The organism is Sphingomonas sp. KR3-1 (assembly GCF_040049295.1).
In the GTDB taxonomy this organism is placed as follows: Bacteria; Pseudomonadota; Alphaproteobacteria; order Sphingomonadales; family Sphingomonadaceae; genus Sphingomonas.
Map to the genome: position 1 here is coordinate 1,002,383 of NZ_JBDZDQ010000001.1, position 56,883 is coordinate 1,059,265.

At 67.5% G+C, this 56,883-nt stretch carries 53 protein-coding genes and 1 tRNA gene (2 of these 54 only partly in view); 31 read left to right on the plus strand and 23 right to left on the minus strand.

Annotation, left to right across the window (positions count from 1 at the left end):
- From ABLE38_RS04980 to cobS, 6 genes are all read right to left on the minus strand, one after another.
- A protein-coding gene (locus ABLE38_RS04980; RefSeq protein WP_348973050.1) for a TonB-dependent receptor crosses the window boundary here: on the minus strand, positions 1-2,187 show its 5' portion. 345 nt of this gene lie to the left of the window's left edge; only the first 2,187 of its 2,532 coding nucleotides appear in the window; it begins with the start codon at positions 2,185-2,187; its stop codon lies beyond the left edge, outside the window.
- 85 nt (positions 2,188-2,272) lie between these two features.
- Complete coding sequence (locus ABLE38_RS04985; protein WP_348973051.1) at positions 2,273-2,551, minus strand: ribbon-helix-helix domain-containing protein; 279 nt, start codon at positions 2,549-2,551, stop codon at positions 2,273-2,275.
- On the minus strand, positions 2,548-4,374 hold the full coding sequence (gene cobT, locus ABLE38_RS04990; protein ID WP_348973052.1) for a cobaltochelatase subunit CobT: 1,827 nt from the start codon (positions 4,372-4,374) through the stop codon (positions 2,548-2,550). Before cobT ends, ABLE38_RS04985 begins: the two co-directional genes overlap by 4 nt.
- Before the next feature lie 69 nt (positions 4,375-4,443).
- Positions 4,444-5,343 (minus strand): SPFH domain-containing protein, encoded by a 900-nt coding sequence (locus tag ABLE38_RS04995; protein WP_348973053.1) that lies wholly within the window; start codon positions 5,341-5,343, stop codon positions 4,444-4,446.
- A 372-nt stretch (positions 5,344-5,715) separates the two neighbouring features.
- Positions 5,716-5,916: a hypothetical protein gene (locus ABLE38_RS05000; RefSeq protein ID WP_348973054.1), complete on the minus strand. Its 201-nt coding sequence runs from the start codon at positions 5,914-5,916 to the stop codon at positions 5,716-5,718.
- Entirely contained in the window at positions 5,913-6,917 is a 1,005-nt protein-coding gene (cobS, locus tag ABLE38_RS05005; RefSeq protein WP_348973055.1) for a cobaltochelatase subunit CobS, read from the minus strand. The genes ABLE38_RS05000 and cobS overlap by 4 nt, the downstream gene beginning before the upstream one ends.
- 182 nt (positions 6,918-7,099) lie before the next feature.
- Between cobS and ABLE38_RS05010 the strand changes: the two genes are divergently transcribed.
- Positions 7,100-7,756, plus strand: coding sequence for a hypothetical protein (locus ABLE38_RS05010; RefSeq protein ID WP_348973056.1), 657 nt, complete (start codon positions 7,100-7,102; stop codon positions 7,754-7,756).
- 273 nt (positions 7,757-8,029) lie between these two features.
- Here the strand turns inward: ABLE38_RS05010 and ABLE38_RS05015 are convergent, their stop codons facing one another.
- Positions 8,030-8,644 (minus strand): helix-turn-helix domain-containing protein, encoded by a 615-nt coding sequence (locus tag ABLE38_RS05015; RefSeq protein ID WP_348973057.1) that lies wholly within the window; start codon positions 8,642-8,644, stop codon positions 8,030-8,032.
- 158 nt (positions 8,645-8,802) lie between these two features.
- Here ABLE38_RS05015 and ABLE38_RS05020 point away from each other — a divergent pair, with 158 nt between their 5' ends.
- The 8 genes from ABLE38_RS05020 to ABLE38_RS05055 are packed head-to-tail and all read left to right on the plus strand — an operon-like array spanning position 8,803 to position 13,361.
- Positions 8,803-9,495, plus strand: coding sequence for a DUF899 family protein (locus ABLE38_RS05020; protein ID WP_348973058.1), 693 nt, complete (start codon positions 8,803-8,805; stop codon positions 9,493-9,495).
- 17 nt (positions 9,496-9,512) lie between these two features.
- Positions 9,513-9,953, plus strand: a complete 441-nt coding sequence (locus ABLE38_RS05025; RefSeq protein WP_348973059.1) for a VOC family protein — start codon at positions 9,513-9,515, stop codon at positions 9,951-9,953.
- Positions 9,940-10,341 (plus strand): DoxX family protein, encoded by a 402-nt coding sequence (locus tag ABLE38_RS05030; protein WP_348973060.1) that lies wholly within the window; start codon positions 9,940-9,942, stop codon positions 10,339-10,341. Before ABLE38_RS05025 ends, ABLE38_RS05030 begins: the two co-directional genes overlap by 14 nt.
- Before the next feature lie 46 nt (positions 10,342-10,387).
- The gene (locus ABLE38_RS05035) at positions 10,388-10,867 is read left to right on the plus strand and encodes a VOC family protein (protein WP_348973061.1); all 480 of its coding nucleotides are present in this window, start codon (positions 10,388-10,390) and stop codon (positions 10,865-10,867) included.
- A gap of 11 nt (positions 10,868-10,878) precedes the next feature.
- Positions 10,879-11,532 (plus strand): glutathione S-transferase family protein, encoded by a 654-nt coding sequence (locus ABLE38_RS05040; RefSeq protein ID WP_348973062.1) that lies wholly within the window; start codon positions 10,879-10,881, stop codon positions 11,530-11,532.
- Between the two features lie 16 nt (positions 11,533-11,548).
- Positions 11,549-11,905, plus strand: coding sequence for a DUF1428 domain-containing protein (locus ABLE38_RS05045; RefSeq protein WP_348973063.1), 357 nt, complete (start codon positions 11,549-11,551; stop codon positions 11,903-11,905).
- Positions 11,902-12,690, plus strand: a complete 789-nt coding sequence (locus ABLE38_RS05050) for a VOC family protein (protein ID WP_348973064.1) — start codon at positions 11,902-11,904, stop codon at positions 12,688-12,690. Before ABLE38_RS05045 ends, ABLE38_RS05050 begins: the two co-directional genes overlap by 4 nt.
- Positions 12,691-12,701: 11 nt before the next feature.
- The gene (locus ABLE38_RS05055) at positions 12,702-13,361 is read left to right on the plus strand and encodes a dihydrofolate reductase family protein (protein WP_348973065.1); all 660 of its coding nucleotides are present in this window, start codon (positions 12,702-12,704) and stop codon (positions 13,359-13,361) included.
- A 7-nt stretch (positions 13,362-13,368) separates the two neighbouring features.
- On the opposite strand, the gene ABLE38_RS05060 is transcribed toward ABLE38_RS05055, so the two are convergent.
- Positions 13,369-13,983: a J domain-containing protein gene (locus ABLE38_RS05060; protein WP_348973066.1), complete on the minus strand. Its 615-nt coding sequence runs from the start codon at positions 13,981-13,983 to the stop codon at positions 13,369-13,371.
- A gap of 36 nt (positions 13,984-14,019) precedes the next feature.
- Here ABLE38_RS05060 and ABLE38_RS05065 point away from each other — a divergent pair, with 36 nt between their 5' ends.
- The 5 genes from ABLE38_RS05065 to ABLE38_RS05085 all read left to right on the plus strand — a co-directional run bounded on the left by ABLE38_RS05065 (position 14,020) and on the right by ABLE38_RS05085 (position 17,124).
- On the plus strand, positions 14,020-14,304 hold the full coding sequence (locus ABLE38_RS05065; protein WP_348973067.1) for a BolA family protein: 285 nt from the start codon (positions 14,020-14,022) through the stop codon (positions 14,302-14,304).
- A 1-nt stretch (position 14,305) separates the two neighbouring features.
- Positions 14,306-15,004 (plus strand): glutathione S-transferase, encoded by a 699-nt coding sequence (locus tag ABLE38_RS05070; protein WP_348973068.1) that lies wholly within the window; start codon positions 14,306-14,308, stop codon positions 15,002-15,004.
- Between the two features lie 93 nt (positions 15,005-15,097).
- Positions 15,098-15,997 carry a pirin family protein gene (locus ABLE38_RS05075; protein ID WP_348973069.1) on the plus strand — a complete coding sequence of 300 codons (900 nt, stop codon included), beginning with the start codon at positions 15,098-15,100 and terminating at the stop codon, positions 15,995-15,997.
- Positions 15,998-16,040: 43 nt separating this feature from the next.
- The gene (locus ABLE38_RS05080; protein ID WP_348973070.1) at positions 16,041-16,163 is read left to right on the plus strand and encodes a hypothetical protein; all 123 of its coding nucleotides are present in this window, start codon (positions 16,041-16,043) and stop codon (positions 16,161-16,163) included.
- Between the two features lie 73 nt (positions 16,164-16,236).
- Positions 16,237-17,124 (plus strand): alpha/beta hydrolase, encoded by an 888-nt coding sequence (locus tag ABLE38_RS05085; protein ID WP_348973071.1) that lies wholly within the window; start codon positions 16,237-16,239, stop codon positions 17,122-17,124.
- 220 nt (positions 17,125-17,344) lie between these two features.
- Here the strand turns inward: ABLE38_RS05085 and ABLE38_RS05090 are convergent, their stop codons facing one another.
- Together ABLE38_RS05090 and ABLE38_RS05095 are read right to left on the minus strand one after the other, a co-directional pair.
- Complete coding sequence (locus ABLE38_RS05090) at positions 17,345-17,722, minus strand: DUF6157 family protein (protein WP_348973072.1); 378 nt, start codon at positions 17,720-17,722, stop codon at positions 17,345-17,347.
- The gene (locus tag ABLE38_RS05095; RefSeq protein WP_348973073.1) at positions 17,719-18,804 is read right to left on the minus strand and encodes a DUF2332 domain-containing protein; all 1,086 of its coding nucleotides are present in this window, start codon (positions 18,802-18,804) and stop codon (positions 17,719-17,721) included. The genes ABLE38_RS05090 and ABLE38_RS05095 overlap by 4 nt, the downstream gene beginning before the upstream one ends.
- A gap of 63 nt (positions 18,805-18,867) precedes the next feature.
- Between ABLE38_RS05095 and hisG the strand changes: the two genes are divergently transcribed.
- From hisG to ABLE38_RS05160, 13 genes are all read left to right on the plus strand, one after another.
- Positions 18,868-19,521 carry an ATP phosphoribosyltransferase gene (gene hisG, locus ABLE38_RS05100; protein WP_348973074.1) on the plus strand — a complete coding sequence of 218 codons (654 nt, stop codon included), beginning with the start codon at positions 18,868-18,870 and terminating at the stop codon, positions 19,519-19,521.
- A 16-nt stretch (positions 19,522-19,537) separates the two neighbouring features.
- Positions 19,538-20,830 carry a histidinol dehydrogenase gene (gene hisD / locus ABLE38_RS05105; protein ID WP_348973075.1) on the plus strand — a complete coding sequence of 431 codons (1,293 nt, stop codon included), beginning with the start codon at positions 19,538-19,540 and terminating at the stop codon, positions 20,828-20,830.
- A complete protein-coding gene (locus ABLE38_RS05110; protein WP_348973076.1) occupies positions 20,830-21,219 on the plus strand; it encodes a hypothetical protein in 390 nt (129 codons plus the stop codon). Before hisD ends, ABLE38_RS05110 begins: the two co-directional genes overlap by 1 nt.
- Positions 21,220-21,378: 159 nt before the next feature.
- The gene (gene nusB, locus ABLE38_RS05115) at positions 21,379-21,840 is read left to right on the plus strand and encodes a transcription antitermination factor NusB (RefSeq protein ID WP_348973077.1); all 462 of its coding nucleotides are present in this window, start codon (positions 21,379-21,381) and stop codon (positions 21,838-21,840) included.
- 181 nt (positions 21,841-22,021) lie between these two features.
- The gene (gene thiL, locus ABLE38_RS05120; protein WP_348973078.1) at positions 22,022-22,861 is read left to right on the plus strand and encodes a thiamine-phosphate kinase; all 840 of its coding nucleotides are present in this window, start codon (positions 22,022-22,024) and stop codon (positions 22,859-22,861) included.
- A gap of 110 nt (positions 22,862-22,971) precedes the next feature.
- Positions 22,972-25,149, plus strand: coding sequence for a sodium-translocating pyrophosphatase (locus tag ABLE38_RS05125; protein ID WP_348973079.1), 2,178 nt, complete (start codon positions 22,972-22,974; stop codon positions 25,147-25,149).
- A gap of 418 nt (positions 25,150-25,567) precedes the next feature.
- Complete coding sequence (locus tag ABLE38_RS05130) at positions 25,568-26,974, plus strand: hypothetical protein (protein WP_348973080.1); 1,407 nt, start codon at positions 25,568-25,570, stop codon at positions 26,972-26,974.
- 165 nt (positions 26,975-27,139) lie between these two features.
- Positions 27,140-27,358 (plus strand): translation initiation factor IF-1, encoded by a 219-nt coding sequence (gene infA, locus ABLE38_RS05135; protein WP_003049127.1) that lies wholly within the window; start codon positions 27,140-27,142, stop codon positions 27,356-27,358.
- A gap of 64 nt (positions 27,359-27,422) precedes the next feature.
- Positions 27,423-27,992 (plus strand): nucleoside triphosphate pyrophosphatase, encoded by a 570-nt coding sequence (locus ABLE38_RS05140; RefSeq protein ID WP_348973081.1) that lies wholly within the window; start codon positions 27,423-27,425, stop codon positions 27,990-27,992.
- Positions 27,985-28,950 carry a ribonuclease gene (locus ABLE38_RS05145; protein WP_348973082.1) on the plus strand — a complete coding sequence of 322 codons (966 nt, stop codon included), beginning with the start codon at positions 27,985-27,987 and terminating at the stop codon, positions 28,948-28,950. The genes ABLE38_RS05140 and ABLE38_RS05145 overlap by 8 nt, the downstream gene beginning before the upstream one ends.
- On the plus strand, positions 28,947-29,132 hold the full coding sequence (gene yacG, locus ABLE38_RS05150; protein WP_348973083.1) for a DNA gyrase inhibitor YacG: 186 nt from the start codon (positions 28,947-28,949) through the stop codon (positions 29,130-29,132). Before ABLE38_RS05145 ends, yacG begins: the two co-directional genes overlap by 4 nt.
- 30 nt (positions 29,133-29,162) lie before the next feature.
- A tRNA-Phe gene (locus ABLE38_RS05155) sits at positions 29,163-29,238 on the plus strand.
- A 97-nt stretch (positions 29,239-29,335) separates the two neighbouring features.
- Entirely contained in the window at positions 29,336-30,406 is a 1,071-nt protein-coding gene (locus ABLE38_RS05160; protein WP_348973084.1) for a PIN domain-containing protein, read from the plus strand.
- A 100-nt stretch (positions 30,407-30,506) separates the two neighbouring features.
- On the opposite strand, the gene ABLE38_RS05165 is transcribed toward ABLE38_RS05160, so the two are convergent.
- Entirely contained in the window at positions 30,507-32,627 is a 2,121-nt protein-coding gene (locus ABLE38_RS05165; protein WP_348973085.1) for a prolyl oligopeptidase family serine peptidase, read from the minus strand.
- A gap of 100 nt (positions 32,628-32,727) precedes the next feature.
- Positions 32,728-33,531, minus strand: coding sequence for a hypothetical protein (locus tag ABLE38_RS05170; RefSeq protein ID WP_348973086.1), 804 nt, complete (start codon positions 33,529-33,531; stop codon positions 32,728-32,730).
- Positions 33,532-33,703: 172 nt separating this feature from the next.
- Between ABLE38_RS05170 and ABLE38_RS05175 the strand changes: the two genes are divergently transcribed.
- Both ABLE38_RS05175 and ABLE38_RS05180 read left to right on the plus strand, forming a co-directional pair.
- The gene (locus ABLE38_RS05175; protein WP_348973087.1) at positions 33,704-34,006 is read left to right on the plus strand and encodes a UBP-type zinc finger domain-containing protein; all 303 of its coding nucleotides are present in this window, start codon (positions 33,704-33,706) and stop codon (positions 34,004-34,006) included.
- Positions 34,007-34,150: 144 nt separating this feature from the next.
- Positions 34,151-36,241, plus strand: a complete 2,091-nt coding sequence (locus tag ABLE38_RS05180) for a hypothetical protein (RefSeq protein ID WP_348973088.1) — start codon at positions 34,151-34,153, stop codon at positions 36,239-36,241.
- A 69-nt stretch (positions 36,242-36,310) separates the two neighbouring features.
- Here the strand turns inward: ABLE38_RS05180 and ABLE38_RS05185 are convergent, their stop codons facing one another.
- The 3 genes from ABLE38_RS05185 to ABLE38_RS05195 form a co-directional block, all read right to left on the minus strand.
- Positions 36,311-37,627 (minus strand): family 1 glycosylhydrolase, encoded by a 1,317-nt coding sequence (locus ABLE38_RS05185; protein ID WP_348973089.1) that lies wholly within the window; start codon positions 37,625-37,627, stop codon positions 36,311-36,313.
- Positions 37,624-38,517 (minus strand): SDR family NAD(P)-dependent oxidoreductase, encoded by an 894-nt coding sequence (locus tag ABLE38_RS05190; RefSeq protein ID WP_348973090.1) that lies wholly within the window; start codon positions 38,515-38,517, stop codon positions 37,624-37,626. The genes ABLE38_RS05185 and ABLE38_RS05190 overlap by 4 nt, the downstream gene beginning before the upstream one ends.
- A 72-nt stretch (positions 38,518-38,589) precedes the next feature.
- A complete protein-coding gene (locus ABLE38_RS05195) occupies positions 38,590-39,264 on the minus strand; it encodes a TetR/AcrR family transcriptional regulator (protein WP_348973091.1) in 675 nt (224 codons plus the stop codon).
- 143 nt (positions 39,265-39,407) lie between these two features.
- Between ABLE38_RS05195 and ABLE38_RS05200 the strand changes: the two genes are divergently transcribed.
- The gene (locus tag ABLE38_RS05200; RefSeq protein ID WP_348973092.1) at positions 39,408-40,685 is read left to right on the plus strand and encodes an MFS transporter; all 1,278 of its coding nucleotides are present in this window, start codon (positions 39,408-39,410) and stop codon (positions 40,683-40,685) included.
- Positions 40,682-42,310: a carboxylesterase family protein gene (locus ABLE38_RS05205; RefSeq protein WP_348973093.1), complete on the plus strand. Its 1,629-nt coding sequence runs from the start codon at positions 40,682-40,684 to the stop codon at positions 42,308-42,310. The genes ABLE38_RS05200 and ABLE38_RS05205 overlap by 4 nt, the downstream gene beginning before the upstream one ends.
- Before the next feature lie 44 nt (positions 42,311-42,354).
- On the opposite strand, the gene ABLE38_RS05210 is transcribed toward ABLE38_RS05205, so the two are convergent.
- The 8 genes from ABLE38_RS05210 to ABLE38_RS05245 all read right to left on the minus strand — a co-directional run.
- Positions 42,355-43,959, minus strand: a complete 1,605-nt coding sequence (locus ABLE38_RS05210; protein WP_348973094.1) for an AMP-binding protein — start codon at positions 43,957-43,959, stop codon at positions 42,355-42,357.
- Between the two features lie 70 nt (positions 43,960-44,029).
- Positions 44,030-46,225: a TonB-dependent receptor gene (locus ABLE38_RS05215; protein ID WP_348973095.1), complete on the minus strand. Its 2,196-nt coding sequence runs from the start codon at positions 46,223-46,225 to the stop codon at positions 44,030-44,032.
- Between the two features lie 181 nt (positions 46,226-46,406).
- Positions 46,407-46,598 carry a hypothetical protein gene (locus ABLE38_RS05220; RefSeq protein ID WP_348973096.1) on the minus strand — a complete coding sequence of 64 codons (192 nt, stop codon included), beginning with the start codon at positions 46,596-46,598 and terminating at the stop codon, positions 46,407-46,409.
- 37 nt (positions 46,599-46,635) lie between these two features.
- A complete protein-coding gene (locus ABLE38_RS05225) occupies positions 46,636-47,685 on the minus strand; it encodes an alginate lyase family protein (RefSeq protein ID WP_348973097.1) in 1,050 nt (349 codons plus the stop codon).
- A gap of 64 nt (positions 47,686-47,749) precedes the next feature.
- A complete protein-coding gene (locus tag ABLE38_RS05230) occupies positions 47,750-50,824 on the minus strand; it encodes a TonB-dependent receptor (RefSeq protein WP_348973098.1) in 3,075 nt (1,024 codons plus the stop codon).
- A 324-nt stretch (positions 50,825-51,148) separates the two neighbouring features.
- Entirely contained in the window at positions 51,149-52,564 is a 1,416-nt protein-coding gene (locus tag ABLE38_RS05235; protein ID WP_348973099.1) for an efflux transporter outer membrane subunit, read from the minus strand.
- Positions 52,561-55,803 (minus strand): multidrug efflux RND transporter permease subunit, encoded by a 3,243-nt coding sequence (locus tag ABLE38_RS05240; protein ID WP_348973100.1) that lies wholly within the window; start codon positions 55,801-55,803, stop codon positions 52,561-52,563. The genes ABLE38_RS05235 and ABLE38_RS05240 overlap by 4 nt, the downstream gene beginning before the upstream one ends.
- A gap of 11 nt (positions 55,804-55,814) precedes the next feature.
- On the minus strand, positions 55,815-56,883 hold the 3' portion of the coding sequence (locus ABLE38_RS05245) for an efflux RND transporter periplasmic adaptor subunit (protein WP_348973101.1). Its footprint extends 119 nt past the window's final position; the window shows 1,069 of its 1,188 coding nt (coding positions 120-1,188); its start codon lies beyond the right edge, outside the window; the stop codon is at positions 55,815-55,817.

Genomic DNA, 56,883 nt, shown 5'->3' on the forward strand with positions numbered 1-56,883 from the left:
GCTGTCCGCCGCGGTCTGCGTCGCCTGGCGGCCGGTGTTGACCGAGGGAACGAGCACCGACTTGGCCGGCTGCACCGTCACGTTGCCGACCACGACAGCCGCCGCGGTGAGCGCGGTATAGCCGCCGTCGACGATCTTCGGGTCCATATGGGTGTAGCCGCCGAACACGTTCAGCCACTTGGTGACGTTGCCGTTGAAGCTGAACTCGATGCCGCGGATGCGGCGCTTGCCGACGAACTGCACGGTGCCATCCTCGCCGGTGGCGCGGGCATTGTCGGTATCGGTCTGGAAGGCGGCAAGCGTCAGCGAGAGCTGCTCGTTGAACAGCCCGGCCTTGGCGCCGACTTCATAGCTCTTGGTCTTCTCGACCTTGAGGCTGTCGAGCAGCGTCAGGTTCGCAGCGGTATTGGTGGTCGGCAGCGCGTTCGGCTCCGAGCCTTCGCCGAGCAGGCTGTTCGGCGGCGTCGCCGCGGTGGCATAGCTCGCATAGAGGCTGGTGTTCTTGGTCGGCTTGAACACCAGGCCGGCCTGCCAGTTGAACAGGTCGTCGGTGCGCTCGAGCGTCACGGTCTGCGTCGTGCCGGCGGCGAGCGCCGGGGTCAGCTTCGACGTGAAGTGGTCGTAGCGCACGCCCAGGTTGAGCAGCAGCGACGGCACCAGCGTGATCGAATCGAAGGCATAGGCCGAGACGCTGTTCGCCTCGTTCTGCGTCTCCGCGCTGTGCGCGCCCTCGACGATCGGCGTCTGCACGGTGGTGGTGTCGCCGGTATAGTTGACCCAGGCGTCGTTCGGGTTCGCGTTGAACAGGCTGGTGCAATAGAAGCGCGCCAACGTGTCGTTGTTGCAGCGCGGGCTCACGGTCGAGCCGGTCGCCAGCACATAGGCGCCGCGGCGGGCCTTCTCCCAGCTGACTTCGGTGCCGAGCGCGATGCTGTGCTTCACCGAGCCGGTGTCGAAGGTGCCGAACAGGTCGGTCTGGTTGCCCAGCGTCTCGGTATAGCCGTAGCGGGTGTTGGCGCGCCGCCACAGATAGCCGCCATTGACCCGGTCGCCGCGCGTCGCCGCCGCGCCGGTCGGCACCACCGCGGTCGTGCCGAAGACGTTGCCCTGCTGGTCGTCGGGCTGGGTGTAGATATAGTTCTGCTCGTTATAGCCGTAGTGCGACGAGTTGCGCAGCGTCAGCGTGCCGAAGTCGTGCTCGAAGCGCAGCGCCGCCTGGTGGGTATAGGCGTCGCGGAAGTCGCGGTCCTTGAGGCCGTAGAAGGTGTCGCGGCTGACATTGCCGGTCACCCCGCCGATCGTCGTCACCTTGCCGATCGCCGGCTCCGAATAGATCTCGCCCGCGCCCGGCGCGTTGCCGATCGTGTAGAGATAGGGGATGCCGCTGTCCGGCAGCTCATGGCTCTCGAGATAATAGTAGCTGGCGGTCAGCCGCGTATCGGTGCCGAGACCGATCGTGACCGACGGCGCGACGCCCCAGCGGCGCTGCCAGATCGCGTCGCGGCCGGCGACGCCCTGGTCGTGCCACATCGCCGCGATGCGCACGCCGACATTGCCGCCCAGATACTGGTTCACGTCGAGCGACGCATGCTTGTAGTCGTCGGTGCCGTAGCTGGCGGTCGCGCGGACGAAGTCGGTCGCCTGCGGCGTCTTGGTGATGATGTTGATCGAGCCGCCGGCGCTGCCGCGGCCGCCCAGCGTCGAATCCGAGCCGCGGACGACCTGGACCTGCTCGATCGCGAACGTGTCGCGGGTCTGCGCCGCCGTGTCGCGCACGCCGTCGACGAAGGTCGAGCCCTGGCTGTCGAAGCCGCGGATGAAGGGGCGGTCGCCGATCGGGTTGCCGCCTTCCGCGGCGCCGAAGGTGATGCCCGGAACCGTGCGCAGCGCGTCGGCCAGCGTGGTCGATCCGGTCTGCTCGATCACGTCCTTGGGCAGCACGATCACCGAGCGCGGGGTGTTCTCCACCGTGGCGACCGCCTTGGGGCCCTGCAGCTCGCCCGAGCGCGCGCCGTTGACGACGATCTGGTCGCGATCCTGCGCGCTGCGGTCCTGGGCTTCCTTGTCCGCATCGGCAGGCGTCGGATTGTTGTTGTCGGCAGCGTGGGCGGGCGCGGTGGCGATGAAGCCGACGCAGGCGAGCGCGAGATAGGAAGCGCCCGAACGCGCGGTGGAAGAACGACTCACGGATGAACCCCCTGATTTGATTATTTCGGGCTCAGCTATTGCGAGGCGTTCTCAGAGTCAATGCTAATGCGAGCGGTTCGCATCTTTATGTCTGGATCATGTTCTCCGGAGACCGCGGCGGCGCGCGCTCGGCGAGCAGCCAGCTGCGGATCGCACTGGCGAGATTGGGCGGGTCCTCGTCCGAGATCCGGGCATGATCGATCGCCGCGACCAGCGCGTTGAGCGGCAGCGCGCGTTCTGCCGCGGCCGCTTCCAGCGCCTCCCAGAACAGGGGCTCGAGACTAATCGAGGTCTGGTGCCCGGCGATCGTCACCGAGCGCTTGATCGGCCCCTGAAAGCCACCGGGCGGCGGCTCGACCTTCACTCGCTGTCGAACAAGGCCGCCAGCTGCTCGACCATCGTGCCGGCGAGCTGCTCGGCATCCATGATCGTCACTGCGCGGCTGTAATAGCGCGTCACGTCATGCCCGATGCCGATCGCGACCAGCTCGACCGGCGAGCGCGCCTCGATCCAGCCGATCACCTGGCGCAGGTGCCGCTCCAGGTACGAGCCCGAATTCACCGACAGGGTGGAATCATCGACCGGCGCGCCGTCCGAGATCACCATCAGGATCTTGCGGTCCTCGCTGCGCCCGATCAGCCGCTGGTGCGCCCAGAGCAGCGCCTCGCCGTCGATATTCTCCTTGAGCAGCCCCTCGCGCATCATCAGTCCGAGCGACTTCTTGGCGCGGCGCCACGGCTCGTCGGCCTGCTTGTAGATGATGTGGCGCACGTCGTTGAGGCGACCCGGCTGGGCGGGGCGGCCATCGGCCAGCCACTTCTCTCTGGACTGCCCGCCCTTCCAGGCGCGCGTGGTGAAGCCGAGGATCTCGGTCTTAACCCCTACCCGCTCCAGCGTGCGCGCCATGATGTCGGCGCTGATCGCCGCGATCGAGATCGGCCGCCCGCGCATCGAGCCCGAATTGTCGATCAGCAGCGTCACCACCGTGTCCTTGAACTCGGTGTCCTTCTCCGCCTTGTAGGAGAGCGACAGCATCGGGTTGACGACGATGCGGGCCAGCCGCGCCGCATCGAGGATGCCTTCCTCCTGGTCGAAGTCCCAGCTGCGGTTCTGCTGCGCCATCAGCCGGCGCTGGAGCCGGTTGGCGAGCTTGGTCACCGCACCCTGCAGATGGAGCAGCTGCTGGTCGAGATAGGCGCGCAGCCGATCGAGCTCCTCGGTGTCGCACAGCTCGGTGGCGGCGATCACTTCGTCGAACTGGGTGGTGTAGGGGCGATACTCGAACTGCGGCGGCAGGTCGCTCCACGGGCGATTGGGGCGAACGGGCATCATGCCCTCCTCGCCGTCGTCGCCCGGCTCTCCGTCGCCGTCCTCCATCGCGTCGGACTGCTGCTGCTCGCCCTCCTCGCCCTGGTCCGAGTCGCGCTGCTCGCCGCGCGCCTCGGCCTGGCCTTCGCTCTGGCTCGATTCGTTCTCGCCTTCCTGGTCGCCGTCCTGATCCTGCTCGTCGGTGCCCTCGTCCTCGCCGCCGCCTTCATCGGCTTCGTCGGGTATCAGCTCGCCTTCGGTGAGCTCGAGGTCCTGGAGCAGCTTGGCGGTGAGCGAGGCGAAGGCGCGCTGATCGTCGATCGCCAGCGCCAGTGCATCGAGATCGGAAGCGGCGCGTTCCTCGATCCAGTCGCGGATCAACGCCATGCCCAGCGCCGCGGGGGCAGGCGATTCGCGCCCGGTCAGCCGCTCGCGGACCATCAGCCCCAGCGCTGTGGAGAGCGGCACTTCCTCGCGGTTGCGCGCCCGCGTGATCGGATCGGCGCGCAGCTTCACTTCGAGCGCATGATCGAGGTTCGCCGCGATGCCGGCATAGCCGCGCGAGCCCAGCGCCTCGACCCGGGCGGTCTCCACGGCGTCGAACACCGCGCGGGCGACCGGCTCCTTGGGGGCGTTCCGCAGGTGGAAGCCATTGTCGTGGTGGCGCATGCGCAGCGCGAAGCTGTCGGCAAAGCCGCGCGCCTCGGCGACTTCCTCGGCAGGCAGCGTGCGCGACGGCGTCGGCACCTTGATCGCGCGGCCGTCCTGGCGCGGCACCTCGCCGGTAAAGCTCAGCTCGGCCTCGCGCTCGCCCGATAGCGCGCGCGCGGCGCCGCCAAGGACGTTGCGAAACCTGTCGAGCGGAGAGTCGGCGGCCATGCGGGCTCGATAGAACGCTCGCCCGCACAAGGAAAGCCGCCCCGAACCACCGTCCGGGGCGGATTTGCCTCACTTCACGTCGAGGAACGGCATCGGTGCGGCGCCGCCGGTATAGGTCGGCAGCACCCCGTTCCACTTCTCCACCGCGCGCAGCTTGACGATCTCCGGGTTGGTGCGGATCGCTTCCGCCTCGACCTGGATCGCCTTGGCGTCGCCCTGCGCCTTGGCGACGCGTGCCTCGGCATCGGCCGTGGCGGTGGCGACATTCGCCTGGGCCGCCAGCGCCGCCTGCTCGTTGGCGATCTTGGCGTTGATCTGCGACAGCACCGCCGGCGGCACGACGATGTTGCCCGCCCAGTAGATCTGCTCGACCTGCAGCCCCACCGGCTCGAAGAACTTCTCCACCCGCGCCTGCGCCGTCGCGATCAGTTCGGCCTTGTGGCTGCCATAGATCTCCTCGACGCCCAGCTGCGCCGCCCGCTCGACGATCGCGTTGCGGATCGCATTGCGCAGCGGCCCGGCGATGATCGCGTCCATGTCGGTGCGGTAGCGCTGGAACAGGATCGAGGCGCGCGCCGGATCGACATGGTAGGAGACCGCGACGTCTGCCTTGAGGGAAAGGCCGTTCTTGTCCTGGAAGTTGAAGCTCTCGTCGGTCGTGTTCTGCTCGGTGGTCGAGCCCGTCCAGGTATAGGTGCGGGTGAACACCGGATATTCGTAGATGTGCGTCCCCGGCGGGGCGAAATACCAGCCGACCGGCAGCGAGTTGGGCGAGACGCCGCCGGCGATGTTGTTGACGCGGATGCCGACCTGGCCGGGCTGGACGCGGGCGAAGCTGCTCATCGCCGTCCAGGCCAGAACAACCGCCACCACCCCCAGGCCAATGCGACGGCCGATATGGCCGCCACGCACCACGCGGCCCATGGTGCGTCCGATCGCCTCGGCGGGATTTTCCGTTTCATATGCCACCTGTTCATCTCCCTTCGGGGGAAGTCCGCCCCCTCGGTCGTTCGGCGCGGACGGCCAGATGCCGCCCCGCGCAGGGCCGAACGCGGCCGAGCTCGCTCGACGCGGGAATTCGATCGGGATGGGTGGGTCGGGCGGATGCGGGCTTCCCGAGGGAAGGGCGCAGGCGGGGCGACACAGCGGCAGCCAAATCGCGTGCGGTCCTCGAAAATGGACCGACACAATCCGAAAGCTCATGCCAACGTCGCTAACCCTGCTCCTTCAAATCATCCGAACGCCAGCGAATCTACGCTTCCCATTGCGGCTCGCAAGCGGGCTCGTTCTGCAATCGCAGCGAGTCCAGTTGCAATTTATGCAACAGACCCGGCCCCTGCCCTAGGTTTTGCGCAATCGCCGGAGCAGCGCGCGCCAGCCACGCGGATGCGCTGGCTCGGGCTCGGTCTTTCCGACGCCCATCCGCGCATGCACCAGGTCCTTCAGATAGGCATATTCATCGCCGGTGATCGGCCCGCCCTCGCCCCCGCGCGCCGTCCAGCGGCGGGGTTCGAGCGGATCATCATCGGCGGGGTCGCTCAAGCCTTGGCGACCACGCTTTCGGGCAGGTCCTTGCCGAACACGCGCTGATAATATTCGGCCACCTGCGCGCGCTCCGCTTCGTCGCACTTGTTGAGGAAGCTCAGCCGGAACGCGAAGCCGACATCCTTGAAGATCTCGGTGTTCTGCGCCCAGGTGATCACCGTGCGGGGCGACATCACGGTGGAAATGTCGCCGGCGACGAAGCCCTTGCGGGTGAGATCCGCCACGCGGACCATGTTCTCGACCAGCTCCTTGCCGCCCGGCTTGTCGAAATCGCCCGACTTGGCGAGAACGATCTGCGCCTCGACCGCGGCGGGGAGATAGTTGAGCGTCACCACGATGTTCCAGCGGTCCATCTGGCCCTGGTTGATCTGCTGGGTGCCGTGATAGAGCCCGCTGGTGTCGCCCAGGCCCACGGTGTTCGCGGTGGCGAACAGGCGGAAATAGGGGTTGGGGCGGATCACGCGGTTCTGGTCGAGCAGGGTCAGCTTGCCCTCGGTCTCGAGCACGCGCTGGATCACGAACATCACGTCCGGGCGGCCCGCATCATATTCGTCGAAGACGAGCGCGGTCGGGGTCTGCAGCGCCCAGGGCAGCAGGCCCTCGCGGAACTCGGTGACCTGCTGGCCGTCCTTGAGCACGATCGCATCGCGGCCGATCAGGTCGATGCGGCTGATATGCGCGTCGAGATTGATGCGGATGCACGGCCAGTTGAGGCGCGCCGCGACCTGCTCGATATGCGTCGACTTGCCGGTGCCGTGATAGCCCTGGACCATCACACGGCGATTATACGCAAAGCCCGCCAGGATCGCGAGCGTGGTATCGGCATCGAAGACATATGCCGGATCCAGGTCGGGCACGCGCTCGTCCGCCTCGCTGAACGCCGGCACTTCAAGGTCGCTGTCGATCCCGAACAGGTCGCGCACCTTCACCATCTTGTCGGGCGCTTCGAGGATCGTGGTTTCCCGGCTGTCGGGCTGGGTGTTGGGAATATCGGCCATCGTCTTCGGATCCTTCCGTCGCGAGAGCGACTAGAAGCTCCCGTGCCGCACTGCAACGGGGATCGCATCAAAACTGCCGATGCGACGAACCGTTGCAGGCTCTTCCCTCGAATCGGCTTTCATGGGATCATGACGTCAAAGCAACGGTCGCGCGTACACCACCGATTCTCCTGGGGAAGACGATGAACGGGAAGCTGTTGTTCCTGGCGCTGCTCGCGCCGCTCACGGCATGCGACTGGGGCCAGCAGCCTCCCCCGCCGCCGCGCCGTCCCCCGCCCGTGGTGGTGCGCCCGATCGATCGCGAGCCCGACTGGCTCGTCGCCGTCCCCGATTGCCAGGGCAGCCTGCGCCGCGGCCAATGGCTGGTCTGCGACAACAAGGGATTGAACTGGCTGCATCGCACGCTCGCCACGCAATGGGCCGAGGACCGCCAGGGCGCGACCCGGCAGCAGCTCTGGATACAGCGCCAGCAGCTCCAGGCGCTGGCCAGCGAGCGCGACGCCTGCGAGACCGCCGAATGCGTCGCCACTGCCTATCGCCGCTATCTGCGCGGGCCGCAGCGCTGGACGCCCGAGCCCGAATGGCGCCCCGCCCCGCCGCGGCCGCGGCCGGTCTATCACCGGGTGCGCGAGAAGCGCTGGAACTGGCGCGACGACGGCCCGAGCTGCGCCTCGAAGATCGGCTTCCAGCGCGCCTCGCTGCTCGCGCGGCAATGTTCGGTGGTCAATCCCGACGGCCAGTGCGGCCCGCAGCGCAAGTGCGAGACGTTGAAGACGATGATCCTCGACGGCTGCTGGGACATGGGCGATCGCAAGCCGGGCTTCTGCGGCCGGACCTAGGGGCGGCTCCCCGCTCCCCGCGGCGCTCCAACAGCGCGCACGGAAGCGAATCATCAAAGGTCACAAAGGCCGCACCAATGGCGATTTTTCGGCGCGCCTATTTTCCCTGTTTTGCCGGAAATTGCGTTCATCTCGCAACATTCTTACGCAGTCGCGATCCTATCTTTCCTACAGAGTCAAAGAGCGGCCGGGTTGCTGGCCCGGCGGGTGAGCCAAGCAGGCGAAATCCTACATTGCAAGATGCGTCTCCCCTCCCTTGCAGGGAGGGGAATGTCAGTCATTCTCGAACCGCGGCAGGCCGAACAGGTCGACGAAGCGCTGGCCGGCGGCGAGGTCGCCGGTCACCGCCACGCGCCCCTCGCGGATCGACTCGGTGAGCGGCAGCGGGCCGTAGAAGGTCGCAGCGAGCAGCGTCGGCACGCCTTCGAAGATCACGTCCGCGCCCGCCGGGTCGCGCCGCTCGATGACCAGCCCGCCATCGACGATCGCCGCGCGGAACGGCTCGCCGCCGACGCGGAACCCCAGGTCGACCGACAGGCCGCGCGCCGGCTCGCGCGCGATCATCGTCTTCAAGGAGAGCATGAAGGCGCCGTTGCTAAGCGGCAGCGTGACGTCATGCGCGGGGGAGCCCGCCGCCCAGCGGCTGAGCGCGAAGATCGGCTCCTCGAGCTGGGCGCCCCAGCGGGTGAGTTCATAGACCTGCGCATTGGCCGGCGAGGGCAGCTGGCGGCGGCGCAGGATGCCGCCCTTCTCCAGCCCCTCGAGCCGCTGGGTGAGGATATTGGCGCTGAGCCCCTCGAGCGCGCCGCGGATTTCGCCAAAACGGCGCGGGCCGAGCAGCAGCTCGCGCACGATCAGCAGCGACCAGCGCTCCCCGATCAGGTCCATCGCCAGCGCGGTGCCGCAGGCGTCCTGATACCAGCGGCGAGCCTTTACGAAATCCGAGTTAGTTATTTTTTGTGACTCCATGGTTGCTTTTAATAACTCAGTCAGGCATCAGGATCAAGAAAGCGATTCGTGAAGGCACCAAACCGGAGGTTTAACCGATGGCACTGGCTCCCGCAGAGGAACTGGCCGCACGCGAGACGGTGCGCTGGCCGGGTGAGTCCGAGGAATATCGCGCGGCGCGCACCGCGCTGCTCGCCGAGGAGATCGCGCTGCGCCGCCACCTCGAGTCGGTCGCCGAGCAGCGCCGCGCACTGCCGCCCGGCCCCGAAGTGACGCGCGACTATAGCTTCGAGGGCGAGAACGGCGCGGTTCATTTCGCCGACTTGTTCGGCGCGCATGATACGCTGGTGGTCTACACCTACATGTTCGGCCCGCAGCGCGAGCGCCCCTGCCCGATGTGCACCGCACTGCTCTCGGCCTGGGACGGCGAGGCGCTCGACATCCAGCAGCGCGTCGCCCTGGCGGTGATCGCGCGCTCCTCGATCGCCAAGCTGATTGCCTTCAAGGCCGAGCGCGGCTGGCAGCATCTGCCGCTCTATTCGGACGCCAGCCAGGATTTCAGCCGCGACTATGGCGCGATCGCGCCCGATGGCGGCGACATCCCGCAGTTCATGGTCTTCACGCGGCGGGACGGGACGATCCGCCTGTTCTGGGCCGGCGAGATGGGCCCCGACAGCGCCGATCCCGGCCAGGACCCGCGCGGCGCGCCCGACCTGATGCCGCTGTGGACCATCCTCGATTCAACCCCGGAGGGCCGTGGTACAAACTGGTACCCGTCGCTCAACTATTGATCCCCAGGAGAGAAACGATGCCCCAGATGATCTTCGTCAACCTGCCCGTCAGCGACGTGGCCAAGTCGACCGCCTTCTACGAAGCGATCGGCTGCACCCAGGACCTGCGCTTCAGCAACGAGCAGGCATCGTCGATGCAGCTCAGCGACACGATCGTGTTCATGCTGCTGTCGAAGGACTTCTTCCAGACCTTCACCCCCAAGCCCATCGCCGATGCGCACAGCGTCACCGAGGCGCTGATCTGCATCTCGCGCGACAGCCGCGAAGCGGTGGATGCGATCGTCGAGGCCGCGGGCAAGGCCGGCGGCAAGGCCGATATCCGCGAGAAGCAGGACATGGGCTTCATGTACGGCCGCAGCTTCGAGGATCCGGACGGCCATATCTTCGAGCCGATGTTCATGGACCTGGACGCCGCGATGGCTTCCTTCCCCGAGGGTCCGGCGCATGAGCCGGCCTGAGCCCGTGCGGCGCGACCGCATCATCGGCTGGGTGCTGAGCGGGCTGGTCCTGCTGTTCCTGGCGATGGATGCGGGCGGCAAGCTGTTCGCCCCGGCGATGATGATCGCCAACAGCCCGCCGCTGGGCCTGGCGCCCGATGCGAGCGTGTACCGCGAGCTGGGCGCGATCCTGGCGGTGTGCGGCCTGCTCTATGCCTATCCGCGCACCGCGGTACTCGGCGCGATCCTGCTCACCGGATATCTGGGTGGCGCCATCGCAATGCACTTTCGCGTAGGCAACCCGTTGTTCAGCCATACGCTGTTCGGCGTTTATCTGGGCGTGATCGCTTGGGGCGGGCTGTGGTTCCGCGATCCCCGCGTCCGCGTGCTGATCCCGATCGCCGGCTGAAAGCCGAAAGGGTCAAGAGACCCGAAGAGTCCAAAGGAGAGGACCGATGGCAGACAAGATCACCACCGTATTGTGGTTCGACCATGTGGCCGAGGAGGCCGCCAATTTCTACGTCTCGCTGCTGCCCGACAGCCATGTCGGCAAGGTGTTCCGCGCGCCGGGCGACAACCCCAGCAGCAAGGAAGGCGCGGCGCTGGTCGTTGAGTTCACGCTCGCCGGGAGGAGCTATGCCGGCCTCAACGGCGGGCCCAATTTCAAGCCGAACGAGAGCGTCTCCTTCCAGATACTGACCGAGGACCAGGAAGAGACCGACCGGCTGTGGAACGCGATCGTCGGCAATGGCGGCCAGGAATCTATGTGCGGCTGGTGCAAGGACAAATGGGGCTTCAACTGGCAGATCACCCCGCGCCGGCTGATCGAGATAAACTTCGGCGACGATCCCGATGCCGCACGCCGCGGCTTCGAAGCGATGATGACGATGAAGAAGATCGACATCGCCAGGATCGAAGCCGCGGCGAAGGGCTGAGGAGAAGGACGATGGCTGTCGAGATCACGGCGCTCAACTGGGTGCCCGACTTCGCCCGCGGCTATGTCCGCGACTTGCGGCCGCGCTGGGCCTGCGAGGAGATCGGGCTGCCCTATACCACCCGGCTGATCAGCCCGGTCCCGCCCAAGCCGGACTGGTATTTCGACGAGCAGCCCTGGGGCCAGGTGCCGGTGCTGCACGACGGCGACGTCCAGCTGTTCGAGAGCGGCGCGATCCTGCTCCATATCGCCGAGAAGGACATCCGGCTGCTGTCGCGCGACCCGCAGCAGCGCGCGACCAGCATCGCCTGGGTGTTCGCGGCGCTGAACAGCGTCGAGCCGGGGCTGTTCGAGCTGGGAAACGTCACGCTCTTCTCGAAGGACGCCGAATGGGCGAAGCTGCGCCGGCCGAGCCTGATGGAGGATATCGGCAGGAAGCTCGACCGCCTCGTCGATGCGCTGGGCGACCGCGCGTGGCTGGGCGATGCCTTCAGCGTCGCCGACATCGCGATGGTGACGGTGCTGCGCAACGCCGACAAGAGCGAGCTGCTCCGCGCCCGCCCCACCCTGGCCGCCTATGTCGAGCGCGGCATGGCGCGACCGGCGTTCGAGCGCGCGATGGCGGCGCAACTCGCCGATTTTCAACCGGAGCCAGCAGCGGCCTGAACCGAGGGAGAGTGCAATGACCTATATGGACGGGTTCGTCGCGCCGGCGCGCGACCGGGATGCCTATCTCAAGATGGCCGCCAAGGCCGCGCCGATCTTCCTCGAGCATGGCGCGCTACGCGTGGTCGAGGGCTGGGGCAATGACGTGCCGCATGGCAAGGTCACCGATTTCTACAAGGCGCTCCAGGCGGAAGAGGGCGAGACGCCCGTCTTCTCCTTCGTGATCTGGCCCGACAAGGCGACCCGCGATGCCGGCTGGCAAAAGGTGATGGCCGACGAGCGGATGAAGCCCGACGGCGAGATGCCGTTCGACGGCAAGCGCATGTTCTGGGGCGGCTTCGAGACGATTGTCGATACGGGAGAGAGCAAGTGAGCAACGCGCATGGAAGCTTCATCTGGTACGAGCTGCTGACTGCCGATGCCGGCAAGGCCAAGGCATTCTACGACTCGGTGGTCGGCTGGAACATCGATGCCGAGCCCGCGCCGGGCGGCATGGACTATCGCATGATCAACGCGCCCGATGGGGCAGCGGGCGGCGTGATGCAGCTCAATGCCGACATGATCGCGGGCGGCGCCAGGCCGGTGTGGCTGGGCTATATCGGCGTCGACGACGTCGATGTCTCGGTCGCCGCGGTGGTAGAAGCCGGCGGGCAGGTCCACCTCCCCGCCTTCGACATTCCGGGCGTCGGCCGCCTCGCGATGGTCGCCGATCCGCAGGGCGTGCCCTTCTACGTGATGCGCGGCGCGACCGGGGGGGCGAGCAGCACCGCCTATCAGCGCATGGGCTTCGGCCACGTCAGCTGGAACGAGCTGCGCACCTCCGACGATGCGGCGGCGCTCGATTTCTACGGCAAGCTGTTCAACATCACCGCGGCGGGATCGATGCCGATGGGCGAGCTGGGCGACTATACCTTCATCGCCAATGGCGACAGCAAGGGCGAGGCGGTCGGCGCGGTGATGAAGGCGCCGCCGGGCGCGCCTGCCGGCTGGGGATTCTATTTCCGCGTGCCCGACATCACCGAAGCGCAGGCGAAGGTCCAGGCAGCCGGCGGCAAGGTGACGATGGGCCCGCACCAGGTGCCCGGCGGCGAATGGGTGATCCACATCACCGATCCCGAGGGCGTGATCTGCGGGCTCGTCTCGCCGAGCAAGAACTGAGGAGCGGCACGATGCGCAAGCTTACCGGCGCCGCCTTCGTATCGCTCGACGGCGTGATGCAGGCCCCGGGCGGGCCGAGCGAGGACTGGACCCAGGGCTTCCCGTTCGGCGGCTGGATGTTCCCGCTCGGCGACGAGTCGGTCGACCAGGCGATCGGGGGGCTGTTCGACCAGCCCTTCGACCTGCTGCTCGGACGCAAGACCTACGAGATCTTCGCCGCCTACTGGCCCTATGCCGATCCCGATTTCCCGATCACCAAGGCGTTCAACCAGACGACCAAGCATGTGCTCACGCATAGCGACGCGCCGCTCGACTGGGAGCACAGCCACCGCGTCGCGACGATCGAGGGCGTCGCCGAGGTGAAGGCGAGCGCGGGGCCGGACCTGGTCATCCAGGGCAGCTCGACGCTCTATCCCCAGCTGCTCGCCGCGGGGCTGATCGACCGGCTGATCGTGATGACCTTCCCGGTGATCCTCGGCCAGGGCAAGCGGCTGTTCGGTGCGGGCACGCCGCCGCGCACCCTCACGCTGACCGATCACAAGCTCGGCTCGAAGGGCGTGATGGTCGCAAGCTACGAGCCGGCCGGCGAGGTCGTCACCGGCAGCTTCGGCAGCCAGGAGCCGAGCGAACGCGAAAAGGCACGGCAGGCGCGGATGCAGCGCGAGGGCTAGGTCCGTGCTAGGCGAAGGCGGGTGACGATTTGAGGTGCTGATACGCCTCGATCACCCGCTGCAGCCGCCCTTCATGGCTGCGGTCGCCGCCGTTGCGGTCGGGATGGTATTTGCGCACCAGCTCCGAATAGCGCTTGCGCAGCATCGTCCGGTCGGCGTCGATCGCCAGGTCGAGTATCTTCAGCGCCTCGCGGTCCTGCCCCGACAGCGGCTTGCCGTCCTTGCGCTCGGCGCGGTCCTTCATCCGGTCGCGGAAGCGCGCGTTGATCGCATCGAGCGGGTCGGCGAAATCGGCCCAGCGCGGCGGACGGTCGGCGCCGCCGGTTGCGTTGAACGCGCGCGTCTCGCGCTCCCAGCCGGCATAGGGCCGCTGGGCGTCGTGGATCTCGTCCGGGCTCATTCCCTGGAAGAAGTTGTACCCCGAATTGAACGCGCGGACGTGATCGAGGCACAGCCAGCGATATTCGCCCGGCCCGTCATAGCCGGCGCGCGCGTGCCCGGCCGGCGCGCGGAACTCGCCCGGCTCGTTGCAGCCCGGCTCCGCGCACAGCCGTCCCGGCGCCTCCACCCGGCCGTGGAACCGCGCATTCGGCCTGTCCTTCTTGGGCTGGCTCTCAGCCACGTGACCTCCCTTGAGCAAACGGGCTATATAGGCGCGATGACCGACACTGCCAGCGGCGGACTCGCCGACATTATCGCCGCCCGTCTCACCGCCGCGCTCGCTCCGGCGCATCTCGAGGTGATCAACGACAGCCACCACCATTCGGGGCACCTCGGCGACGACGGCACCGGCGAATCGCACTGGACCGTCGTGGTCGAGAGCGGGGCCTTTCAGGGCCTGTCGCGCGTTCAACGCCAGCGGATGATCAACACAGCACTTGCCGACCTGCTCGTCTCGCGCATCCACGCGCTGGCGATCCGGGCCCGGGCACCGGGAGAGTAGCATGCCGTACAAGCTCTGGTACTGGGCCGAAATCCAGGGCCGGGGCGAATTCGTCCGGCTGCCGATGGAAGCTGCCGGCATCGCCTATGTCGATATCGCCCGCGAGCAGGGCAGCAAGGCGCTGATCGCCGACATGAAGGCGCGGGCAGACCGCCCGCCCTTCGCCCCGCCCTATCTCGACACCGGCAAGTGCGTGCTCTCGCAGGTCGCCAACATCCTGCTCTGGCTCGGCGACCGCCACGGCCTGGCGCCCGACGATGCTGCGACGCGCTACTGGCTCCACGAAGTCCAGCTCACCGTCAGCGACTTCGTGGCGGAGGTGCACCAGGTCCACCACCCCGTCGGCGTCGCGCTCTACTACGAGGACCAGAAGGCCGAGGCGAAGCGCTTCGCCGAGGAGTTCCGCGAGGAGCGCATGCCCAAGTTCCTCGGCTGGTTCGAGCGCTCGGTCGAGGGCGAGTGGCTGGCGGGCAATCGCTGGTCGTACGGCGACACCTCGATCTTCCAGCTGGTCGAGGGGCTGCGCTACATGTTCCCCCGGCGGATGGCCGCGATCGAGGGCGAATATCCCAGGCTGGTCGCGATCCGCGACCGGGTGGCGGCGCTGCCCGGGATCAAGGCCTATCTTGAGAGCCCGCGCCGCATCGCCTTCAACACCCAGGGCATCTTCCGCCACTATCCCGAGCTCGACGCCGACTGAATCGCCGCGCCAACCCGAAAGGGTAGGTTTCCAAACTGTGGCTGTCCGTCCCAGATGCCGCCGGCTATGCATCCGGTGCGACGAGAGGGCCCCATGACCGACGAGCTTTTCACCCAGATCATCACGCCGACCACGCACGATTTGGGCGGCTTCAGGGTCCACCGCACGCTGCCGTCCAAGCCGCGCACCATGGTGGGGCCGTTCATCTTCTTCGACCAGATGGGCCCGGCGCAGCTGAGCGTCGGCACCGGCATCGACGTGCGCCCGCATCCGCACATCAACCTCGCCACGGTCACCTATCTCTATGCCGGCGCGATCGACCACCGCGATTCGCTCGGCACCTTCGCCACGATCGAGCCGGGCGCAGTGAACCTGATGACCGCCGGCCACGGCATCGTCCATTCCGAGCGCTCGCCGAGCGCCGAGCGCGCCAAGGGCCCCGAGCTCTCCGGCATCCAGACCTGGCTCGCGCTGCCCGAGTCTATGGAAGAGATGAACCCCGCCTTCGAGCATGTCGGCGCCGCCGACCTGCCGATCGTCGAGACGCCGGGCGCGCGCGCCCGGGTGATCATGGGCGAGCTGTGGGGCGCGAAGGCGCCGACCACCACCTATGCCCAAACCATCTATGCCGACATCGCGCTCGACGAAGGCGGTGCGGTGCCGATCGACCCCTCGGCCGACGAGCGGGCGATCTACCTCGCCTATGGCGACGCCAGCATCGACGGCGTCGAGATGGAAGTCGCCACGCTCTACATCCTGCGCCCCGGCATCACCGCGATCCTGCGCTCCTCCGGCGGCGGCCGCGTCGCCTTGTGCGGCGGCGAGGATTTCGCCACGCCACGCCATGTCTGGTGGAACTTCGTCTCGTCGAGCCGCGACCGGATCAACCAGGCCAAGGAAGACTGGAAGGCGGGCAACTTCCCCAAGGTGCCGGGCGACGACAAGGAATTCATCCCGATCCCCGAAGTGCCCAAGACGGTGAGCTATCCCTAGCACCAAGCTCAGCGTCTGCCGGAGGAAGCAGCGCTTCGCCTCGATGCCCGAGGCGCTGGCGGCGATCCGCGCGGCGGGGATCACGCTGCGTCCCTATCGCTGCGACCGCTGCTTTCACTATCATTTGACCAGCCGGACCAAGGGCAAGCGGATGGTGCCGGAATGACGGCTATTGGGCAGGACACGCATTCCCATCCGCGCCGCGACCCTCTAGCCTCCCGCAAAACAGGAGAGGCGAGATGGCGGACTTCGAACTCCAGAGCATTGCCCTGCCCACCGGCGTGACGCTCAACGTCGCGCTGGCCGGCGATCCCGCCAATCCGCCGATCATGCTGCTCCACGGCTTTCCCGAATCGCACCGCACCTGGCGCGAGGTGATCCCGGCGCTCGCCCGCGACCATTATGTCATCGCGCCCGACCAGCGCGGCTTTGCCGGCTCGTCCAAGCCCGAAGGCGTGGAGAGCTACACGCCCGACAAGCCCGTTGCCGACCTGCTCGCGCTCGCCGACCATATCGGCATCGGGCCGTTCACCCTGGTCGGGCATGACTGGGGCGGCGCGATCGCCTGGATGGCGGCGCTGCAGAACCCGCAGCGCATCGCCCGGCTGATCATCGTCAACGCGCCGCACCCGCTCGTCTTCCAGCGCAGCCTGTTCGACGATTCCGCCCAGCGCGCCGCGAGCCAGTACATCACGGCCTTCCGCAACCCTGATTTCGAGAAGTTCATCGAGCGGATCGGGCTGGAGACCTTCTTCGACGAGAGCTTCGCCAAGCATGCCGATGCCGCGCTGCTCGCGCCGGAAAAGCCCGCCTATCTCGCCGAATGGGGCCAGCCCGGCACGATGACGACGATGCTCAACTGGTACCGCGCCAGCGCCGTCCAGGTGCCGGCGATGGACGCGACGCCCGAACGCCCCGCCTATCTCGACGCGCCCTTCCCGCCGATCACCCAGCCGACTTTGGTGATCTGGGGCATGCAGGACAGCGCGCTGCTGCCGATCCAGCTCGACGGGCTCGCCGCGCTGGTGCCCGACCTGACCGTCGTGAAGATCGCCAGCGCCGGGCATTTCGTGCCGTGGGAGAAGCCCGCGCTGGTGGCCGAGGCGATGCTGGAGTGGCTGGCCTAAAGTGAAGGGAGTCGGGGCAAATCGTTTCACTTTGCCCGTGCCGCCGACGCCGCGATCCGAAGCGGGGTCGAGTCGGGCTGGCCGTTCCATCGGGTGACGACAGCAGACGAAATCCTACATTGCAAGGCGGCCTTCATCCCGGCGAAAGCCGGGATCTCGTACGGCTCCTTTCCCGCGCCTTCGCCTGGGATCCCGGCTTTCGCCGGGATGACGCATAGGGCTACCGCGCGCGCCGCATCCCCGGAGCCTTCTTCACCGCGGGATCGTCGAGCAGCCGGCGATAGGCATCGCTCTCCATTCCCAGCAGCGCGATCCGGCCCTCGCCATCGTGGTGCACGCCCCAGCCGAACTGCTTGACCAGCGGCGAGGCGCGCAGGCAGGCCTGCGGCTTGGCGAAGAACGCGTCGCGGGCCTGGTCGCCGCCGCGCGCACGGTACGCCGCGAAGAGCAGGTCGTCGCTGGTCATCGCATAGGGCTCGCGCAGCAGCGCGTGCTGCACCGCCGCCACCGTGCCCGGCTTCTCCGGCACCGTGCCCGCCGACACCGGGCTGTCCGACGAGGCGGTGATCAGCGTGTCGCGATAGTTAGTCGATTTCACAGCACCACCTCGGCCGCGGCATCGAGGAGGATGCCCTGCTCGCTGGTCCGCTCGGCGCCCGGGCGCACCCAGGCGGCATGGGCGTGCGCGGTGGCGACCACCACGCGCGGGCCGCCACCGGGCCAGGTCCGCACGCTCACCACCTGCTCGCCGAGCGCGCGATCGGGCTCCATCGCCACCCAGGCGAGCGGGCGCTCGGCCGTCGCCCTCGCCCCCGCCGCTTCCATCGCGGCGCGGATGCGCGCGGTGCTGGCATCGGGCACATATTGCCAGACGACCGAGTGCATCAGCACCCGCGTCACGCCTGCGGCCTGGGGCTCGGCAAGCCGCGCCTCCATCCAGTCGGCGGCATCGGCGCGATCGAGCCGGACGCCGCGTTCGCGGATCATGCCGATCGCCCTTTGCAGCCGCCCGAGCCGCATCGGCGTCTCGGCCCAGACATAGGCGGAGAGCCGCGCCTCGACCGCCGGATCGGTGACGTCGAGCGGCTGGACGTCGCAACCGCGGGTCGAGACGATCTCGATCCCGGGCAGCACCGGCGGATCGCCGAGCCAGGCGGGCGCGATCGTCACCGGCGACGCGGCCGGACCGAATTCCACGCCGCCCAGATCGAAGCGATAGCGGTCGATCAGCAGGTTGAGGCCGCCGCTCGAGCCGATCTCGAGGATCTCCAGCTTCGGCCCGCAGCGCCGCGCGACCTCGAGCAGCCCGACGATCAGCGCACCCGAGCGGCCGGGCTCGTTGGTCTGGGGCGGGCCGTCGAGCCAGGGCAGCAGCGCCGCGTCGTGGCGCGCCAGCACCCGGTTGATCGCCGCGGCCGAGACCTGCCCCGCGAAGACTTCGGCCAGCTCGGCGTCCGCGTTCGCCAGCACCAGCGCATGCAGCCCGCCGATCAGCCGGAGCGGCAGCGCGTCGCGCGTCGGCTCGCCCGGCCAGTCGAGCACGCGCCGCCCGGTCTCGCTGCCGCGATCCAGCCCCTCGGCGATCGCCACGCAGAGTTCGGCATAGATCGGCGCGTCCATCTTGCGGCAATAGAATTCCTGGATCCGGAACGCGCCGCGATTGGTCTCTTCACTGGCCACAAGAATAGCTCCTTGGCGGCTCTGTTGCGCCTGCGGGGTGCCCCGAGTAAAGCCCCGGGCTCGATGACCGAACCGCTGATCCTTGCCGTCCCCAAGGGGCGCATCCTCGACGAGGCGCTGCCGCTGCTCGCCCGCGTCGGCATCATTCCCGAGCCCGACTTCGCGAACGAGGGTTCGCGGGCGCTGCGCTTCAAGACCAACACGCCGGCGATCGACCTGATCCGGGTGCGCGCGTTCGACGTGGCGACCTTCGTCGCGCACGGCGCCGCGCAGCTCGGCATCGTCGGCTCCGACGTGCTCGCCGAGTTCGACTATTCGGAGCTCTACGCCCCGGTCGACCTCGGCATCGGCCATTGCCGCATCTCGGTCGCCGAACCGGCCGACCTCGCCGAGCGCGACGATCCGCGCGGCTGGAGCCATGTCCGCGTCGCGACCAAATATCCGCACATCACCCGCGCCCATTTCGAGGCGCGTGGCGTGCAGGCCGAATGCGTCAAGCTCAACGGCGCGATGGAGCTCGCGCCGGTGCTGGGGCTGGCGCCGCGCATCGTCGACCTCGTCTCCTCGGGGCGCACGCTCAAGGAGAACGGCCTGGTCGAAGTCGAGGTGATCGCCGAGGTCAGCTCGCGGCTGGTGGTCAACCGCGCCGCGTTCAAGACGCGCGCGACCGAGGTGGTGCCGCTGGTCGACCTGTTCCGCAAGGCGGTGGCGGCGTGAGGGAAGGGCTTTCTCTATGATCCGCCTCAACGCCTCTGATTCCAACTTCACCGCGGCGTTCACCGAGCTGGTCAACGCCCGCCGCGAGGCCGACGAAGATGTCGCGCGCGACGTCACCGCGATGATCGCGCGCGTCCGCACCGAGGGCGACGCCGCGGTCAAGGACCTCACCCGGCGCTTCGACAAGTTCGACCTCGATGCCCAGGGCTGGAAGATCGACCGTGCCGATTGCCTCGCCGCCTGGGAAGGCCTGACGCCCGAGCTGCGCGACGCGCTCGAGCTCGCGGCCGAGCGGATCGCCACCTATCACGCCAAGCAGAAGCCCGAGGATCGCGACGAGATCGACGCGCAGGGCATAAGGCTGGGCGCGCGCTGGCGGGCGGTGGATGCGGCGGGCGTCTATGTCCCCGGCGGCCGCGCGGCCTATCCGAGCTCGGTGCTGATGAACGCGCTGCCCGCCCGCGCCGCGGGCGTCGGCCGGCTAGTGATGGTGACGCCGACGCCGAACGGGGAGATCAATCCGCTGGTGCTGGCCGCCGCGCACCTCGCCGGGGTCGACGAGATCTGGCGCGTCGGCGGGGCGCAGGCGATCGCCGCGCTCGCCTATGGCACCGAGAAGATCGCGCCGGTCGACGTGATCACCGGCCCCGGCAATGCCTGGGTGGCCGAGGCCAAGCGCCAGCTCTACGGCGTGGTCGGGATCGACATGGTCGCGGGTCCGAGCGAGATCGTGGTTGTTTGCGACAACAAGAACGAACCCGATTGGATCGCCGCCGACCTGCTCAGCCAGGCCGAGCACGACCCGACCAGCCAGTCGATCCTGTTCACCGACGATGCCGCGTTCGCCGACAAGGTCGCCGAGGCAGTCGAGCGCGCGCTGGCGAAGCTCGCCACCGAGCAGACCGCGCGGGCCAGCTGGGACGCGAACGGCGCGATCATCGTCGTGCCCGACCTCGTCGCCGCGATGCCCTTGGTCGATCGGCTCGCCCCCGAGCATCTCGAGCTGGCCTGCGACCGGGCCGAGGGGCTGTTCGACATGGTCCGCCACGCCGGATCGGTGTTCATCGGCCGCTACACGCCCGAAGCGGTGGGCGATTATGTCGCCGGGCCGAACCACGTTCTCCCCACCGGCCGCCGGGCGCGCTTCGCCTCGGGCCTGTCGGTGCTCGATTTCATGAAGCGCACCAGCTTCCTGGCGCTCGACCGGGAGGGGCTGGAGGCGATCGGCCCCGCCGCGGTGGCGCTGGCGCATGCCGAGGGCCTGCCGGCGCATGCGGAGTCGGTCGCGATCCGGCTGAGGAGCAAGTGATGCGGATTCCCGATCTCGACGAAGACGGCTGGTGCCTCGAAAGCGGGGTCGAGCGCCACGAGCTGCATCCCGAGAGCTTCCCGATCCCCGATGAAGCGGAACGCGCCGGCCTGGCCCCGGGCGACTTCGCCAAGCTGATCTTCGTGATCGCAGTCGAGGAAGACGACGAGCCGATCGTCGATCACATGTGGGTGGTCGTGCGCGAGGCGGCGGACGGCGGCTATTTCGGCCTTCTCGATAACGAGCCGGACATCGACGAGAATGACGAGTTCTGGCTCGGCACGGAGCTGCCGTTCGGGCCCGAGCATGTGATCGAAGTCCAGGCCGGCAATGCCGAGAGCCGCGACTATGCCGCGCGCACGCCGCTCCGGAGCTGGCCGCGGGGATAGATCCGTGATGCCGGCCTTGAGTCGGGATCCGCTTCTTCTTCGGTGGGCAAGACAGCGGGACCCTGGCTCAAGGCCGGGGTGACGACGGAAATGGATGTGTTCCGAACCTGGCGCGCCTAGCCCTTTGCCTTTGGCGCCGCACGCGACTATCTGCGCGCCATGCCTAGCCCTACCGCAAAGTCCCGTTCCAAGGCGCGTGCCGCCGCGCGCCTCGCCGCCGTGCAGGCGCTGTACCAGCTCGAGATGGAAACCGTGTCGATCCCGGCGCTGCTCCACGAGTTCCACAATCACCGCCTCGGCGCAGTGATCGAGGACGTCGAATATGCCGAGGCGGACATCGCCTTCTTCGACGACATCGTCGTCGGCGTCGATGCGCGCCGCGACGAGATCGACCGGATGATCGCCTCCAAGCTCGCTTCCGACTGGAGCATCGAGCGGCTCGACAAGCCGATGCGCCAGATCCTGCGCGCCGGCATCTACGAGCTGATGGCGCGCAAGGACGTGCCGGTCGGCGCCGCGATCAGCGAGTATCTCGACGTCACCGACGCCTTTTACGACCGCCGTGAAAAGGGCTTCGTCAACGGCATCCTCGACGCCGTGGCGAAGGAAGTGCGCGGTTGATTCCATTCCTCCCCGAGCTCCGCTCGGGGAGGGGGACCGCGACGCGCAGCGTCGTGGTGGAGGGGCCGTCGCGCCAGCGACGGTTGCCTTTGCCGCAGGCGATCCCCGCGCCCTTGGCGCGGCCCCTCCCATCCTGCGGATGGGCCCCCTCCCCGAGACAAGCTCGGGGAGGATTTCTGAGTTGAACGAAGCCGAGTTCATCGCCGCGCTGCGCACCCTGCCGCTCCATCCCGGGGCGGACGGGCTGCGCGACGACACCGCGACGCTGGCGATCGGCGGCGAGACGCTGGTCCTCACCCATGACGCGATCGCCGAGGGCGTGCACTATCGCCCCGGCACCGATCCGTTCGACATCGCCTGGAAGCTGGTCGCGGTGAACCTCTCGGACCTCGCCGCCAAGGGCGCCGAGCCGCTGGGCGTGCTGATCGGCGCGGTGCTGGTCGAAGGGGCCGAGCGCTTCGTCGAGGGGCTGCGCGCGATCCTCACCGAATATGACGTACCCCTGCTCGGCGGCGACACCATCTCGGTCCGCCCCGCCACCTTCGGCTGCACCGCGATCGGCCGCGCCGGCGCGCGGGTGCCGACGCGCGGCGGCGGCCAGCCCGGCGACGCGCTATGGGTCACCGGCCCGATCGGCGCCGCGATGCTCGGCTTCGAGAGCGGCAGCGGCACGGCCTATCTGCGCCCGCGCCCGCGCCTGGCCGACGGGCGGTCGCTTGCGCCGCACGTCCATGCGATGATGGACATCTCCGACGGGCTGCTGCTCGACGCCGCCCGCATGGCCGAGGCGAGCGGCTGCACCGCCGAGATCGCGCTGCAGAGCGTGCCGCTGGCCGCCGGCGCCGATCCGCTGCGCGCCGTCACCTGGGGCGACGATTACGAACTGCTGTTCGCCGCCCCTGCGGACTTCGCGCCGCCCGTGGCTGCCGCCCGGATCGGCCAGCTGGCCGCCAGGGGCCCCGCCCCGCTGCTCCTCGACGGCGCACCGCCGCAAATCCCGCTGGGCTACCAGCATCGCTGAGCGGCTTGCGCTAACGCGAACCCATCGATAGCCTCCCCATACCGGGCCCTCTAACATCCGGCACACAGACCGGCGCGGCTCGATATCCAATAGGGGAAGGGCTTGAACGCATGACGATTGTGTACATCGCCATAGCCTGCGGCGTGCTCGCAGTGCTCTATGGCTTGTTGACGAGCCAGCAGGTGCTGAGTGCGCCGGCAGGCAACGAGAAGATGCAGAGCATCGCCGCTGCCATCCAGGAAGGCGCCAAGGCCTATCTCGGCCGGCAATATATGACGATCGCCATTGTCGGCGTGATCGTCGCCGTGGTCCTGTTCTTCACGCTGGGCACGCTCTCGACGATCGGCTTCGTCGCCGGCGCGGTGCTGTCGGGCGTGGCCGGCTTTGTCGGCATGAACATCTCGGTGCGCGCCAATGTCCGCACCGCGGAGGCCGCGCGCGGCTCGCTGCAGGGTGGCCTGACGCTGGCGTTCCGCTCGGGCGCGATCACCGGCATGCTGGTGGCGGGCCTCGGCCTGCTCGCGATCTCCGTGCTGTTCTGGTACCTGGTCGGCGTCACCGGTGAGGCGCCCAACAGCCGCAAGGTGATCGAGGCGCTGACCGCCCTCGCCTTCGGCGCCTCGCTGATCTCGATCTTCGCCCGCCTCGGCGGCGGCATCTTCACCAAGGCCGCCGATGTCGGCGCCGACCTGGTCGGCAAGGTCGAGGCCGGCATCCCCGAGGACGATCCCCGCAACCCCGCCGTGATCGCGGACAATGTCGGCGACAATGTCGGCGACTGCGCCGGCATGGCCGCCGACCTGTTCGAAACCTATGTGGTGACGCTCGGCCTCACCATGGTCTCGATCGCGCTGCTGATGAAGAACCTCGACAGCGAGCTGCTGCTCAAGATGATGGCGCTGCCGCTGATCGTCGGCGGCGTGTGCATCGTCACTTCGATCATCGGCACCTACATGGTCCGGCTCGGCAAGAGCCAGTCGATCATGGGCGCGCTCTACAAGGGCTTCTGGACCACCGTGATCCTCTCGGCGATCGCGATCTATTTCGCCACCCAATATGTGCTGGGCGACCTCAACGCGGTGATCGGCGACTCGTCGGTCAACGCCAGCGCGCTGGTCCAGAGCGGTGCGGTCTCGCCCGAAGCGGTGGCGGGGCTGGTCGCCGCGCCGCAATTCACCGGCATGAGCCTGTTCATCTGCATGATGATCGGCCTGGCGGTGACCGGCCTGCTGGTGTGGATCACCGAATATTACACCGGCACCAACTATCGCCCGGTGAAGAGCATCGCCAAGGCATCGGTCACCGGCCACGGCACCAACGTCATCCAGGGCCTGGCGATCAGCCTGGAATCGACCGCGCTGCCGACGCTGGTGATCGTCGTCGCCGTGATCGCGACCTTCCAGATCGCCGGCATCATCGGGGTGGCCTTCGCCGCGACCTCGCTGCTGGCGCTCGCCGGCATGGTCGTCGCATTGGACGCCTATGGCCCGGTCACCGACAATGCCGGCGGCATCGCCGAGATGGCCGGCCTGCCCGACGAGGTGCGCCACAAGACCGACGCGCTCGACGCGGTGGGCAACACCACCAAGGCAGTGACCAAGGGCTATGCGATCGGCTCGGCCGCGCTCGCCGCACTCGTGCTGTTCGGCGCCTACACGACCGACCTCAAGGAGTTCTTCCCCGAGGTGCCGGTCGATTTCTCGCTGAGCAATCCATACGTCATCGTCGGGCTGCTGCTCGGCGCGCTGCTGCCCTATCTGTTCGGCGCCTTCGGCATGACCGCCGTCGGCCGCGCGGCGGGTTCGGTGGTCGAGGACGTCCGCGCGCAGTTCCGCGACGATCCGGGCATCATGGCCGGCACCAGCCGTCCCAACTATGCCCGCACGGTCGATATCGTCACCAAGGCGGCGATCAAGGAAATGATCATCCCGTCGCTGCTGCCGGTGCTCAGCCCGATCGCGATCTACTTCATCATCACCGCGGTGGCGGGCCAGGGCCAGGGCTTTGCCTGTGTCGGCGCGATGCTGCTCGGCGTGATCGTCTCCGGCCTGTTCGTGGCGATCTCGATGACCTCGGGCGGCGGCGCCTGGGACAATGCCAAGAAGTATATCGAGGACGGCAATTACGGCGGCAAGGGATCGGAAGCCCATAAGGCAGCCGTGACCGGCGACACCGTGGGCGATCCCTACAAGGATACCGCAGGCCCGGCCGTGAACCCGATGATCAAGATCACCAACATCGTCGCGCTGCTGCTGCTCGCGGCACTGGCAGCCCACGCCGCGGGCTGATCCTCTTTCCAAGTACAGAAAGTTCTGGCCTGCTCCGGCGCTTGTCGGGGCAGGCCTTTTTCTTTCCGTATCGCACCCGATACAAGACCTCGCGCCTTGGATTCTGGCTGCCATCCGTGATAGGGGCAATGTCGCCGGGCTTCCGCCCGGCAATCAGGGACGCCGGAGATGCATATCCGGCACCAAGAAGGAGTGTAGTTTATGTGTAACAGCATCTACTAGCTCTGAAAGCGATGTCGTGATCGAGCTGCGCGCTCGACCATTGACAGCAGCGCACTAAAAACCCGCTGCATTGATCATCCAACTTGAGCATCGCCCATCGTCCAAACTTGGGGATGCTTGTCGATCGGTCCGCCGGCCTCGAGCCGGCGGACAATTCACCCTTCCAGAGCCTTTGAACTTGTGCCTTATTGCAGGCATGATCGTCCGGGGGTGCTTTCCATTATTCGACACGCGCTTCATTTTGGAAGACTCGTCCGAAGACGCGCGTCCCGCACCGCGCTGGCTCTATGCCGAGCCGCCACCGCCGGTGGACTATGTTGGCCGATTGGGCCGCGTAGCCAAATGGATTCCGCCCCACCCCTATGCGCGTTGCACCGCGGCCGACCTCATCCAATTGTCGTTGCGTCCGGACGAAGAGGATCACGCGAAGCATTTCGCGATGCAGGTGGAGAAAATAGAAGTCGTTGCGGATCAGCATGGCCACGCCCGGCTGAGCGTCGAATTGAATCTTGAGGTACTGGGATCGGACCGCAGCCTTGCAGCGCTGGCCGATTCGGTCGCCACGGCCGATATCTCGGTTCGCCATCCCGAACGCAGGGGACAATATGATACGCTGGCTGGCGCCGCGAATATTCTCGCCGACCTCTACGCACGAGAGTCTGCCCGCACCGCACCGCCCCCGCGCGGCAGCTACCGTCCGGACTGGGTCATCGCCGGCCGGCCATTCCTGATCGTCGTCAACGATCGACGCGATTCGATCGAGTTTCCCGCCACCCTGCCGGAGGTAGCGACGCAGGGCGACAATAGTCGAATCCGTTTCTTTCCCTGGCGCCCCGACGACGACAACGGCTCCGCATTGCCAATCTGGTATCTCGAGGCGAGCCGCGGCGGCGCCGCCTGGCGTCTGCAAATCGAAGCCCTGGAAGACCTGACCGCCCATTACGAAGAATTATTTCTGTGCACCGAACTCCAGATACGCGGCGAGACGCAGCCAATGCCATTCGACGCGGCACTAGCAATGCACCGCAAACGGCTTTCCGGCACGCTGCGCCGGGAACGGCGCCATGGAGTCGATCTGCGCGCCGCTTCACGCATCCTGGCCGACTATGACAGCTCCATTCTCAAGCCCAGGGAAACCGAAAGCCTGGAACAGGCGCTCATTGCACGGGTAAACGCGCAAATTGCGGCGTATATCGGTCCACGCGGATTCGGAAATTCTCGAACAGGGGATATTCACATGACGGTCAACAACACTTTCACGGGCGGCAACAACGTCGTGAATTTCGGAATGATGGCGAACAACACCATCACCATGACCAATGAGATGCTTGCGACATCTCAGGCGGCGGGCGACCTGAAAGCCAAATTGACCGAACTTCGCGATCCCGTGATCAAAGCCGCCGAGGCATTGCCCGAGGCGGAAGCCAAGAACTTGCTCAAGGACTATGAGAACTTTGCGGACGCTGCGCTGCGCGAGAGCCCGCCCAAGCCTCTGGTGCAAGCGCAAGGCAACCAGCTGGTCGAAACCGCGAAGAAGGTTGCGGCCTTCGCCACTCCGGTCGCAACGATAGTCGCGGCAATCCTCAAGCTGGTTGCAGGCTGAATCTTCTGTCGTCGCAGCCATCGACCTAGAAGAATGGCACTCGGCTTCCCATGTTCGGGGAGGGGGCGGACTGCCGGGGGCGATTTCCCCTTCTCCTTCCCTTTTTCCATTTCGCACTGTAAAGGCACCGCCACTTTAGGCGCGCGCTGATCCACGAGGTATTTTTTGGCCAAAGAAGAACTGCTTGAAATGCGCGGACAGGTCGTTGAGCTTTTGCCCAACGCCATGTTCCGCGTTCGGCTCGAAAACGATCATGAGATCCTCGGCCATACCGCCGGCAAGATGCGCAAGAACCGCATCCGCGTGCTGGTCGGCGACGAAGTGCTCGTCGAGCTCACGCCCTACGACCTGACCAAGGGCCGTATCACCTACCGCTTCAAGTGATCCGGCGCGCAGCACCGGGTCATCCCGGCGCAGGCCGGGATCCAGAAGCCTGAGGCTCCCGCCCTTGCGGCTCGTGCTTGCCTCCACATCGCCGCGCCGGCTCGATCTGCTGAAGCGGATCGGGGCCGCGCCCGCGCGCGTCGCCGCCCCCGATGTCGACGAGGATGTCCGTGCCGGCGAGACCCCGCGCGCCTATGTCCTGCGCGTCGCAGTCGACAAGGCGCATGCGGTGGACCGCGCCGCGGACGAGATCGTCCTCGCCGGCGACACCACCATCGCCGTCGGCCGCCGCATCCTCGCCAAGCCCGAGGACGAGGCGGACCTGCGCCGCATGCTCGCCCTGCTCTCCGGCCGGCGCCACCACTGCCTTTCCGCCGTCTGCCTGATCGGGCTCGACGGCAAGCCCCGCACCCGCCTCTCCGACACGGTCGTCACCTTCAAGCGGCTGACCGACACCGAGATCGATTGGTACGTCGCCTCGGGCGAAGGCATGGGCAAGGCCGGCGGCTATGCCATCCAGGGCAAGGCCGAGGCGTTCGTCCGCGCGCTTTCGGGCAGCCATTCAGGCGTGGTCGGCCTGCCCGTGTTCGAAACCCGCGCCTTGCTCGAATCGGCAGGCTTCCGGCTTGGCTGAGTGGCTCTACGAGGCCGGGATCGGCGAGAACCGCGCCGCGCTCGTCTCGCGCGGCAGCATCTGGAAGGCGCGGATCGAGCTCGAGGGTAGCGCGCCGCGCGTCGATGCGGTGCTCGAGGCCCGGCTGGTCGACAAGGCCGCCAAGCTGATCGCGCTCGACGGCGGCGGCGAGGCGCTGTGCGATCACATCCCCAAGAGCGTCACCCAGGGCGCGAAGCTGCGCGTCCGCATCGTCCGTGAGGCGATTCCCGAGCCGGGCCGCGCCAAGCTGCCCAAGGCGGTGCCCAGCGACGACGACCTGTCCGCCGGCCCGACGCTGCTCGATCGGATCACCGCCACCGGCCTGCCCGTCTGCACACTGCGCGCGCACGAGCCCGACGCGCTCGAAGAAGCCGGCTGGTCCGAAGTGCTGGAGGAAGCGATCACCGGCGAGATCGCCTTCGCCGGCGGCACGCTGCGCCTCTCGCCCACCCCGGCGATGGCGCTGTTCGACGTCGACGGCTCGGGCAATCTCGAAACCCTCTCGGTCGCCGCCGCGCATGCCGTCGCCCGCGCGATCGAGCGGCTCGGCATCGCAGGCTCGATCGGCATCGACTTCCCCACTTTGGTCGGCAAGGAGGCGCGAAACGCCGTCGCCGAGGCGATCGACGCGGCGCTGCCCCAGCCGTTCGAGCGGACCGCGGTCAACGGCTTCGGCTTCCTCCAGATCGTCCGCCGCCGCAGCCGGCCCTCGCTCCCCGAGCTGCTGCGCGCCGACCCTGCCGGCGCCGCCGCGCGCGCCGAGCTCCGCCGGATCGAGCGCCTTCCCCCGCCGCCCCCGACTACCCATATGGTGACCAGGAACATCGCCCGCCGCCTCGCCCAGCAGCCCGGCTGGACCGCGGAGCTGGCGCGGCGAATCGGCGGCGCGACGGCGTTCACGTCCGCCGGGGATGGAATGGGCGAAGGACTGAAATGACGAAGAGCAATAGCTGCCCGGTCTGCGGGCAGCCGGCCACGACCGAGAACAAGCCCTTCTGCAGCCGCGGCTGCAAGGACCGCGACCTGCTGCAATGGCTGGGCGAGGGCTATCGCATCGCCGGCGAGCCCGTCGACCCGCATGCACATTCAGGGGTGGACAGCCCCGAAACGCACGACTAAGAGGCGCGCTCCCCGGCACTCGCCGGGCATGCCCGGGTAGCTCAGTTGGTAGAGCATGCGACTGAAAATCGCAGTGTCGGCGGTTCGACTCCGTCCCCGGGCACCATTTTCAAAATACCATGAATTGCGTCAATCCCGCGCTGATCACGCGTATTTCGATCAAACCGCTTCGTCTTGCGGCGGGCTGCCCCTAGAATCGCCCGATGAGCAAATCGGATGGCAAAAGAAGCAGCGCTCGGTTGAAGACGCCCTGGGTATTCATCGACACCCAGGCCTTCCGGTCCGCCAACATCAACTGGAACGCGCGTAGCTGGGGCAGGTTCGCCGAACTCTCTCGCACTGGCATGATCCGTCCTATCACGACCAGCATCACCAAGCGCGAAGTCGATAGGCGGATCGTCGAAGCGCTTCGTGACGCGGAAACCGCGGTGACCAAGAACCGCGTGATTTTCGATCAGCTTCACCCGGGCCTTATGCTCGATAGCGATCATGACAGGCGCGAGGCGGCGCTGCTGGATGCATTCCACACCTATTTGCAGAAGGCCCGCTTCCTCGAGATTGCGCTGACGGCGGAACCTGGTGCGATCTTCGACTCCTATTTCGCAAGGACGCCGCCCTTCAGCGATGGAAAGAAGGACGAGTTCCCGGACGCCTTCGTCCTCCATTCGCTTCGAAACTGGCTCGATGAGACGCGAAATTCACTTTACGTCGTCAGCGACGACAAGGACATGAGAACGTTCTGCGAAAGCGATGATCGCCTGATCAGCGTGGAGAGCCTCAACGCATTCCTGTCCGCTGCGCAGGCGCACGGCGCCCTGCTTTCCAACATCCAATCCCATGTACAAAATGACGCCGGCTTCCTGGCGTGGGTCGACGGCAATCTCGCCCGGTTCAGCGCGTCGATGTCTAGCGTGGCGGTGCACGACATCGAGTTCCACGATGTGGAGGTCGCATCCGTCCTGCTCATCGATGAGGACGAGACGGCCAACGAACTTCACATCGCCGTGGAGATGGAGGCCGGCGTTTCGCTGGAGGTGACCGAGACGTCCTTCAAGATGATCGTCGATAGGCACGGCGACCCGGACATGGACATGGAATCGACGGAGCGCTCGATCACGGCAACCACCATGTTCGAGGTTGAGCTCGCGCTAGTCGCGCGCGGAGATCAGGAACATCCCGTTTTCGAGACGAGGGACAGATATTTCTCGGCGTCGGAGATATCGGTCGAACTTCCAAGAGGCTTCGACGCGAGAAGGCTAACCCTCCGGCGGTGAGCCTCAACGCGTATCGCAGCGGAGTGCTCCTGCGGCACGATGCGTTAGCGCGCGCCACACGAAACGGACCGGGCACATCGCTGCGCCCGGCCCGCCGCCCTCAGTCCATCAGCTTCTCGGCCATGTAGGTCATGTTGAGCGCGGTGGTGCGCGCGCTCTGCTTCAGGTCGGCGCCCGATCCGTGGCCACCCTCGGTATTCTCATAGTAGAAGAAGGGCAGGCCCATCTCCTCCATCCGCGCCGCGAACTTGCGCGCATGCTGCGGGCCGACGCGGTCGTCCTTGGTGGTGGTGAAGATGAACGGCTCGGGATAGCGCACGCCCGGCTTGAGGTTCTGATAGGGCGAGGTCTTGCGCCAGAAGGCCATCACCGCAGGATCGGCGTTCACATCGCCATATTCGCCCTGCCACGAGGCGCCGGCCGCGATCTTCGAGATGCGGATCATGTCGAGCAGCGGCACCTGGATCAGCACCGCGTTGTAGAGCTCGGGATGCTGGGTGAACGAAACGCCCATCAGCAGCCCGCCATTCGAGCCGCCCTGGATGCCCAGCCGGCGCGGCGAGGTGATCTTCCGCGCGATCAGGTCCTTCGCCACCGCAGTGAAATCGTCATAGATGATCTGTCGCTTGGTGCCCAGGCCGGCCTCGTGCCAGGCCGGGCCGAACTCGCCGCCGCCGCGGATATTGGCGAGGACGAAGGCGCCGCCGCGCTCGAGCCACAGCTTGCCGATCGAACCCGAATAATAGGGCGTCTCGCTCGACTGGAAGCCGCCATAGGCGTTGAGGATCGTCGGCGTGGTCCCGTCATATTTGATGTCCTTGCGGTGGACGACGAAGTACGGGATCTTCGTGCCGTCGCTCGACACCGCCTCGAGCTGCTCGACCACGTCCTTCGACGCGTCGAACTTGGCCGGAAGCGACTTGAGCGCCTCGAGCTTCGCCGATGCCGTGTCCGCCAGATAGAGTGTCGACGGCGTCAGGAACCCGCTGGCGTTGACGAAGGTGCGGTTCGACTTGCTGTCGGCCGAGCCGAAGCCGACCGCGAGATTGTCGGGCATCGGGATCTGCACCGTTGCCCAGCCGCCGCCGGCCTTGGGCGTCAGCGCCCAGGCGCGGCCCTGGACGTTGCTGAGCGTGCTGATCAGCAGCTTGTCGCGAGTCGAGCCGACGCCGTTGAGCGCGTCGCGCGGACCCGGCGCCCAGACCAGCCGGGCCTTGAGCTTGTCCGGCGACACCTTCACCGAATTCAGGTCGAGCTCGACCAGCGAACCGGGCTTGAACCCCTGCCACGCCTCGTCGAGCTGGACGATCACGCGCCCGTCGACCAGCTCGGCCACGCTCGCCTTGTCGGGAATCGCGAGCCGCTGGGCGCCGCGCGGGGTGAGGACGAAGCTCTGGTGGTGGAAGGTGTCGAGCGGGCGCTCGATCACCGCCAGCTGGCGCCCCTGCCCGTCGCGCAGCACGCCGGGGGACACGCCGTAGCCGCCGTCATTCTTTTCGCCGCGATAGACTTCCACCGCCGCCGACATCGGCTGGCCGCGCGTCAGCCGCTTGACGACATAGGGATAGCCCGACGGGGTCAGCTCGCCCGGCGTCCAGTCGGTCGCGACGAGCAGATGGTCTTTGTCCTCCCAGGCGACGCGGTGCTTGCCGCGCGGCAGGTGGAAGCCGCCCTCGACGAACTTACCGGTGTCGAGATCGAACTCGCGGACCTCCACGGCGTCCTCGCCGCCGTCGGACAGCGAGACCAGGCAGCGCGCCTGGTCGGGCTCGAGGCACTGGACGCCCTTCTGCACCCAGCTCTTGCCCTCGGCCTTGCCCAGCGCGTCGATGTCGAGCACCGTCGTCCAGTTGGGCGTGGCATTGCGGTAGTCGGCAAGGCTGGTCTTGCGCAGATAGCCGCGCAGATGCTCGGGATCCTGCCAGAAATTGTAGATCTCGCCGTGGAGGAAGCGCGGCGCCGGGATGCGGTCGCGCGCGCCGGCGATCGCCAGCGCCGCGTCGTAGAAGCCCTGGTAGCGCGGATCGGCCTCGAGCCGCTTCGTGCTGGCGGCGTTGTGCGATTCGACCCAGCCCATCGCGCGCGGCGACGAGACTTCCTCGAGCCAGAGATAGGGATCGTCGGCATCCGTGGCTGCGGCGGGCGCCGGGTTCGGCGCCTGGGCGAACACGGGGACGGGAGCCGCGGTGAGCAGGAGCGCGGCCAGGAGCTTGCGGTGCATGTGGTAAAATACCCCTTGTTGGATGGCGATCACGATAGCGCGATCGCCACCGAACGCCATCCCCCGGCCCGCGCACCGCTGCGGGCCGGGGGCGGGGAAATCAGTGGCCCGGCACGTAGATGATCTGCGTCTGGGCCTGGTATTCGTCGACCAGCGCGCGCTCGCCAGCGGGGAGTCCCCTAGTCAGCCGCACGGCGTAACGGCCCTTGCCGAGCTTGCGCGCCTCGACCGCGCTGCCCGCGATCTCGACGGTGCTGGCCGTGCTCGACAGCCGCACCGCCCGGTGCGTCGCGGTCATCGGGATCGCCACATCGTCGCCGCCCAGCGCCTGGTAGAAATGATGCTGGCCGAGCAGCGGGTTGGAGCCCGAGATGTAGAAGCCGATCCGCAGCCCCTCGCCCGCATCCGGCGCGCCCACCTGATAGCCGACCGTATCGAAGCTCAGCTCCGCGCGCGTCGCGTCGGGATAGGGCAGGCCGGGCGCGAGCCGGTCGACGCGGCCCACCACGCCGCGGCCCAGCCATAATGCCTCGAACCGCCCGTCCGCGTCCTGGTCGGCCAGGCAGAGCAGCACGACCATCTTGCTGGGCCGCGCCATCCGGCAATAAAGCTTGCCGGTATAGGCCTTGCCCTCCGCGCGGTGCTCGAACAGGCGCGTGCCGCCGGGCAGCAGCAGCGTGCCGTCGCCGAGCTTGAGGTCGCCCTGTATCGTCGCCACCGAGAGATAGTGTGCGCCCTGCGCCGCGAAGAGCGTGCCGATGCCGACTTCCTCCTCGGCGGCGGCGGCCGGCGCCGCGTCGACGATCACCGGCAGGCTCAGGCTGATGCTGTCCCGCGCCTGGGCCTGCGGGATGGCGGCCACGGCAACCAGCGCAGCGCCCATCGAGATCGCATGTCGAATCATGATAGTCCCCCCTTTTTGCAGCCGGTTGCGGCCGGCTGCTGCCACACAGGGCTATTGCATGCGCCGGTGCCCGCCAAGCCGTGTCCCGTGCCGTATCGGTGCAGTGCGCGCCGGGACTGGCGCTGCGGCTGCACCAGCCGCTATGCCTGCCCGGCCCCAGACGGAGACGAAGATGAGCGGATGCCAGCACAGTGCGACGATCAACCAGGTCACGCCCAGCGCACGCGGCTGCGAGGAATGCCTCAAGATCGGCAGCGAATGGCTGCACCTGCGCCTGTGCCGCGCCTGCGGCCATGTCGGCTGCTGCGACCAGTCGCCGCACCGCCACGCCACCGCGCATTTCCACGCCACCCACCACCCGATCATCGAAGGCTATGACCCGCCCGAAGGCTGGGGCTGGTGCTATGTCGATGAAGTCATGGTCGATCTTCCAGACCAGACGCCGCAATGGGGCCCTATCCCGCGCTATTACTAGGATCGCGCAACAAGATTAACGCCGGCTACACGCTATTTTGTCAGTATCGCCCCCTATTTTACGCAATCAAGCCCCAGTATCTCCCGCCCGAGTATCAGTAGGCGGAGGGATTGAATGCGTAAGTTAGGGGCCGGGACAGCGACTTTGTGTTCGACGCTGCTGCTGGCAAGCCTGGCCGGGTGCAGCGGCGGTGGCGGCAGTGCCAGTGGCACGAGCGGCGGGGCAAGCGACCCCGTGCCCGCCCCGACTCCCACGGCCACCGCTTCGCCGACGCCCAGCGCGACCCCGACGCCGCCGCCCGCCGACGCGGTGATCACCCCGCTCGGCACGCCGCGCATCCTCGTCTCGAACGCCGCGACGATCGCCAACCTCAAGGCGCAGCTCGGCTCGAACGCGCCCGCCGCGACGCGCTTCAAGCAATCGGTCGACCTGCAGGTCGCGAACAGCAACGTCTATGGCATGGAGCCGTGGCATGTCGCGCTGATGAGCCAGGTCACCGGCCAGGCGAACTATTGCACCTATGCCGTCGCCAAGACCGACGCCTATGTCGCCAGCGAGGAAGCGCTGATCGCCGCCAACAAGACGCCGGCAGTGGCGGGCGATTCCTATCTCGAGGTCGGCGGCGACATCGGCAACCTCTCGATGGTCTATGACTGGTGCCGTTCGAGCATGACCGCGGCGCAGCGCACCCGGTGGAGCAATTTCGGCAACCAGGCGGTGTGGAACGTCTGGCATCCCAGCCAGGCGAAATGGGGCACGCGCACCGTCGCCTGGTCGGGCTGGTCGGTCGATAACCCGAGCAACAATTATTATTACTCGTTCCTCCGCGCGACGATGATGCTCGGCCTCGCCACCTATGGCGAGAACGACATGGCCGGCGGCTGGCTCACCCAGTTCCGCACCGCCAAGATCGAGAACCAGCTGATCCCGACCTTCAACGCCGATCTCGTCGGCGGCGGCTCGCGCGAGGGCACCGGCTACGGCATCGCGATGAAGGACCTGTGGGAGCTCTATGACTGGTGGGAGCGCTCGACCGGCGAGAACCTGGCCAGCCGCACGCCGCACACGCTCGCCTCGATGCCCTGGATGGTCCACGCCGTCGTGCCGACGCTCGACCGGGTCACCCCCACCGGCGACCATGCCCGCGATTCGCAGGCGCTGTTCTTCGATTATCACCGCGACTATCTGCAGAAGCTCGCCTCGCTCTATCCGGGCGAGCGCATCTCGGGCGTCGTGAAGACGCTGATCGCGCAGTCCTCGGTCCCGGCGATGACGCAGCATTTCATGCGCTATTCGGACTATATCTACGACCTGGTCGCGATCACCCCGCGCCCGCTGACCGAGCTGTCCACCGCCTATTGGGGCTCGGGCACTGGCAGCTTCTCGATGCGCGGCGACTGGACGACGACCGCGGCCTACGCCAACTTCATCTGCGGCCCGCTGACCGAGAGCCACGCGCACCAGGATCGCGGCAGCTTCGTCCTCTTCAAGGGCAACTGGCTGGCCTATGACGCCAATCTCGACAGCCATTCCGGCCTGTCGCAGGACCAGAAATACCACAACACCGTACGCTTCGAGACCAGCGCCGGCACCGCGATCGGCCAGGGGTTCAACAAGGCGTGCAACATGGTGGCGCTGGCGAACAACCCCGGCTGGACCTATGCGCTGGCCGACGTCACGCCGATGTACGGCGCCGGCGTGACCAAGTCGGAGCGCGAGTTCGTCTTCATCAAGCCGGCGACCTTCGTGATCTATGACCGCGCCCAGACCAGCGACGCCAATGCGCGGCGGATCTTCACGATGAACTTCCCCAAGGCGCCGACGATCGCTGGCAACCTGATGAGCCTCGTCATCGGCGCCAACCGCTTCGACATGTGGCGCATCCTGCCGACGGCCGGCACGCCCGCCACCACCTTGTGGCGCACCGTCAACAGCACCGATTTCACTGCGACCAACACGGCGGTGCGCGTTGACCTGGTCGAGACCGGCGCCGGCGGCAGCTCGCAGTTCCTCCACGTCGCCGGGCTCGACGGCGCGGTGTCGCAGGCGGTCGCCTCGAACGCCGCCGGTCAGACCGGCACCGCGATCACGCTGTCCGACGGCCGCGTCGTGACGCTGCGCTTCAACCAGGCCGGGCGCGGCGGCACGATCGAGATCAAGTCCGCCGGCGGCGCGGTGCTCGAATCGGGTGCCTTGCCGAGCAGCGTCCAGGCTCCGCCGATCTACGCCAATTGAGAGGTTCCCCCCGGGCCGGCCGCATCGCGGTCGGCCCAACCCCTTCCGCGCGGCCTGCGGGCGGCTCGCCTAGATCCGGTTCGCCTTGGCGAGCCCGCCCAGGTGCAGCGCGCTTGGCCGCGGGGTGCGCTTGAACGTCTCGCGGTCGACCGCGACCAGCCCGAACGGCACGCCATAGCCCGAGGTCCACTCGAAATTGTCGAGCAGCGACCAGTAGAGATAGGAGTGCACCGGGATGCCCTCGTCCAGGCATTGCCGCACGCCGTCCAGCGCCTGGTCGATGAAGGCGATCCGCCGCGCATCGTCCTTCGCCGCGATGCCGCTCTCGGTGACGTAGATCGGCTTGCCGATCGCCTGGTGCGCCCAGCGGATCGTGTTGGCGAGCGCCTGCGGGTAGAATTCATACCCCGCCATCGTCATCTCGGCGCCCTTGGGCGGGGCGACCATCCCGTTCGCGTCGAACACGAAGCGGGTATAGGTCTGCACGCCGAAGAAATCCGCCGCCTCGCGCGCCACCTGCACCCAGTCGCCATAGAGCTTGTCGCGCCAGTGCGCCGCGCGCTCGGGCGTGTCGGCCTGTACGTCCTGCGTGGTCAGCGTGATCCCAACCGGCAGGTTGGGGCGCACTTGCTTGATCGCGGCATAGGCCTGGCGGTGCGCCGCCTGCATGATCGGCGTGACGACCGCGGCATCGGCATAGGCCAGCCGCGAGAATTTGGGCGAGTTGGTCGCCTTGGCCGCCGCGGCGATCGCGGCCTTGACCACCGGCACGAACGCGCTGATCCCCGGCATCATGTCGACCAGCAGGCGGATGTTCGCCTCGTTGAAGGTCGTCGCCATGTGCATCAGCCCGCCCAGCCGTTCGGCGACCTTGCGGCAATAGCGCGCGAACAGCTGCGGCGCGTCCGCCACCTCGAACCCGCCGCGCTGGGCGAACCACAGCGGCGTGGTGAAATGGTTGAGCGTCACGATCGGCCGCAGGCCGTGCGCGCGGCAGCTCTCGAGCATGCGGGCATAGTGATCGAGCTCGGCATTCGAGAAATGCCCCTCGCTCGGCTCGATCCGCGCCCATTCCACGCCCAGCCGATAGCTGTTGAAGCCGAGCTTCGCGGCGAGCGTGAAATCCTCCTCGTAGCGATGATAGCTGTCGCAGGCGTCGCCCGAACGCTCCTTGAACATGCTCGGCTGGAGGTTCTCCATCAGCCAGGCATCGGCGTTCGTGTTGTTGCCCTCGCTCTGATAGGCGGAGATCGCCGTGCCCCAAAGGAAGCCCGGCGGCGCCGGCTTGCGCCCGGCGGCAGCCCTGGCGGCCACGGGCGAAACGCCCGCGGCGCCGAGCGCGGCTGCCGCGATCAGTTCGCGGCGGCCAATGGGGAGGTCGCTCACCGCACCCCTGCGGCGACCGGCGCAGCGCCGGTGGCGGCCGCCACTTCGCGCTCGGCCTGGGTGAAGCCATAGGTCGGCACGATCTCGCCGCTGCGATCGGCGACCGAGGCCCAGCGCGCCGCGACCTGCTCGCCTGCATCGTCGGCGCGGCCGACCTGGATGCCGTCGGTCAGCGTGATGTGGGCGGCGGCGAAATGGCCGGCGCCGGCGCACAGGATCGCGCGAGTCGGCGCATCCTCGCCCACCAGCGCGAGCAGGCCGGGGCTGACCAGGTCGGGCGCGAGCAGGGCAAGGCTCTCCTCGCCCAGCACGCCTTCGGTCATGCCGGTCGCCGCGGTTGGCGCCAGGCTGTTCACCCGGATATTGTACTTCTCACCTTCGATCGCGAGCGTCTGCATCAGGCCCACCAGCGCCAGTTTCGCGGCGCCATAATTAGCCTGGCCGAAGTTTCCGTACAGCCCCGACGAAGAGGTGGTCATCACGATGCGGCCATAGCCCTGGCTGCGCATCTGCTCCCACACCGCCTTGCTGGCGATCGCCGCGCCCATCAGGTGCACGTCCACCACCAGGCGGAAATCGTCGATGCTCATCTTGGCGAAGCTCTTGTCGCGCAGGATGCCGGCATTGTTGATCAGGATGTCGATCCGGCCCCAGCGGTGCACCGTCTCGGCGACCAAGGCGGCAATGCGCGACTCGTCGGTCACCGATGCGGCGATCGCCATCGCCTCGCCCCCGGCCGCGACGATCTCGGCAACCACGGCGTCCGCCGCGGGCTGCGACAGGTCGTTGACGACGACCTTGGCGCCCTTGCTCGCCAGGTACAGCGCATGCGCGCGCCCCAGTCCCCCGCCCGAACCCGTTACGATTGCTACGCGACCCGCCAGCGACATCCCGCTCTCCTTGCTTATGACCGCGCCTGATTAGACCCGCAGTCATTCACTCGCAAGATAGCGAAATTGCCTCTATTTGGCGCAGATCTGCAGGAAGCCGGCGGCGAGGAAGCTGGCCATCCGGTCCTTCACCGCCTCGAAATCGTCCGAGTGGCAGATCCCGCCGGATAGCTTGTCGATGCGCCCGGTGCGCGCCAGCGTGAGCGTCAGCGCGCCGGTGACGAAGTGGTAGCCCCAGAAGATGTCCGCATCGGCGCAGCCGGGCAGCGCCTGCTTGAGCAGGCCGATCAGCTTGAGCACGACCGGATCGAAATGCTCGTCCATCAGGTCCGCGCCCCAGGCCGGCGTATTGGCGACCTGCGCTGCGAGCTTGGCGTAGTTCTTCCAGCGCTCGCCGCCCTGGATATAGGTGTCGAGATCGGTGTCGAGGAATGCCCGCAGCGCGCCCTCCACCGTCGGCTTGCCGTCGACCGACTTCTCATAGGCATCGAGCGCGTCCATCCGGCGCCCCGCAGTCACCACCGCGCGCCGGGCGAACACGGCGTCGAACAGCGCCTTCTTGTCGTCGAAATAGTAGTTGAGCAGCGTGTGGTGCACGCCCACCTGCTTGGCGACGTCCTTCAGCGTGACGCCGTAGAGCCCGTGCTGCGAGAACAGTTCCTCGGCAGCGTCGTAGATCAGCTCCATCGTCTCGGCGCGCTGCTCGGCCTTGCGGGAGCGGCGTACGGGCTTGGCGGTCTCGGTCACCCGCATGTTCCTTCCCGTCTATCGGCCTAGCGTCAACCCTCCGCGCAGATATTCACACGCGTGATAGTGTGTGTTGACAGTGCCGCGGGTCTGCCCGCATGATATGCGGCAAGGCGGAAAAAGCCGTCAGGGAGAGGACGCGCGTGGAAACTCAGGCAGGCGGCAGCCGTCGCTGGATCGTGCTGGTCACGCTCACCTTCGTCTATGTCCTCAACTTCCTCGACCGGCAGCTCCTCGGGATCCTCGCCAAGCCGATCCAGGATTCGCTCCACGTCACCGACGGCCAGCTCGGGCTGATCGGCGGGCTCTATTTCGCGATGTTCTACTGCTTCATCGCGATCCCCGTCGGCTGGCTCGCCGACCGCACCAACCGCGTCAGCATCCTCGCGCTCGCCTGCGCGGTCTGGAGCGGCGCGACGATCGCCTGCGGCCTGGCGACCAGCTACACCCAGCTCGTCATCGCCCGCATGACCGTCGGCTTCGGCGAGGCGGGCGGCGTGCCCCCGTCCTACGCGATCATCACCGACACGTTCCGGCCAGGCGAGCGCGGCACCGCCTTCGGCATCTACAATCTCGGGCCGCCGATCGGCGCGGCGCTCGGCATCGCGTTCGGCGCCTCGATCGCCGCGCTGTTCGACTGGCGCGACGCCTTCATCGCGATCGGCGTGGTCGGCATCATCACCGCGGTGCTGGTCCGCATCATCGTCCGCGAGCCAAGGCGCGGCGCGACCGACCTCGCGCCCGTCGCCGAGGCGCGCGCCAAGGCGCCCTTCTGGGGCACCTGCTGGATGTTCTTCAGCCACCCGGTGCTGATGCTCGCCGCGCTCGGCAGCGGCGCCACCCAGTTCGTCACCTACGGGCTGGGCAATTTCGCCGTGCTGTTCCTGATCCGCGAAAAGGGCATGACGCTGCCGCAGATCGCGGTCTGGTACGCGCTGGTCGTCGGCCTGGGCATGGGCGCCGCGATGCTGATCTCGGGCCGCGTGATCGACCGGCTCGGCCGCCGCAGCCGCACCGTCTATGCGCTCGGCCCGGCGATCTCGCTCGCGGTCGCCATGCCCTTCTACGTCGCGTTCGTCTGGGCGCCGGGCTGGCCGCTGGCGCTGGCGCTGATGACGATCGTCAACGTCTTCAACTATTTCTACCTCTCCGCCTCGGTCGCGCTCGTCCAGGAAGAGGTCCGACCCGAGCAGCGCGTGCTGTCGGGCGCCTTGCTGCTGCTGGTGATGAACTTCATCGGCCTCGGCCTCGGCCCGACCTATGTCGGCGCCGCCAGCGACTGGTTCAAGGCGCATGGCGACCCGCACGCGCTGCAGACCGCGCTCTACACGCTCTCGCCCTTCTACCTGATCGCCATCGCGCTCTTCCTCGTCCTCGCCCGCATCCTGCGCCGCGAGACCCTTGCAAAGGTGCCCGCATGAAGCTGCTCCGCTCCGCCGCCCTCGCCACCGGCCTGCTCCTCGCGAGCACCGCGTTGGCGCAGACCCCGGTCGTCAACGCGCCCTCCGGCTCGGTGAGCGGCACGCAGGACGGCAGCATCCGCGAATTCAAGGGCATTCCCTATGCCGTGCCCCCGGTCGGGGCGATGCGCTGGCGCCCGCCCGCACCGATGAAGCCCTGGCAGGGCGTGCGCGAGGCCAAGGATTTCGGCCCCGCCTGCGTCCAGCCCCAGGCCAAGACGCCGACCTCGGTCTATTCCCCGCCCGCGCCGATGCCGGTCAGCGAGGATTGCCTGACGCTCAACATCTGGGCGCCCGCCAACGCCAAGAAGGCCCCGGTGTTCTTCTGGATCCACGGCGGCGCGCTCTCGGGCGGATCGAGCCGCGAGCCGATGTATGACGGCAAGAAGATGGCCGAGCAGGGCGTGATCGTCGTCTCGATCAACTATAGGCTGGGCGTGCTCGGCTGGCTCGCCCATCCGGCGCTCAGCGCGGAATCGCCGCAAAAGGTCTCGGGCAATTACGGCCTGCTCGACCAGGAGGGCGCGCTCGCCTGGGTGAAGCACAATATCGCGGCGTTCGGCGGCGACCCCGCCAATGTGACGATCGCGGGCGAGTCCGCTGGCGGGCTCAGCGTGATGTTCCTGATGCAGTCGCCGCTGGCGCGCGGCACCTTCTCGAAGGCGATCGCCCAGAGCGCGTACATGGTCGCGATGCCCAACCTGAAGAAGTCGCCCTTCGGCCAGCCATCGGCCGAGGCGATGGGCACGATGCTCTCCGCAGGGCTGCAGGCGCCGGACCTCGCCGCGCTGCGCGGCATGGACGCGCAGGCGATCACCGACGCTTCGGCCAAGATGGGCTTCTTCCCCTTCGGCGTGGTCGACGGGCTCGTCCTGCCCGAGCAGATGGTCGAGACCTTCGACCAAGGCAAGCAGGCGCCCGTCCCGATCCTCACCGGCTTCAACCAGGGCGAGATCCGCTCGCTGATGATGCTCGCAGCCAAGCCGCCGGCCACGGCGGAAGACTATGAGAAGGGCATCCGCGAGAAGTACGGCGAGTTCGCCGATGCCTTCCTCAAGCTCTATCCGGCCGCGGACTATAAGGAGAGCATCCTTCAGACGACGCGCGACGCGCTCTACGGCTGGACCAGCGAGCGCCTCGCCCGCAAGCAGGCCGCGATCGGCCAGCCGGCCTATGTCTATCTGTGGGACCACGGCTATCCGGCGATGAACGATGCGAAGCTGCACAGCTTCCACGCCAGCGAGCTGCCCTATGTCTTCGGCAACCTCCAGCCGCTGCCGCCGCTCTGGCCGAAGATGCCCGAGAGCGACCGCCCGCTGTCGGACGCGATGCTCGGCTATTGGACCAGCTTCGCGAAGACCGGCGTGCCCAGCGCCGCCGGCGCCCCTGCCTGGACCGCCTGGGGCAAGGCGCGCAACTATATGCACTTCACCGACATGCCCATGCCCGAGGCGGGGCTGATGCCGGGCATGTACGACCAGTATGAAGCCGTGGTCTGCCGCCGCCGCGCCGCGGGGATCGCGTGGAACTGGAATGTCGGGCTGAACTCGCCGAAGCTGCCGGCCAAGGCCAAGGGCTGCGATTGAGGCTCTAGAAGCCCCTCCCTTGAAGGGGAGGGGCTAGCGCTAGCCTAGCGCCCCACCTTGCTCGCCGCGATCCGCCCCTCGGCATAGTCATCGCGCAGCCGCTTCTTGTCGATCTTGCCCGAGGCGGCGAGCGGCATCGCGTCCACTTCGGCCACTTCGCCCGGGATCCACCAGTCGGCGACCTTGCCGCGCAGCAGCGCGAGCAGCGCGCGCGGGTCCTTGTCCTCGCCTTCGGTCTCGACGATCAGCACCGGCCGCTCGCCCCATTTGGCGTCGGCCCGGCCGATCACCGCGACGTGGCGCACCGTCGGGTGCGCGCCGACGATCGTCTCGATCTCGTTGGGATTGATCCACTCGCCGCCCGACTTGATCAGGTCCTTGGCGCGCCCGCAGATCGTCAGATTGCCCGCCGCGTCGATCATCGCCAGGTCGCCGGTGTCGAAATAGCCCTCGGCGTCGAGCACGTCCTCGTCGCGGCGGTAATAGCGCTCGATCACGCTATGCCCCTTGACCTTGAGGTGCCCCAAAATGTCGCGCTGCGGCACCAGCGTGTTGCCCTCGGCATCGGTGAGCTTGAGGTCGAGCCCCATGATCGGCCGGCCCGAGGCGGGGCTGGCATCGGCGGGCAGGTCCCTCGGCGCGATCGTGCCCACCGGCGACAGCTCGGTCATCCCCCAGCTCGTCTGCACCGCGGCGCCGAGCTTCTCCTCGAGCCGGCGGATCAGCGCGTCGGGGCAGCTCGATCCGCCGATCAGCACGCGCTGCAGCGTCGGGAAGGTCTCGCCGCTCGCCTCGGCCTGGTCGGCCAGCCCCAGCCAGACGGTCTGGACACCGACCGCGACGGTCACGCCCTCGTCGCGGATCAGCCGGCCCAGGCTCGGCCCGTCGACCACCCGACCGGGCAGCACCAGCTTGGTCCCCGCCGCCGGCGCCGCGAACGGCATGCCCCAGCCATTGGCGTGGAACATCGGCACGCCGAGCAGCAGCGTGTCCTGCGCGGTGATCGCCGCGGCATCGGCCTGCAGCGCGCGCAGCGTGTGGAGATAGTTGGAGCGGTGGGTATAGACCACGCCCTTGGGGCTGCCGGTGGTGCCCGAAGTGTAGCAGAGCCCGGCGGGGATGTTCTCGTCGAACGCCCCCCATGCCACCGGGGCGCCGTGCGCCGCCAGCAGCGCGTCCTGATCCCAGATGCGCGCCCGGTGCGACCCGAGGGGCTGAACATCCGCAACCAGTGCGTCCAGAATAATGACCTGCTCGATGCTCGGGCAGTGCGCGAGCACCTCGCGCGCCAGCGGCAGCAGGTCGGCCGCGACCGCGAGCACGCGGTTCTCGGCCTCGTTGATCATCGCGGCGAGGTGCGCCGCGGTCAGCCGCGGGTTGAGCGTGTGGCACACCAGCCCCATGCCCATCGCCGCATAATAGATCTCGACATGGTGGATCGTGTTCCAGGCGAGCGTGCCCACCCGGTCGCCCTGCACCATGCCCAGCGCCGCCAGCGCGCCCGACAGGCGGTTGGCGCGGTCGCGCAGCACCGCATAGCTGGTGCGCTTGACCGCCCTGCCCGCCTCGGCCTCGACCACCTCGCAGTCCTGGAACCACTTGGCGGCGTGATCGAGGAATTTGTCTACTGTCAGTCCGTAGGGCTGCATGAAACTCTTCGGGCGCGAAAGGAAAAGGAAAGGCCGCCGGAGAGGGAGTCTCCGACGGCCAGGTGGGAAATCAGAAGACCTTGAGCAGCTTTACGCCGTACTGGCGCGGCGCTCCGGCGAAATAGAGCCCCGAGTTGAGCGCCGCCGGATAATGCTGGTCGGTCAGGTTGGTGCCATAGGCGGTGAGCGTCCAGCTCTTGTGCTGGAAGGCGATCTGGGCGTTGAGGATGCGGCGCGCCTCGATCAGGTCGCCCTTCGCTTCATTCTCGAACAGCGTCGCCCATTGCGAGCCGACATAGCCGAAGTTCACGCGCGGCGTGATGCTGTCGCCATTGCCGAACTTCGCTTCATACTGCGCGCCGACATTGAAGGTGACGTTGGGCGCATAGGTCTGGCGCTGCCCCTTCAGATTGATGCAGGCGCCGCCGGCCGGGCCGGTGGTCGGCTGGCAGGCAGTCGTGGTCGTCCCGCGCGGATCGACCGCGTAGAACTGGCCCAGCTCGCTGTGCAGCACGTTGATGCCGCCATCGAGCGAGAAGCCGCCCGAATGGAACTCGGCCTCGGCCTCGAAGCCATAGATCTTGGTGGTATCCGGGACGTTCAGCTCGATGCCGAAGGTCGGGAAGTCGGGATAGCCGATGATGACCTGGAAGTTCTTGTAGTTGTTATAGAAGCCGGTCAGCGTCGTGCGCAGCTTGCCGTCGGCGAAATTGCCCTTCCAGCCCGCTTCGAACGAGGTCACTTCCTCCGGCTTGAACGGCGCGATCGCGGCCGCGCCGACCGGCACGTTGAGGCCGCCGGGGCGGAAGCCGGTGGCGACGAACGCATAGAGATACTGGCTGTCGCTAGCCTTCCAGCCCAGGGTCGCCTTGTAGGAGAAATTGTCCGAGGTGACCGTCTGCACCTGGTTGATCGGCGTGCCATATTGCTGGACCTGGACATAGTTGGTCGAGCGGCTGGCGGTATAGCGGCCGCCCAGGTCCAGCTTCAGGGTCGGGGTGATCTCGAAGCCGATCTGGCCGAAGCCGGCGAGCGAACGCTCGGGGTTGCGGCCCTTCAGCTGATATTGGCAGCCGTTGAAGTTCAAGCCTGGGCAGACGTCGATCGTGAAGTTGCTGAACGGCGACGGGAAGAAATAGGTGTTCCACATGCCGAACGCGCCGACGAGCCAGGTGAAGCGCCGGTTGTCCGGCGAGATGATGTTGAATTCCTGGGTGAACTGCGTCTCGGTAACGGTGTCGTAGAAGGTGCTGGTGTTCGCTGCAGTGCCGTCCAGATCGGCGCGGTACATCGTGTTGCCGGTCTGGAAGCCGCTGACCGAGCGCAGCTTGATGCCGCCGGCGACTTCATAGTCGATCTTCAGGATCGAGCGCAGGAACTTGTCGCGCGCTGCCTGGGGCGAGTTGAACGAGACGTCGTACAGGTCGCCGGGCGCGTTGTACGGCTTGGCCGGATAGCCGCCCATGTCGAGATAGTCGAAATCGGTCTTGGACAGGATCGAGAGCCGGTCGCTCGGCTTCCAGAGCAGGCTGAACCGGCCCGCCGCCATCCGCAGGTTGCCCGGGTTGTACGGATATTTGGCGCCGCCCGGGCCGGTGACGTTGAAGAAGCTGTCGCGCCGCTCGCCGAACAGCGCGACGCGCGCCGCCAGCGTGTCGCTGATCGGGATGTTGAGCGAGCCCTGCGCCCCGGCATCATTGTAGTTGCCGTAGTTGAGGTTGATGTACCCGTGATAGCCGCCGCCGATGATCGGGTCGTTGGTGTTGACGAACACCGCGCCGCCGGTCGCGTTCTGGCCGACGATCGTGCCCTGCGGACCGCGCAGCACCTGGATGTTGGCGATGTCGTAATAGGGCTCTTGCTGGAAATAGCCCGGGAAGCTCGGCACGCCGTCGCGGTAGGTGATCACGCCGGTGGTGGTCTGGGTGTTGTGCTCGGCCTTGCCGATGCCGCGGACGTTGAAATTATTGCCCTGGCCGAAATTGTTGACCGTCACGCTCGGCATCGCGAACTGCAGCCCGTCGACATTGGCGACGCCCTTGTTCTCGAGCTGGGTGCCCGACAGCACCGAGGCCGACACCGCGGTGGTCATCAGGTTCTCGTTGCGGCGCTGCGCGGTGACGACGATCTCGCCTTCGCTCTTGTCCTGATCGGAACTTGCGGCAGGCGCGTCCTGCGCCGGCGCGGAATCGGTCTGCGCCGCGGCCGCGCCGCTCCAGACAAGGGCCAGCGCCGAGGCGCCGAGCAGCAACGGACGATACTTCATTGGGTCCCTCCCACATCCATCTCCAGGTCGCGCTCTGCGGCACGATCAAACGAGAATGGCGCAAAGCCGGAGGGCTTGCAACACTAATTCTCTACCGAGTGAATGTCCGAGGGGGTGCGTGCCATTCCTGCATCACCTCGGCGAACTTCACGGTCCGGAAACGTCCGTTCGGCGGAGCCGCTCAGCGGTTGTCGGGGCCCGCCACATTGGCGCTGGCGCCCACCGGCTCGCCCTCCTTGGCCTGCTTGTAGTGACTCAGGTTCATGCCGATGAAGATCACCACCACCAGCACGAGGAAGGCGAGCACGACGACGACGAGCCCGCGGCGCTTGCGCGGCGTCAGCTCGGGCGATTCCTGGGTATCGGGTTCCATGCAGGGGATACCCGCGGCCCCCGCCCCTGGTTCCCGCTCAACGCGCGAACAGGCTCAGCCACTCGGCCGGCTGGCGCCCGGTGCGCGCGGCCAGCGTCGCGGCGAAGTCGCGATAGGCCGGGTCAATCCGCGCGGCGAGCGCATAGGTGTTCACCGCAGCGCCGGGGTCCCAGGCATGCGCGGCATATTCCTTCTGCCCCGCCGCGGCGCGCTCGCGGTCGAAGGCGATCTGCGAGTGGACGAACTCGACATGCGTCTTCTCGCCGGTGGCATAGGGCTCGAGCCACTTGAGCGCGCTCGCCAGGCTCGATCCGCTCGGGCTCTTCCAGCCAAACCAGTCCTCGCCGTGCGTCCTGGCCGCCAGCGCCGCCATTTCGAGCGGATCGAGGTCGTAGGTGACATAGTGGAGCGCGTCGCGCTCATGGAAGTCGAACACCGATCCGTCGGGCTGGATGTTCGAGCCCACATGCTTGCGGAACGCCGCGCGGGCGCGGTCGATCAGCTTGGCGTCCCCCACCGCGAAGGCCGCCAGCGTCGCCAGCTTGATGCGGTGGCTCTGCCAGTTGGTGTGCGCATTCTTGGGCTTGCCGTCCATCGCGTCGAGGTAGCCGGCGGCCATCTTGCGCCAGAAGCCGTCCATCTTGGCCCGGAGCGCCGGCGCCAGGTCCGCCCGGGTCAGGTCGGTGGCGAGGATCAGCGTGTCGAACCCGGTCTCGTCGATCGGGTTGAACGACATGCGGTAGATATCCGCCCAATTCTCCAGGTAGCGCGCGGTCTGGTCGAGATAGCGCCGGTCGCCGGTCAGCCGCCAGGCGAGCGCCAGCGCGATGACGATCCCCTGGTCTTCCTTGGCCTTGAGGCTGATCTCGCGGATGCCCTTGCCCGGCAGCGTGCCTTCGGTGTGGAGCTCGGGAATCGCGCCCGGCGCGCGGGCCAGCGCCGCGTTCGCCCGCGCGATCACGCGCCGTGCCACCGCATCCTCGCGCGGCACCTCGCGCGCGAAGCCCGGCCCCAGGATCGCCTGCGCCGAGGCGGGAACCGCGCCGAACGCGAACAGGGCGGCGGCACTGGCGAGGAGGAGCTTCATCGGCGGGGACTCGTCGAAAAGGGGGCGGAGCGGCCGATGCTTAGCCGCTCCGCATCGGGGAGGGCTAGAAGCTGCTGCGGATCGTCAGCGTATAGGTCCGCCCGTCATAGTCGATGCGCCGCGGCAGCATCGGGTCATTCTCATATTCCGAGCGCGTCGCGTTGGTCAGGTTGAACGCGTCGAGCGAGATCGAGAAGTTCTTCAGGATGTTGAGCGAGGCCGAGGCGTCGAGCTGGCTGCGCGCCTTCACCGTCCGCGCGTCGCCGACGAAGCTGTTGCCCGCCGCCAGGTCGTATTTGCCACGATGGTTGAACACCACGCGGATGCCGAACAGCTTGGTCTCGTAATAGCCGATCAGGTTGAGATTGTGCTTGGCGACGCTGGGCAGCGTGATCGGGTTACCCTGCGCGTCCTTCCCGTCGATGTCGGTATAGGTGTAGTTCGCCGCGCCGCCGAGATACTTCAGGAAGCCCGGCAGGAAATCGAGGTTCTGCTGCACCGAGACCTCGACGCCGCGCACCCGCATCGGCTTCTGGTTGGTGACGCCGCTCGCCTGCACCCGCGCGCCCACCGGGCTGCCGACGATGTTGCAGTTGGTGCCGTCGTCGGAGAGCGTGCCGAGCCCGAAATCGATGCCGTTGTACAGGCCGTTGGCGGGGCACAGCACGCGGCGATCGGTGATCGGGCCGACATAGCCCTGGATGTCCTTCTGGTAGACCGCCACGGCAAAGGCGCCGCCGGGGCGGTTGTACCATTCGAGCGACAGGTCGTAGCTGTCCGAGGTGTAGGGCTGCAGGTTGGTGGCGCCGATGATGACATTGTAGGTCGGCGTGCCGGCCACCGCCGGATCGGGGATCTGCACCGAGGTCGCCGGCACATTGTCGCGCGGCTGCGGCCGGACATAGGTCTGGTAATAGGCCCCGCGGAAGACGAGGTTCTTGGCCAGGTCCGCCGCGAACATCGCCGAGGGCAGCCAATAGTCGTAATTCTGCTTGTAGGTCCGGTTGGTCATGCTGTGGTTGACCGGGGGTGCTGCGATCACCGAGAGGCCGGCCAGGCAGTTGCGGCAATCGAGCGCGTCGATCTTCTGGTTGGTCGCCTCATAGCGCACGCCTGCATTGCCGCGCACCCGGATGCCGAACAGATTGCCGTCGAACTTGGCCATGGCATAGGCCGACATCACCTTCTTCGTGTTGGTGAAGTTGTTGTTCCAATAGTTCGGGTCCCAATAGTTGTTCGTCAGGCCATAGGGGGTGAGGAACACGCCGCCGCTGCCGAAGACGAACTGGCCGGGCAGCCCGTTGGGGTTGGCGGTGGTGCGCGGGGCGGTGTTCACCGGGGTGATCGCGCCCAGCACCTGGTTGACGTCGAGCCCGCGCCAGTTGGTCGTGTAGCCGCCCGCCGTGCCCCCGAAGAAGTCGTTCACATAGGGGTTCACCTGCGACATCGCCGGGGTGATGTTTGCGGTGTTGGCGCCGAGCGAGGTGTTGCGCGAGCCGGTCGAGGTATATTTGTTGCGCTCGTAGCGCATCCCGACCTGGAAGCCCGACAGGAAGCTGCCCTGGAAGCTGCGCTCGAGATCGAGCTGCACCGCGTCGAGCGCGTTCCACGACTGGCCGTTGGTGCCGGTGACGCCGAAGCGGTCGCCCTGCGTGCCGGCCGTGGCACCCGGCATCTGCGCGCCCGCCTGGGTCGCCTGGCTCGCCGCCGAGGGCAGCGGATAGCCGCCGGTCGGGATGTGCGAGGCATTGGGCGTGTTGAGCACGAACACCGCATCCTGCAGGCTGGTGCCGCCGGTGAACACCGAGGTGGTGATGCCGTTCAGCCCCGCCGTCCCCAGGTTGCGATAGGGGTTCTCGATGATGTCGAGCTCGATCTGGTTGGCGAGCACCTGCGCGCGCGAGATCGTCCCCTGCGCAGTCACCCGCCAGTCGTCGTCCTTGAACTCGATCGTCGGGTTAATCGCCCAGGTCTTCTGCTTGGCCGGCTCGGAGCGGATCGAGTCGTAGGTCTGCACATTCTCCGCGCTGAACTGGTTGATGTATGCGCGCGCACCGGTCGGCGTCTGCACGACATAGGGCGTGCCCAGGCTGGTGAAATGCGCCACCGCCGAGGTCGCGGCCAGCGCGCCGGTGCCGTTGTTGCCCGCCGACGTGTCGATATAGAGCAGGTGGTTGGTGCCCTGGTCGAGGTTGCGCTCGGTGTAGAAGCCGGTCGCGCCGAACTTGATCGTGTCGGTCGCCTGCCACTCGTATCCGCCCGCGCCGGTGAGCAGGTGCCCCTTGTTCAGCTTGACGAACTGGCGGACCTGGCTCGGATAATAGACCCCGCCCGGATATTGCGCGATCAGCGCCTGGTAGGTCGGGTTGGAGGCGGGCACCGCCTGGTTGCCGACCTGGATCGAGCCGAGCTTGTTCGCCCAGGTGTTGACCGAGATCGAGTCGCGGCGGAACTTCTCGTCCTTCCACGAAACCACGCCGAATACCGCGAAATTGTCGGTAATATGCGCGTTGTAGCCGGCCGCGAGTGCCGGGCTGCCCAAGTCGCCAAGGTCGTTATACTCGTAGGACGCCTTGGCCCAGCCGCCCGCCTTGCGGCTCAGCGCCGGGGCGATCTTCAGATCGACATTGCCGGAAAGCCCGCCGGACAGGTTCGCGGCATTGGGCGACTTGATCACCGTGATCGCCGAGAAGATGTCCGAGTTGAACGCGCCGAGCGGCGTTGACGAGGTGTTGGTCGCGCTGCCCAGGATCGGGTCCGCGAAGCCGCCGCCGTTCAGCGTCGTGCGCGCGAACGAGCCCGGCAGGCCGCGCAAGCTGATCGTCGCGTTGCGCGAATCCGCCTCGCGGTTGATCTGCACGCCCGGAATGCGCTGGATCGCCTCGCCGACGTTCAGGTCCGGAAAGCGGCCCAGGCCATCGGACGAGATCGAATCGGTGATCTGATCGGACTCGCGCTTGATGTTGAGCGCATCGGCATAGGCGCGGCGGAAACCGGTGACCACGATCTGGTCGCCGGGCGCCGGCTCTTCCGCCTGCGGCGCGGCCGGCTCGCTGTCGGCAGTGTTGCTCTGGGCGAACGCAGGCGTCGCCATCAGGACGGCGATCGCCGTACCCGCAAATAGAGCAGTCCTTCGCATGACTCTCTCTCCCCGTCTGTCCCCGGCTTTTGTTTCGCCAATCCGTGCTGGCCACCGGTGTCAGGCCAATAAGGCCGATGCGGAAGCAACTGTCAATAGAATGGTCAGGCCACATTGTAACATTGGTCGGGCACGGCACGCCTATAGGCGCAGCCAGCGTCCGTGCAGGCCCATTTTCGCGCGCGCAATTTTGGCCATGCCAATGCAGGGCATGTCCAGTTACACTTTCGGGTAGGCCGCGCCGCTCCGCTGGGGCAGGCAGGTCTCAGCCGCGCCCCGCGCGCCGAACGGCACGCGGGGTCGCGGGGGCGGGGGTTGGCAGGTTCAGCCCTGGGGAGACTGCTGCCATCCCCCGCCAAGCGCGAGGAACAGGGAGACTGTCGCGTCGGAAAAGTTCGATTCGGCCTGAGCCAGGAGCAGCTCGTTCGACGCTTCGGAGCGCTCGGCGTCGAGCACGGTCTGGAAGCCCTCGGCGCCGGCGCGATAGCGCAGCCGCGCGATCCGGGCCGCCTCGCCGCTCGCATCGCGCGCGCGGCGCAGCGCCTCGACGCGCTGGCCCTGCGCGACATAGGCCGAAAGCGCCGTCTCGGTGTCCTGCAGCGCGGTCAGCCAGGTGCCGTCGAACGTCGCGAGCGCGGCGTCCGCCCCGGCCTTTGCCTGGGCGATGCGGGCACGGGCGACGCTCATGTTCGGGAAGCTGAACGAGAGCAGCGGCCCGATGCTGAAGTTGAGTCCCGAACTCTTGAACAGCCCTTCCGGCGAATTGGCGGTCGAGCCGATCGAGCCGCCGATCGAGACGTTCGGATAGAGGTCCGCGGTGGCGACGCCGATCTGCGCGGTCGCCGAGGCAAGCCGCCGCTCGGCGGCACGGACATCGGCACGGCGGGCGAGCAAGGTCGCGCCATTGCCGACCGGGATCGCCTGCTTGACGGTGGGCACCGTCTCGCAGCTGGCGACATCGGTGGGGAACTCTGCCGGCGGCTTGCCGGTGAGCACCGCGAGGCGGAAAAGCGCGGCCTTGCGCTGCGCCTCGAACACCGGAACCGTCGCGCGGGTCTGCTCGAGCAGCGCCTGGCCCTGGCTGGTCTCCAGCCCCGTGCCGCGCCCGCCCGCTTCAAGCCGGCGCGTCAGGTCGTAGGTGTCTTCCTGCAGCTTGAGCGTCCGCGCGGAAACGGCGAGCTGCTGGCCGGCGGCGCAGGCATCCGAATAGGCGCGGATCGTCTCGGCGACGACGGTGACGCGGGCCAGGTCATAGGCAGCCTGGCTCGCCTCTACATCGGCGCGGCCCGCCTGGATGGCGCGGGTGATCTTGCCGAACAGGTCGACCTGGTAGCCGACGTCGAAGCCGACATCGTAGCTGTCGCCGCGCGGCCCCGCGCCGTTCAGCCCGAGCGTCGATCCCGAGGTCTGGCCATAGCCGCCCTGCGCGGTGATCGTCGTGCTGGGCAGTCGGGCCGAGCGCGTCTCGCGCAGCACCGCGCGCGCCTGGCGCAGGTTCGCCGCCGCCACGCGCAGGTCGGTGTTCGCCGCCAGCGCCTCGCCGACCAGCCGGTCGATCACCGGCGTGTCGAACATCCGCCACCAGTCGGCCGGCGGCTCGTTGGCGACGAATGCAGGCGCATTGGCTTCGCTGAGACTGCCCTGTGCCGGCGCCTTGGGTGCGGGCGAGACATAGTTGGGGCCGACCACGCAGCCCGACAGGCTCAGGCCCGCGGCGATGAGGGTGAGGGTCCGCTTCATTGCGCTTCTCCCGTCGCGGTCGCAGGCGTGTCCGTGGGTTCCGCCGGCGCTTCCTTGCTCACGCGGCCACCGCCCCAACGGCGCATCAGCACATAGAAGATCGGCGTGAAGATCAGGCCGAACACGGTGACGCCGAGCATGCCGAAGACCACTGCGGTGCCGAGCGACTGGCGCATTTCCTGGCCCGGGCCGCTGGCGATCGCGAGCGGGATCACGCCGAAGATGAACGCGAACGAGGTCATCAGGATCGGGCGGAGGCGCGAGCGGGCCGCGTGGATCGCCGCATCGAACCGGTTCATGCCCTCTTCCTCGCCCTGCTTGGCGAACTCGACGATCAGGATCGCGTTCTTGGCAGCGAGCGCGATCAGCACGACCAGGCCGACCTGGGTGAGGATGTTGTTGTCCATGCCCCGCAGGTTGACGCCGAGCAGCGCCGCCAGGATGCACATCGGCACGATCAGGATCACCGCCAGCGGCAGCGTCAGCGCTTCATACTGGGCTGCCAGCACGAGGAACACGAACACCACGGCGAGCACGAAGATCAGCGCCGAGGAACTGCCCGCAGCCTTTTGCTGATAGGCAAGCCCGGTCCATTCGAAGCCATAGCCCGGCGGCAGCGTCTTGGCCGCCATCGCTTCCATCGCCCCGAGCGCATCGCCAGACGAGACGCCCGGCGCCGCAGCACCCTGCAGCTCGACCGCCGGCAGCAGATTGTAGCGCACCACGCGCGACGAGCCGGAGTCGCGGTTGAACGTCGCCACGGCCGAGAGCGGCACCATCGCCCCGCTCTTCGAGCGCACTTGGAGCCGGCCGATATCGCTGATGTCGTCGCGCGCGGTCGGCTCGGCCTGCGCGGTCACACGGAAGGTGCGGCCGAGCAGGTTGAAGTCGTTGACATAGGTCGAGCCGATATAGGTGCTGATCGCATCGAACACTTGGCCGGGCTCGACGCCCATGATCTGCGCCTTGTCGCGGTCGACATCGGCGCGGATCTTCGGGTTGGCGGTGTTGAACAGCGAGAAGACCTGGGTGACCTTCTTCTCCTGCATCGCCGCGCCCATCATCGCGCCGGTTGCGCTCTCCAGGCCGCGCCAGCCGCCGTTGGCCGACTTGTCCTCGACCATCATCACGAAGCCCGAGCCGTTGCCCAGGCCCTGCACCGCGGGCGGCGAGATCATGAAGATGTTGGCGCCGCTGATCTGCCCGGCGATCGCGCCGGTCAGCTGGCCGGCGAGCGCCGTCGCGCTCTGGTCCTTGCCGCGCTCGGACCAGTCCTTCAGCTTGATGAAGAACACGCCCGCATTCGATGCCTGGCTGAAGCTCGCGCCGTCCAGGCCCGCAAAGGCCGCGCCCTCGAGGATGCCGGGCGTCTTGGCGGCGATGTCATACGCCTTGTCGACCACGGCGCTGGTGCGCTCGAGCGACGAGCCCGGCGGCAGCTGGACGATGCCGATCAGGAAGCCCTGGTCCTGCTCGGGGATGAAGCCGGTCGGCGTGGCGGTCAGGCGCCAGCCGGTCAGCGCGAGCAGGCCGGCATAGATCAGCATCATGATCAGGCCCATGCGGATCACCCGGCCGGTGACGCGGCCATAGCGGTCCGACAGCCAGTCGAAGCCCTGGTTGAACTTCTCGGCGCCGACCTTGATCGGGCGCATCCAGCGCGGGCCCGAGTCCGCATCGATATCGTGGTGCGGCTTGAGCAGCAGCGCCGCGAGCGCCGGCGACAGCGTCAACGAGACGAGCAGCGAGATCGCCGAGGCAGCCGCGATCGTCACGGCGAACTGGCGGTAGAAGATGCCCGGGATGCCGCCGACCATCGCGGTCGGGATGAACACCGAGACCAGCACCAGGCCGATCGCGATCAGCGCGCCGGACACTTCCTTCATCGTCAGGTGCGCGGCCTCGCGCGGCGCCAGCCCGGCGCGGATATGCTTCTCCACCGCCTCGACCACGACGATCGCGTCGTCGACGACGATGCCGACCGCGAGCACCAGCGCGAAGAGCGACAGCGAGTTGATCGAGAAGCCGAGCGCCAGCTGCACCGCGAAGGTGCCGACCAGCGCGATCGGGATGGCGACGATCGGGATCACTGCCGCGCGCCAGGTCTGGAGGAAGATCACGACGACGACGACGACGAGGAACACCGCCTCGAGCAGCGTGTGCTGCACGGCGTCGACCGATGCCGAGACATATTCGGTCGGGTTGTAGGGGATGGAATATTGAAGGCCCTGGGGGAAGTCCTTCTTGAGCGTCTCCATCTCGCTCAGCACGAGCTTGGCGGCCGAAAGCGAGTTGGCCCCCGGCTGCTGGACGATGGCGAGCGCGATGCCGCGCTTGCCGCCGAACGAGCCGCGGATCGAATAATCCTGGCTGCCCAGCTCGATCCGCGCGACGTCGCTCAGCTTGGTGAGCGAGGCGCCGCTGGGATCGGACTTGATCGTGATGTTGCCGAACTGCTCGACGCTGGCGAGGCGGCCCTGCACATCCACCGGCACTTCGAACGAGGGATTGTCCTTGCCCGTCGGCGCCGAGCCGAGCGAGCCGCCCGCGGTCTGGACGTTCTGCGCCTGGAGCGCGGCGATGATCTCGGCCGCGGTCAGGTTGCGCGCCGCCGCCTTGTCCGGATCGATCCAGACGCGCATCGCGTAGTTGCCGCCGCCGAAGATCTGCACCGTGCCGACGCCTTCGAGGCGCAGCAGCCGGTCGCGGATCACGGTGTTGGCGTAATTGCCCATGTAATCGACATCGAGGCTGTTGTCGGGCGAGGTCAGCGCCACGATCATCAGGAAGCCCGATTCCTGCTTGTTCACCGTCACGCCGATCTGGCGGACCTGCGCGGGCAGGCGCGGCAACGCCAGGTTGACGCGGTTCTGCACCAGCACCTGTGCGGCATCGAGGTCGGTGCCCGGCTTGAAGGTGACCGTCACCTGGCCAGCGCCCTGGGTGGAGGACGAGCTCATGTAGAGCATGCCCTCGACGCCGTTGATCTCCTGCTCGAGCGGCGCGGACACCGTCTCGGCGATGATCTCGGGCGAGGCGCCGGCATAGCTGGCCTGGACCGAGATCGTCGGCGGGGCGATCTCCGGATATTGCGAGAGCGGCAGCAGCGGATAGCAGAAGGCGCCGATCAGGGTGATGAACACCGCAATCACGCCCGCGAAGATCGGCCGCTCGATGAAGAAGCTCGAGATGCCGCTGCGCACGGGCTTCTCGCCCGTGGTTTCCTGGGGTTCACTCATGTCCGCGCTCCTCAGCGGCTGCCGGCGGGCAGCGCGGTGGAAGCTGGCGCGTCGGAGGGCGGCGCGGAGGCGGCGGCCGGGTCTTGCGCGATCTTGCCCGGCTGCGGCGTGACCTTCACGCCCGGCCGGGCGCGCTGGGTGCCGTCGATGATCACCCGGTCCTCCTTGGTGAGCCCCGAGCGGATCACGCGCAAATTGCCCCGCAACGGCCCGGTCTGCACCGGGCGCGCGGTCACCGTATTGGTCTTGTCGACGACGAAGACGATCTGGCGTGCCGCGTCGGCCATCACTGCAGTGTCCGGCACCAGCAGCGCCGGATAGGGCCGCGAGGCCTCGAGCCGGGCCGAGCCGAACATGCCGGGCTTCAGGAAGCCGCCCGGATTGGCGACGATCGCGCGGGCGCGGATCGTGCCGGCGCCGGCGTCGAGCGCATTGTCGACGAAATCGAGCGAGCCGGTGTGGCTATAGTCGCTCTCGTCCGAGAGCTTGATCTTCACCGGGGTGCCGTTCTGCGCGCCGGTGCCCTGGCGCTGATACTTGAGCAGCAGCGCTTCCGAGCCCTGGAAGACGAAATGCAGCGGATCGACCGAGACGATCGTGGTGAGCACCGTCGTGTCCGCGGCGACCGTGTTGCCGACATCGACATTGCGCTGCGAGATGCGGCCGCTCAAAGGCGCGACGACGCGGGTGAAGCCGAGATCTAGCTGGCGCGCGCGGAGGTTCGCCTGCGCGGCGGCGACCTGCGCGGCCGTCGAGCGGACCGTGGCACGGCGCTGCTCGAGCTCTTCCTGACTGGCCGCGCGCTGGGCAACCAGCGCCTCGGAACGGGCATATTCGGTCTGCGCATTGGCCATCGCGGCCTTGGCCTGCGCCACCTGCGCGGCGGCCTGGGCGACGGCGGCCTGGGCCGGGCGCGGATCGATGGTGAAGAGCAGCTGGCCCTTGCGGACGAACTGGCCGTCCTTGAACCACACGCCCTGCAGATAGCCGGTCGCGCGCGGGCGCACCTCGACATTCTGGATCGCCTCGAAGCGGCCGACAAACTCGTCCCAGTCGACCACGTCCTGCACCAGCGGCGCA

What these genes read in the sequence shown, in the direction of transcription:
- ABLE38_RS05125 (WP_348973079.1), top strand. Translation starts at nt 22,972, where the DNA reads ATGACGATTGTGTACATCGCCATAGCCTGCGGCGTGCTCGCAGTGCTC.
- ABLE38_RS05045 (WP_348973063.1), top strand. Translation starts at nt 11,549, where the DNA reads ATGACCTATATGGACGGGTTCGTCGCGCCGGCGCGCGACCGGGATGCC.
- ABLE38_RS05235 (WP_348973099.1), bottom strand. Translation starts at nt 52,564, where the DNA reads ATGAAGCGGACCCTCACCCTCATCGCCGCGGGCCTGAGCCTGTCGGGC.
- ABLE38_RS05075 (WP_348973069.1), top strand. Translation starts at nt 15,098, where the DNA reads ATGACCGACGAGCTTTTCACCCAGATCATCACGCCGACCACGCACGAT.
- ABLE38_RS05085 (WP_348973071.1), top strand. Translation starts at nt 16,237, where the DNA reads ATGGCGGACTTCGAACTCCAGAGCATTGCCCTGCCCACCGGCGTGACG.
- yacG (WP_348973083.1), top strand. Translation starts at nt 28,947, where the DNA reads ATGACGAAGAGCAATAGCTGCCCGGTCTGCGGGCAGCCGGCCACGACC.
- ABLE38_RS05025 (WP_348973059.1), top strand. Translation starts at nt 9,513, where the DNA reads ATGCCCCAGATGATCTTCGTCAACCTGCCCGTCAGCGACGTGGCCAAG.
- cobT (WP_348973052.1), bottom strand. Translation starts at nt 4,374, where the DNA reads ATGGCCGCCGACTCTCCGCTCGACAGGTTTCGCAACGTCCTTGGCGGC.
- ABLE38_RS05020 (WP_348973058.1), top strand. Translation starts at nt 8,803, where the DNA reads ATGGCACTGGCTCCCGCAGAGGAACTGGCCGCACGCGAGACGGTGCGC.
- hisD (WP_348973075.1), top strand. Translation starts at nt 19,538, where the DNA reads ATGATCCGCCTCAACGCCTCTGATTCCAACTTCACCGCGGCGTTCACC.
- ABLE38_RS05210 (WP_348973094.1), bottom strand. Translation starts at nt 43,959, where the DNA reads ATGCAGCCCTACGGACTGACAGTAGACAAATTCCTCGATCACGCCGCC.
- ABLE38_RS05175 (WP_348973087.1), top strand. Translation starts at nt 33,704, where the DNA reads ATGAGCGGATGCCAGCACAGTGCGACGATCAACCAGGTCACGCCCAGC.
- ABLE38_RS05080 (WP_348973070.1), top strand. Translation starts at nt 16,041, where the DNA reads ATGCCCGAGGCGCTGGCGGCGATCCGCGCGGCGGGGATCACGCTGCGT.
- ABLE38_RS05130 (WP_348973080.1), top strand. Translation starts at nt 25,568, where the DNA reads ATGATCGTCCGGGGGTGCTTTCCATTATTCGACACGCGCTTCATTTTG.
- ABLE38_RS05205 (WP_348973093.1), top strand. Translation starts at nt 40,682, where the DNA reads ATGAAGCTGCTCCGCTCCGCCGCCCTCGCCACCGGCCTGCTCCTCGCG.
- ABLE38_RS05165 (WP_348973085.1), bottom strand. Translation starts at nt 32,627, where the DNA reads ATGCACCGCAAGCTCCTGGCCGCGCTCCTGCTCACCGCGGCTCCCGTC.
- nusB (WP_348973077.1), top strand. Translation starts at nt 21,379, where the DNA reads ATGCCTAGCCCTACCGCAAAGTCCCGTTCCAAGGCGCGTGCCGCCGCG.
- ABLE38_RS05240 (WP_348973100.1), bottom strand. Translation starts at nt 55,803, where the DNA reads ATGAGTGAACCCCAGGAAACCACGGGCGAGAAGCCCGTGCGCAGCGGC.
- ABLE38_RS05055 (WP_348973065.1), top strand. Translation starts at nt 12,702, where the DNA reads ATGCGCAAGCTTACCGGCGCCGCCTTCGTATCGCTCGACGGCGTGATG.
- ABLE38_RS05110 (WP_348973076.1), top strand. Translation starts at nt 20,830, where the DNA reads ATGCGGATTCCCGATCTCGACGAAGACGGCTGGTGCCTCGAAAGCGGG.
- ABLE38_RS05040 (WP_348973062.1), top strand. Translation starts at nt 10,879, where the DNA reads ATGGCTGTCGAGATCACGGCGCTCAACTGGGTGCCCGACTTCGCCCGC.
- ABLE38_RS05160 (WP_348973084.1), top strand. Translation starts at nt 29,336, where the DNA reads ATGAGCAAATCGGATGGCAAAAGAAGCAGCGCTCGGTTGAAGACGCCC.
- ABLE38_RS05010 (WP_348973056.1), top strand. Translation starts at nt 7,100, where the DNA reads ATGAACGGGAAGCTGTTGTTCCTGGCGCTGCTCGCGCCGCTCACGGCA.
- ABLE38_RS05190 (WP_348973090.1), bottom strand. Translation starts at nt 38,517, where the DNA reads ATGTCGCTGGCGGGTCGCGTAGCAATCGTAACGGGTTCGGGCGGGGGA.
- cobS (WP_348973055.1), bottom strand. Translation starts at nt 6,917, where the DNA reads ATGGCCGATATTCCCAACACCCAGCCCGACAGCCGGGAAACCACGATC.
- ABLE38_RS05230 (WP_348973098.1), bottom strand. Translation starts at nt 50,824, where the DNA reads ATGCGAAGGACTGCTCTATTTGCGGGTACGGCGATCGCCGTCCTGATG.
- ABLE38_RS05215 (WP_348973095.1), bottom strand. Translation starts at nt 46,225, where the DNA reads ATGAAGTATCGTCCGTTGCTGCTCGGCGCCTCGGCGCTGGCCCTTGTC.
- ABLE38_RS05030 (WP_348973060.1), top strand. Translation starts at nt 9,940, where the DNA reads ATGAGCCGGCCTGAGCCCGTGCGGCGCGACCGCATCATCGGCTGGGTG.
- ABLE38_RS05015 (WP_348973057.1), bottom strand. Translation starts at nt 8,644, where the DNA reads ATGGACCTGATCGGGGAGCGCTGGTCGCTGCTGATCGTGCGCGAGCTG.
- ABLE38_RS05220 (WP_348973096.1), bottom strand. Translation starts at nt 46,598, where the DNA reads ATGGAACCCGATACCCAGGAATCGCCCGAGCTGACGCCGCGCAAGCGC.
- ABLE38_RS05065 (WP_348973067.1), top strand. Translation starts at nt 14,020, where the DNA reads ATGACCGACACTGCCAGCGGCGGACTCGCCGACATTATCGCCGCCCGT.
- ABLE38_RS05035 (WP_348973061.1), top strand. Translation starts at nt 10,388, where the DNA reads ATGGCAGACAAGATCACCACCGTATTGTGGTTCGACCATGTGGCCGAG.
- hisG (WP_348973074.1), top strand. Translation starts at nt 18,868, where the DNA reads ATGACCGAACCGCTGATCCTTGCCGTCCCCAAGGGGCGCATCCTCGAC.
- ABLE38_RS05225 (WP_348973097.1), bottom strand. Translation starts at nt 47,685, where the DNA reads ATGAAGCTCCTCCTCGCCAGTGCCGCCGCCCTGTTCGCGTTCGGCGCG.
- ABLE38_RS05170 (WP_348973086.1), bottom strand. Translation starts at nt 33,531, where the DNA reads ATGATTCGACATGCGATCTCGATGGGCGCTGCGCTGGTTGCCGTGGCC.
- ABLE38_RS05070 (WP_348973068.1), top strand. Translation starts at nt 14,306, where the DNA reads ATGCCGTACAAGCTCTGGTACTGGGCCGAAATCCAGGGCCGGGGCGAA.